This window comes from Citromicrobium sp. JLT1363 (assembly GCF_000186705.1).
Taxonomy (GTDB): Bacteria; Pseudomonadota; Alphaproteobacteria; order Sphingomonadales; family Sphingomonadaceae; genus Alteriqipengyuania.
Window position 1 is genome coordinate 173015 of the sequence record NZ_AEUE01000008.1, and the last position, 56560, is coordinate 229574.

Here is a 56560-nt window from a genome sequence, read left to right on the forward strand (position 1 = left end):
CGCTCCGCCCAGCACGCAGAAGCGCGCGCAGTGCGGATGGTTGAGCTTCACCGCCACGTTCGCCTCGGCCAGCGTTTCGCCGAAGTCGAATTCCTCGTCGTAGGGGATCAGCGTGCAGGCCACGACGCGCGGGACAGGTTCGCCCTTGCGGTGGACCACCATGCGGCTGGATGCGCACATGATGTCGGCGGGTGACTTGCCGAGGATGTCCCAGCATGCCGTGGTAATCTCGGCGACATCCTTTTCGGCATCCATTTCGGGAAAGAGCACGCATTGCGCAGGGTCGTGCGCGTCGATGTGCAGCCTCTCGCGCGCGAACAGCGCGGCGTAGCCCTCGCGCGCCTCGATCATGCCTTCGCCGGGTAGCAGCCGCCCTGCGACCGCAATGCGGAAGTGGTTGTCGGACAGCCACTTGAGCCCGCCAATCGCGGCGTCCCAGCTATCGGGCCCGCGCTCGCCCTCGTGGACCGCCTTGGTATGATGATCCAGGCTCACACGGATTGTCAGTTTCGCGCCGTAAGCCTCTCGCAGCGCGAGCAGCTTTGCCTCGTGACGGCGCATCGGCTTCATCGCATTGGACAGCACCAGCGCCTCGAAGCCACGCGAGAGCGCATCTTCCAGCATCGGCAGGAAATGCGGATTCATGAACGGCTCGCCGCCCGTGAAGCCGATTTCGCGCGTATTCCACCCGTCGCGCTCGATCTCGTCGAAGTAGCGCGCGGCGTGTTCGTGCGTGAGATAGATCAGCGCATCGTTGGTCGGGCTGCTTTCGATATAGCAGGTGGCGCAGGCGAGGTTGCACAGCGTGCCCGTGCACAGCCATAGCGTGTCCAGCTCCAGCAGGGGCACCTCGGCGCGCTGCGATCCGTCGGCCGTAACGTCTGGATCGGTAAACTTGCCTTCGGGCAGGGCGGCGGCCTCGACCGCGAAGGGCGACGGGCCTTGCGGCGCATTGCGAGCCTTCGAACGGGCAGGGGAATCGGAAGCCATCAGAACGGGCGCATCCGGCGAAACCACGCGCGCGTCTTGGCGTAACCACGCGGCACCTTGCCGAAAACGGTGCCTTCCCACGCGCTGAAGGCGGCGGCCTTGGTTATCTCGCTGCGGGTGGGGTAGGCGACAATGGCACTGCCCAGCGCGAACGTGCTCGCCTTGCCGGTGATCAGCTGCGCGAACGGCAGCAGCATCTCGCCCGCATTCTTGCCCACGATACTGGCGCCCAGGACCTTCTTGCCTTGCATGATGACCTTAAGGTGGCCCCGCGTATCGCCTTCCGCAATGGCACGCTCGTTATGGTCGAAGCCTTCGCGGACCACCGTCACTTCCTGCCCGTGCTTTTCGCGTGCCTGCGCTTCGGTCAGTCCGATCTGGGCCACCTCGGGATCGGTATAGGTGCACCAGGGAAGGGCGGACCAGTCCACCTTGGTCGGCAGCCCCAGCGTGATTTCCAGGGCAACATTGCTCCCTTCGTAGCCGGAGACATGCGTGAGGCGCGGCCCATCGCGGCAGTCGCCTATCGCGTAGATATGCTTCAGGCTCGTCCTGCGCCGTTCATCGACCAGGATGCCGTTGCGGCCCAGTTCGATACCGATCTTTTTCAGCCCGTAGCCTTCGGTCCGGGCCCGCCGCCCAACCGCGACCAGCAGGTGCGTGCCGGCAATTTCCTGCCCGTCCTCCAGCGTGACGGTCAAGCTGCTGAGCGCGCCGGGCGTTACCCTGGCGGCCTTGCCCTTCACGAACATCACCCCTTCGGCCTCCATCGTCTCGACCACCACTGCGACGGATTCCGGATCGTCCCGGCCCATCGGCTCGCCCGGTTCGATAACCGTGACCTCGCTGCCGAGCCTGCGGAAACTCTGCGCCATCTCCATGCCGATCACCCCGCCACCCACGATGATGAGGTGCTGGGGGAGCTGGTCGAGATCCCAGATATTCTCGTTGGTAAGGAAGGGTACGCTGTCGAGACCGTCTATCGGAGGCAGATAGGGCGCCGATCCGGTGGCGATGACGATCTTCGGCGCGGCCAGATCCACATCGCCCACGCGAACCTTGCGCCGGCCCGTGAAGGTCGCATGGCCGCGATAGACGTCGCAGCCCATTTCCTCGAACCGCTCCTGGCTGTCGTGCGGCGCGATCTCGGCGATGGCGCGGTGGATGTGGGCATGCACGCCCGACCAGTTGACCCTCGCTGCGGTCAGCTGAACCCCGAAGCGATCCTGTTCGTTGGCAACGGCTGCGCGTTTGGCCGCGGTTATCAGTGCCTTGGACGGCACGCACCCGTTGTTAAGGCATTCCCCGCCCATGTCCGCGCGCTCTATCAGCGCAACCTTCAGGCCGAACAGCGCGCAGCCCCCCGCCGCAGTCAGCCCTGCCGCACCCGCGCCGATCACGATCACATCGTGCGTAAATTTCATACCTGCCCCTGAAACCCACCTTGTCGATCAAGCGAACGCCTGCTCTCTAGCCCACCTCAGCAGCCAGAGGTCGATAGGTTTCATGAATCTCGAAAACTCGCAAAACTATTATGGCGAGGTCCTGCAAGGTTCCTCCGATCTGAAGACCGACGCCTGCTGTACGCTGGATGCGCCGCCGCCTGCGGTGATGGACCTGCTGCGCAATGTCCACGAGGACGTGCGCGCGCGCTATTACGGCTGCGGCCTGGTCGCCCCGCAGGCCATCGAGGGGGCGCATGTGCTCGATCTGGGATCGGGTAGCGGGCAGGATGCCTACCTGCTGGCGCAGATGGTGGGAGAGCATGGATCGGTTACGGGGGTCGACGCAACGCCCGCGCAACTGGCGGTCGCGCGCGAGCACGAGGACTGGCACCGGGAGCGTTTCGGCTACGCGCAGTCGAACGTGCGCTTCCTCGAAGGCGATATCGAAAAGCTGGGCGACCTCGGGCTGGAAGAGGGCAGCTTCGATGTGATCGTGTCCAACTGCGTCATCAATCTGGTGGCGGACAAGCGGGCGGTGTTCGATGCGGCCTATCGCCTGCTGAAACCCGGCGGCGAGCTGTATTTCTCCGACGTATATTCAGAACGGCGCGTGCCCGAAGGCCTGCGCGACGATCCCGTTCAGCACGGCGAGTGCCTTTCGGGCGCGATGTACTGGTTCGATTTCATCGCATCGGCCAAGGCCGCAGGCTTCCTCGATCCGCGGCTGGTCACCAGCCGACCGCTGGGCACCAACGACGCGGCCATTGCTGCCAAGCTCGATGGTATCGCCTCCCACTCGGCCACCGCGCGGCTGTTCAAGCTGCCGGAGCTGGAGCCGCTTTGCGAGGATTACGGCCAGGCTGTGCGCTACAAGGGCACTGTCGCGGCCGAAGAGCGTGTCTTCGTCCTCGACGATCACCACCGGATCGAGGCGGGGCGCATGTTCCCGGTTTGCGGCAATAGCTGGAAGATGCTGGCCGACACGCGCTTTGCCGGGCATTTCGAGTTCTTCGGCGATTTCAGTACGCATTACGGCATCTATCCCGATTGCGGCACGCTTTTCCCGCTGGCGGGCTCCGCGCCGCAGGTGGCGAGCGGCGGCGGCTGCTGTTGAACCGCATTCTCGTGACGGGTGCCGCCGGGCTGATCGGCGGCGAGGTCTGCGCGCGCCTTGTGGCCGCGGGGCACCGGGTGACCGCGCTTGTCCATCGTAATCCGCTGGTGTGCGGCAATGATGGATGGGATGTGCCGGTCTCCGAAACCATCGGATGCGACATCCGGCAGGAAATGCTGGGACTGGATAGCGAAACCTTCGCGCGGCTGGCGCGCGAACACGATCTGGTGATTCACTGCGCCGCCACGATCCGGTTCGACCTTTCCGATGAGGAGTACGAGGCCGTCAACACGCGTGGCACGGCCAACGTAATCGCGTTGGCCAAGGCGGGCGGGGCGGGGCTGCTCCATGTCAGCACCGCCTATGTCTGCGGCACGCGCGACGGCCCGATTGGAGAGGACGACCCGCTGCCTGCCAGTGACGCGTTCGCCAATGGCTACGAAGCGAGCAAGGCGGCGGGAGAGCGCCTGGTGTGCGAGAGCGGGCTGAATTTCGCCATCGCCCGGCCCGCCATCGTGCTCGGCGAATACGAGAATGGGCGCATACGGGGTTTCGATGCGCTTTATGCCGCTTTTCGGCTCATGGCGGAGGGGCGCATCCGCACCATTCCGGTGCGCGAGGATGGGACGCTCAACTTCGTGCCGATCGACCATGTTGCGGGCGGGATCGTCGCCATTGCGCAGCAGATGGGGGCGGCTTCGGGCGGGACGTTTCATCTGGTCGCCGCGCAACCCTTGCCGGTGCACGAGTTTGCTGCGGCCATTGGCGGCTACGCGCAGTTCCACGCGCCCGATCTTGCGCGTCACGACAGGTTCGATGCCTCTGTGCTTCCGGCCATGGAGCGGCGGCTTCACCGCCGTGTTGCGGGCCTTTATGCGGGCTATTTCCAGCGCGATCCGCGGTTCGACGATGGCCGGTTCCGCGCGCTGACCGGGATTGAATCCGGCCCGGCGGATCGGGCCTACATGCAGCGGCTGATAGATTTCTGCATCGCCGACGGGTTTCTTCCTTCCGCGCCAGCGGACTAGCGCACGTCCGGATAATCGCGCGCCATGCGGCTGCGCAGGCCCAGCGCCCACAGGATGCCGACCTTGAAGTAGATCCAGTTGGCCTTCAGCGGCCCCCATGCGGCGATGCGCCGGTCGGAGGTGCGGACTACGCGGGGCACCATCCGGATGCGCCCCAGCCGCGCAAACTTCACGCACAGGTCCGCCTCTTCCATCACCATGTCGCCCGGCGTGCAGCCGCCGATCTTCAGGAAATCGGCGCGGCGGAAGAACATCGCATGGTCGCCGAACAGCAGCCGCACGCCGCGCACGAACAGGTGCGGGCGGCACAGCAGCGGCGCGTACCAGGTCTTGATGTAGTTGTGCGCGGAGGTGATCCAGCGGGTTTTCGTGCCGGTAATCAGCGGGGTGAAGCTGGCGAGCGCGGTGCGTTCATCCGCCAGCGCCCTGCGGACGACCGCGATCATGTCCTGCGGCGGGAAGCTGTCTGCATGGACCACGCATACCAGCGGGGCCTGCGCGGCCTCGACCCCGGCGTTGATCTGCCGCGCCCGCCCACGCTCGGCCGAGATCACGCGCCAGCCCGCCTGCTGCGCCAGCGCGACGGTTTCATCCGTGCTCCCGCCATCGACCGCGACGATTTCATCGGGGGCGGGATCGAGCGTGGAGAAATGCGCGGCAAGGGCAGGAAGCGCAGCAGCCTCGTCGAGCACCGGCACTACGATGGCGACGCCAGCACCACTCACGCGAGCAGGTCGGGCCAGGCGTCGAGATCTTCGCCGGTGTCGATATCGGTCAGCTCGGGCAGCAGGTGAGGGCTGATGCCGTTGGCTTCCAGCCGCCGCATGGTTTCGGCGAAGACTTGCGGGGTGCTCCACGCCATGTCGGTGAACAGGTCGGGGCAGGGCTCCCTCAGGGCGAGCAGCCAGTAGCCGCCGTCGTCCGCCGGGCCGATTGCCGCATCGCGATTGGGCAACACGCTGGCGGCCTCGCGCAGGAGCGCCGCCGTAAGGCCGGGGCAGTCGCTGCCGATCATGATGGCGGGGGCGCCCACGCGGGCCAGCTTTTCGCCAAGATCGCCATCGCCCTGGTCGCGCACGTCCAGATCTTCACCCAGCCAGTCGCGGAATCGCTGCGGATCGCCCCCGGTCACGCGCAGATGGAAGGGCAGGCCGCTTGTTCGTGCCTCGCCCACCGTCATCTCCAGCAATTTGCGGTAGAGCGCGGCCGCCCCTTCGGCGCCCAGTCTCGGGATCAGGCGCGTCTTGGCCATGCCCGGTTCGGGCCAGCGCGCGAAGATGGCGACCTGAGGTGTCTGCATCCCTCGGACATAGCGACATGCTCTCGCGTTTCCCATAAGGTGGCGACGAATGCCGCGTATTTCTCCTCTCGCGCTGGCGGGCGCTGCGCTCATCGGCGGTCTGTGGCTGGCCGAGCGGGTGCGGCCCCTGCGCCGTCAGACGCACGACACCGCCACCCGGCAGGTGCGCAATGTCGCGCTGGGGCTGGGCGCGATGGCGGTCGTGTCGGCGATAGAGATGCCGGTGCTCACACAGCTGGCGAAGGACAATCTGCGCGCCCGGCGGGGCCTCGTTCAGGTGCTGCCTCTCCCACGGCCCTTGCAGGTGATCGTCGGCGTCGCAGCGATGGATTACGCGTACTACTGGTGGCACATCGCGACCCATCGCGTGCCGTTTCTGTGGCGGCTTCATCGCGTCCACCACATCGATCCGGATATGGACATGACCACCGCGCTGCGGTTCCACGCGGCGGATATGGTCGTCTCGCTGCCATTCCGCGTGGTGCAGGTCGTGCTGGCGGGGGCGGATCCGCGCATCCTGATTGCGCACCGCCGCTTCTTCGATGCTTCCGTGCTTTTCCACCATTCCAATCTGCGCCTGCCCGGGCGGTGGGATGAACGCCTGTCGCTCGTCTTCACCACGCCGAGGATGCACGGCGTGCATCATTCCAAGGTGCCCCAGGAGATGAACAGCAACTGGTCCAGCGGGCTCAGCCTGTGGGACCGGTTGCATGGCACCTCGCGCCGCAAGCCGCAGGACGAAATCGACATTGGCGTGGCTGACCGTGCTTCGCTGGCGGACCTCTCGCTCGGCAACAGCCTGACCGCGCCGTTTCGGGCAACGCCGCAGCCGCTGCCGCCCGGCAATGTCAGCTTGCGCTAGCTGTCTGGCTGCTGCGCTTTGGGAGGCGCGCCGGCAAGGACCTTGCGCACGATGAGCACCGCGACCAGCCCGCCGATCACGTTGGCCGCCAGTTCCGCAGCGTAGATCGCGTCCGAATTCCACAGTGGCCGCAGCAGCCAGCCGAAAGGCAGCATCACCAGGAATACGCGCCCGCAGCTTTGCGCCAGCGCGAGGCCGGCCTTGTCGACCGCGTTGAGGATGCCGTTGCCCACGATCAGCAGGCCGAACCCGGCATAACCCCACGCCGCGATCTCCAGATAACGGGCGAACTGCCGCACGATTCCCGGATCCTCGGTGAAGAACCCCGCGAACCACTTTGCCGCCGCGACCAGGGCCACGGCGATCACCAGGCCATAGACGATGCAGAACAGGCCGGCGCCACGTGCAGCCGCGCGTGCGCGATCCGGCTGGTTCGCCCCCCAGTTCTGGCCGACGATGGCGCCAATGGAGCCGGACAGTGCCAGCAGCGGCACCACCGCAAAGCTCTGCAACCGGCCTGCCGCACCGAAGGCCGCCACAGCCGACTGGCCTTCCAGCGCGATCAAGGCGGTGAGCACCGAGAGCCCGATGGGATTGATCGCGTTGGAGAACGAGGCTGGCCCCGCGACTCTCACGATCGCCATGACCGGTTCTCGCGGGTTCTCGCATTCACGGATCAGCACCGGATTGAACGGCAGGTGGGTTCGCCCGACGCAGATCACCGCCAGCACCACCGCGACCGCCCAGCCGATCAGGGTCGCGTAGGCCGCGCCCGCGATCCCGAAACCCTCTATCCCGAATGCCCCGGTAATCAGGATCGGGTCGAGCACCCAGTTCACCGCCGCGTAGGCGATGTTGATGAAGCTGCTCATGTTCGCCTCGCCCTGTCCGCGCAGCACGCCGTTGAAGCCCATCAGGACGAGCAGGAAGGGGAAGGCGAGGGCGAAGGGATCCATGTATTCGCGGATCAGCGGCAGCAGGTGGTCCGGCGCGTTCATCAGGCGGAACAGTGGCTCCTGCAGCACCCACAGCGCGACGCCCAGCGCCACACCGACCACCGTGGCGAAGGCGACGCCCAGATTGGCGCGCCGCGCCGCCTTCGCGTGGTCGCCCGCGCCCAGCGATCGCGCGACGACCGAATTGATCCCCACCATCACGCCTACACCAAGGCTGGTGAGCGCGACGGTGATCGGGAAGATGAAGCTGATCGCGGCCAGCGGGTCCGCCCCCAGCTGCCCGATGAAGTAGGCGTCGATGAGGCTGATCGACATGATCGCGGCCACGCCCACCGCCATTGGCGCGGTCTGCTTCACGAGGTGGCCCGGAATGCTCCCGCGCGTCAGCTTGGCGTGTTCGCTCATCGCCCGGGGCGGTAGACCGAACGCGGCGCGAGCTAAAGCGCCAATTACGTACGCTTGTGCGCCTCCCCGGCGATGTTCTATCCTGGCGGGCAAACAGACATGAAGGAGAGACCGAAATGGCGACGCAGGCGAAGCTCGACTACGAATGTTCGAAGGAAGAATGGCAGGCGCGGCTGGACCTCGCCGCATGCTATCGGATCTTCGATCTGCTCGGCTGGTCGGAATCGATCTACAACCACATCTCGCTCGCCGTGCCGGGGGAGGAGGGCGCGTTCCTCATCAATCCCTTCGGCCTGCTTTACGAGGAAGTGACCGCCTCCAACCTCGTGAAGATCGATGTCGAGGGCAATAATATCGGTGGCTCGCCCTACATGGTGAACAAGGCCGGGTTCACGCAGCATGCCCACTTCCACAAGCAGCTGGGCGAGCGGGCGAACGCGATCTGCCACGTCCACACGACCGAGACGATGGCGGTGTGCAGCCACAAGGACGGGCTGCTGCCGACCAATTTCTACGCCTGCAACTTTCAGGATCAGGTCGGCTATCACGATTTCGAGGGCGTGACGGTGCGCGCCGAGGAGGGCGACCGCCTGATCGAGAATCTGGGCGACAAGTCGATCCTGATGCTGCGCAATCACGGCCCCGTGGTGATGGACAAGGGCATCCAGGGCATGTTCGTGAAGATGTGGGCGCTGCAGCGCGCGTGCGAGATCCAGGTTGCCACGCTCGGCATGGGCGAGCCGCATCTCGTGCCGCAGGAAGTCGTCGATGTACACCAGCGCGATCTGTCCGTGATGCAGGGCCAGGGCGGCGCGGGCGTGTTCGATTTCGAGGCATGGAAGCGCAAGGCCACCCGGATCGACGACAGCTGGCAGCAGTGAGCGATCCCACTCCGCCCGAAGCGCGCCACTGCGGCAAATGCGGCGGACGCAGCGCCGAAGGCTTCGTCGTCGATATGGGCTATGGCGAGGTAAAGCCCGCGCGCTGGCAGGAAGGTACGCCGCAGACCGGCTGGACCGGCAGCGTGAAGGTGGACAAGAAGGAATTGAAACCGCTGCGCGCCTTCCGGTGCGAGCGGTGCCATCTGGTTGAATTCTACGCGGACTGAGTTGGTGATGCCGTGACGAAGATGACGGTCAATAACCGGCCGGTAGAGTATCTGCTCGACCCCGATACCCCGCTGCTGTGGGCGCTGAGGGATGCGAGCAACCTGACGGGCACGAAGTATGGCTGCGGCACCGGCGATTGCGGCGCGTGCATGGTTCTGGTCGACGGGGTGGCGCTGCGTTCGTGCCTCGTCACGATTGCCGAGGCGGAAGGGCGGCTGGTCACCACCATCGAAGGGCTGAGCCGCGACCGGTCGCATCCCGTGCAGCAGGCGCTGGTCGCGGAACAGGCGATCCAGTGCGGGTTCTGCACGCCCGGCATCGCAATCGCCGCCGCCGCGCTGATCGAAGACAATCCATCCCCCTCGCGGGAGGATATAGACGCCGCGATCCCCAATCTCTGCCGTTGCGGGGTCTATCCACGGCTGGCGCGCGCGATCAAGCGGGCGAGCGAGGCGGCAAGCGGCGCAGCTCCCATCGAAGCCGCGCCGCCGCCTGCAATAGAGCCGGCGGAGGCGGCGCGCGATGTGCCTGCATTGAGGCCCACCTCCGCGCCGCCGCGAGACTAGTCGTTACAGCGACAACCGGACGCCGAACCGCGCGCTGAACGGGCGCCCCGGCTGGATGTTGTTGTCCCCGTGCGCGCTCGGGTAATATTGCTCGTCGAACAGGTTCTCGATGTTCACCTGGACCGACAGCCGATCCGACACGGTGTAGAACAGCGCGGCATCCACACGGATGTAATCGGGCAGGGTCACGTTTCCGCTGAAGCTGGCGAACTGCTCGCCCTGGTAGATCACGCCCGCGCCGATGCCGAGCCTGTCGGACAGGTTGAAGCGGTTCCACGCGGTCACCTGATGCTCGGGCAACTGCTGAAGCCGCGTGCCTGCGACCGCGGCATCGGTGGTCTGCGTGATTTCGCCGTCGAGATAGGTGTAGCCGAGGCTCGCCTCCCAGAACGGTGTGACTTCGCCCGTCAGGCTGATTTCGAAGCCTTCGGTCCGGCTCGCCCCGGTCAGCACGGTCAGGCCGCTGTTGGTGGGATCGGGCGCCGTGGTGTTGTCGCGTTCCAGCCGGAAGATGGCGGCGGCGGCGAGCAGGCGGGGGTGGATGGACCATTTCGCGCCCAGCTCGTAATTGGTGAACTGCTCCGGCTCGAAGGCCGCGTCGCCGGGGCTCAGCAGCACGAACTGGTCACCCGCCTGTGGCAGGAAGCTCTCCGAGTAGGCGCCGTAGAGCGAAAGGTTCTCGATCGGCTTGACGATCACGCCAACACGCGGGCTGACCTGCTCGTCCACCCGGCTGCCGTTGACGCTGTTGACCAGATCGACCGTATCGAGATCGAAACGGTCGAAGCGAAGTCCTGCGATCACCTCCACATGATCGCCGATCGCCAGCTGATCCTGGATATAGGCGGAGAATGTCGTGAGGTCGCTGTCGCGCGAGCGGCTCCGCGCAGTGGTGTAAGCGGGAATGAAGATCGTGTCCGCCAGCGGGGTGGTGTTTGCGCCCGTAAAGGTCACGCCGTCGCGGCTGTTCTGCGTATCCTGACGCCCGGCTTCGATACCGACCAGCAGCGTGTGGCCGAGCGGTCCGGTATCGAATTGTGCGACCAGATTGGCCTGCCCGATCAGATTTTCGCGCTGCGTCGCGTCGGCATATCCGCCCAGGTTGACCGTGGTGCCGTTGGTGCCGGTCGGCAGGATATTGGCATAGGCCTTGACGTAATTCGCATACTGGACGGCAGCATTGAGGCTGACGTTCTGCGACAGGCGATGGCTCAGCCGCGCGCGGGCGATATGCGCCTGCACTTCGTTGGTGTTGAAGCCCGGATCGCCGAAGAAGGTGTCGTAGTAACCCGTCAGCGGCCCGCCCTGGAACGAAGGCACGCCCCGGTCGGTGGTCCGCCGGTCGTCGTCATAGGTGTAGGAGAGGTCGAGCCGCGTGTCCGGGCCGATGTCGATGCCCAGCGTGGGCGAGATGCCGATGAAGCGGCCTTCGTAGAAATCGCGATTGCTGTCGAACTCCTCGTAGGTCGCGTTGACGCGCAGGCCCACGGTGTCGGTCAGCGGCTGGTTGACGTCGGCCAGCAGAGCGAAGGCGCCGAAAGTGTCGAGAGAGGCATCGAACTCGCCGAACGTCTCGCCGCCTTGCGCCTTCTTGCTGACGCGGTTGACGACCCCGCCGCCGCCGCCACGGCCGAAGATCAGCGCATTGGCGCCCTTGAGTACCTCGACGCGGCTGATGTTGTAGAGCGAGCGATAATATTGCGCGTCGTCGCGCAGGCCGTCGAGATAGAAGTCCGCGGTGGTTTCCTGCCCGCGGATGAAGATCTCATCGCGGTGGCCTTCGCCCGATTCGAGACTGATGCCGGGCACGAAGCGCAGCGCCTCGCCCAGCTGGCGGATCGACTGGTCCTCCAGCTGATCTTCGGTGATGAAGGTCGCGGATTGCGGCACGTCGATCAGCGGCGTTGGCGTCTTGGTCGCGGTGCTGCCGTCGTCGGTATCGTAACCGTCGCGCTTCCCGGTGACGACGATGTCGGCGGGCAGATAATCGCGCTCGGGCGTGGCCCCGTCTTCGGTTTCGGTGTTGGCCATTGCTGGGGTGGCAATGGCGGAGGCGATCGCGGCGCCCAGGAAGAGGCCGGATCGGAAAGTCGAACGATGCATGAGAATCCCTGATGCGAGTAATTAGCGTTTGCGAAAGGCCCGCTATTGATAATTAGTCGCACAGGCAAGGCCTTGTGAAGGTCTTCCCGATTTTCCGTGCAAAGGGGGGTAAAGGAGCACCCCCGCAGTGATGATGGGTGAGGCGGCGCGCGAGACTGCTTGCAGGAAGCACTACCGCACGCCGCCACCTCAATCCCGCTAGTAGTCGCTTTGGCCCGCGGGTTCGGTTGCCGACCGCGCCGCACCCGGGGCAGTGGCTTGCTCGATCAGCGCGCGCGCTTCCGCAATCGCCGCATCCTCGGCGATCTGTCCTTCCTGAAGCTCGGTCCCGATGGTCAGCAGGCGGCCACTGATGACGGTGCCGGTCTCCGCTTCTTCCTCGATCGTGATCCCGCCGTTGGCCTCGGCCACTTCGTCCCACTTGTCGCGCACGGCATCCCAATAGGTCTTGGTCGCAGCCCAGTAGGCGTCGGCCGCGCCGGTATTGTAGCCGTCGAACGCGTTATACGTATTGAGCACGTATTCCTGCACCACGGGCTTCAGCCCGTCCTCGGCTCCGGCGTCGGGCATCATCTTGGTATTGTCCTGCCAGTGGATCCAGCCGGTGGGGGTCAGCTGGTGGCGGTTGATCCCTTCGTAGCGGTCATAGATCGGGTTGCGAACGGCATCGCGGCGGGCGAGCGGGCGCGTCGTCCAGTTGGACCGCCAGCGGCGGATGCCCTGGCTGTCCTGCCATTCGCCCCAGCCGGCGTAGCGCGGGCTGTCATCGACCTGATAGACCGTCTGCGACCAGCGCCCGTTGCGCAGCCGCTCGGGCATTTCCTTCCATTCCCACGTGTTGGGGCCGGTATAGGCAAGGATCTTCTCGGGCTCGTATTCCCAATCCTGGCGCCAGTGCTTGATGACGAATTCTTCGCCCTCCGGCCCGACGACGAGCAGGTGCTGGAGGACGATCTTCGTGCCCGTATCCTCGATCACGCGGACCGATTCGTAGCCCCCGGAAAGCTTGCGATCGAGCGGTTCGTAGCCTTCCATCCAGGGGGTGGATTCCTGCATGTCGAAGCGGACCTTGTAGTCGCCCGCCATGGCCAGGATCGTTTCGCGGTCCTTCTGGAAATGCGCCTTTTCAACTGCTTCGCCGCGATCGGCAATCGGCCCGTCTGCCAGCGCAGGGCTGGCAACGCAGGCAAGCGCGAAGCAGGCGGCAATCGCCAGGCGTGAAGGTGTCTTGAGCATTGGTTTGTCTCCTCCGAAAAATCTGGGCTGGCAGCGGCATTGATGCAACTGCCTGTCATTATAAGGTTGTATCAGAACTGGAAGCTGAGCGAGATGCTCGCGTTGCGGCCGGGCCGCGTATAGGCATCGGTGACATTCGACGTGGCCGAGAGCCCGCGGACGTCCTGCCAGTAGGAATAGGTCTCGTCCGTCAGGTTGAAGATGCCTGCACGCGCCTTCAGGTTGTCGCTCAGCGCGACGAATGCGGTCAGGTCGACGATGGTGAAAGCATCGGGGCGAAAGTTGCCGGTCGCCGTGCGGTCTTCATCCTTGCGTGCATGATGCGTGGCGATCAGTTCGCCGCCGAAACGACCGCCCGGATCGCGGTAGCCGAGCCCGGCCACCAGGTTGAGCGGATCGATCGTTTCCAGCGGTGCGGTGCCGCCGCCGGGCAGGATCTCGTCGCCCCTGGCATAGGCAATCGCAAAGCGCCCCGTAAAGCCGTCGCCGAAGCGCACTTGCGCGCGCCCTTCGATCCCCTCGATCTCCACCGCGCCGATATTGACGTACTGGAATATGGTCGGATCGGTCGGCGTGCCTGAGCCACCGACATCGGCCTGGTCGATGAAGTCCTTGTAATCGGCGTGGAAGGCCACCGCCGACAGCGAGACGGTCTCGCCGGTATAGCGGATACCGCCTTCCCAGCTTTCGCTGCGTTCCGGCCCAAGGTCCGGATTGGGCCGCGAGGTGTAACCGAAAGCCGGGTTACTGAAGAAGTTGTTGATCTGGAACGGTGTGGGCGCGCGGAAGCCTTGCGCGTAGTTGGCGAAGATCCGCACATCCTTGCCCGCCTTCACCACCGCGCCGAATTTCGGCGACAGGCGTGATTCGTCCTGCTCGCCCAGGTTGGGATCGGGATACAGCGGGTCGGCCTGCGGCGTCAGGCTGTAGAAATCGAACCGCAGGGCCGGGAAGAGCGTCAGCGTGCCGTCGAACAGCGCGATCTCGTTGCCCAGAAAAATCCCGCCCAGCATGAAGTCGGTCTCGGGGAAGGCGCTGGTCGGGTAGGTTTCGCCCGAGGGCGGAACGGTTCCGTCCCGGATGCCCCTCTGGTTGGTCCAGCTGATGTCGCCGCCCAGCGCCACCCGGTGTTCCAGCGCGCCGGTCGCGAACTCGGCCCGCGCTTCCGCACTCAGGCCATAGACGGTGTTTTCGAAGGTATTGAGCCGGGACCGGTCGGGGGAGGGCGTGCGGTCTTCCTCGGTATACTGGATATCCTCCCCGCTTTGCCAATAGGCCGCGAGATGCGCGTAATCGACCACGCCTTCACCCAGCCACGTCCAGTCAGCCGACACGCGCGTGCGCTCGGTCTCGTCCTCGGCTTCCAGCCGATCGGTGGTCCAGGCGGGCGGGGCGGGAGGGCCGCCGAAGAGGTATTGCGGCCCCTGGCCTGTCAGCACGTTGGTATAGAGCTGGCTGTCGAGATATTCGCCGGTCAGGCGAAGGCGGTGATTGCCGCGCTGCCAGACCAGCTTGCCGAGCAATGCGTTGGATTCGCCGTCCTGTGGATTGGGCAGCGTACGGTCCCCGCCAAGCCCGCCGACATCGCCCTTGTTGTCCAGTTCCTTGAAGTCCCGGCGGGTATAGGCAAGCATTGCGGAAACATTGCCGAGCATGCCGGCCACTGCGGCTGTTTCCGAAAATTCCTCGTCCGCGCTGGAATAGGAGGCGCGCACGAAGCCACCCAGCGTCTCTCCGGGCGTCATCAGATCGACGGGGTCGCTGGTGTTGAAGCTGATGGCGCCGGCCAGCCCGTCACTGCCGTAAAGCGCGGAAGCGGGGCCGCGCAGGATCTCGACCGATTTGACCAGGCTGACATCGGTGTATCCACCACGGCCTGCATCCTGTGCACCGAAAGTGAAGCCTTGCGGGCTGCGAATTCCGTCCACCTGGATCAGTACCCGGTTGCCGCCGATTCCGCGGATCACGAAATCCTCGTTCCGGGCGCGGCCCGTGACGCCCAGTGCGGCACCGAAGCGGGATGGTGCGCGGCGCACGGATACGCCGGGCTCGTAGCGGACGAGATCCTTGATATCGGTCGCCAGTTCGTCGGCAATGTCCTCTGCGTCGATTACGGTGATCGTGGCGGGCGCATCCTCTGCCGCGATGGGAGTGCGGGTGGCGGTGACGACGATCTGCCCGTCTTCGTCCAGCAGCGTCGAAGCGTCTTCTCCGGTCTTCTCCGAAGTCTCGGCATGCGCCAGGCCCGGCATCAGTGCGGCGCCCGCCAGCAATGCGAAACGTAAAGTAGTGCCCCTCAAGTCGATCCCTTTCTGCAAATGATTCGCGTTCGCGGCGCTCTATTGAGAATCATTTGCAGCTTCAACCCCGATCTCGTCTTGGCGTCGGGAAATCTCGGGGCTAGGGACGCGCCAAAGGCAAATCAGGAGCAGAAATCCCATGAAAGCGACCATCTGGCACAACCCGAAATGCGGCACGTCCCGCAAGACGCTGGCGATCCTGGAGAACCTGAAGGCCGTCGAACTGACCGTGGTTGAATATCTGAAGGACCCGCCGACGCGCGAGAAGCTGGCCCAGCTCTATGAAGCAGCCGGGATCACGCCTGCCGACGGTCTGCGCACGCGCGGCACGGACGCAGAAGAGCGCGGGTTGCCCGAGGCCGACGCGGACACGATCCTCGATGCGATGGTCGCGGACCCGATCCTGATCGAACGCCCGCTGGTTGAGACGGAAAAAGGCGCGCGCCTGTGTCGTCCGCAGGATCGCGTGCTGGAAATCCTGTGATGGATGGCGGTCGGCGCTAGTCGTCCGCGCTCGCCATCAGCGCCGCGTCGCTGTCCAGCCGGGTCCAGCCGATCACCATCACGGCAATGCAGAAGCCGATGATCGTGGCAAAGCCGATCCAGTCGCTATGCCCGTAGAGCCACACCCCCAGAGCGGGCGCGTAAATGTAGCTCGCGCCATTGATGCTGGCGACCTTGCCGGAAACCTGGCCCTGCTCTGGGCGACTGACCGAAAGCGAAGCCCCGGCGGTGAAGCCGGGACGAAACAGCCCGAACCCCAGCGCCGCAATGGCAAAGCCAAGGGCGATGCCGTGCAATTGCGTGGCCGTGCCGAAGACCACCGCGCCCACCACGCCGAGCGCCATGCCCGAAAGGGTGGACACGCGCGGCCCGAGATTCATCACCGGAATGAGGCCCCATTGCGCGAGCAGGGTCGCCACCGCGCCCATCATCAGCACGATGCTGACCGGCCCCGCACCGGCGGTCGGATCGTCGCGCAGGCCCAGCCGGTCGAGCACGAGGAAGCCCGCGATCCCCAGCATCATGGCCTGGGCATGCCCGCCCAGCAGCCCGGATAGCAGCCACGGGCGGATGCGCCTGTCGGTCCAGGCAAGCTCGGGCGCAGTCGCTGCCTCGGCGGTCAATTGCTGGCCCCTGCGCGGCTGCGCGGGCGCATCATCCGCCGGGATATCCTCTGCCCTGTCGGTCGCGTGCCGGCCCGCGCCGCTGCCCCCATAGGGCGCGTCGAAGGCATAGGCGTGGGTGGCAAAACGCGGCTCGTCATTGGGCAGGCGCAGCCGCAGGGCGATAATCGCGATGATCCCGATTGCGGCGAAGGCGAAGAACGGCCCGGTCAGCCCCAGCAGCGGGAAGATCAGCAGCGGGGCGAGGGCGGGCCCGATGACGGTGCCCAGGCCGAAGCTGGAAGAGATCAGCGAGAGCGCCTGCGTGCGCTGCGCGCGCGGAGTCCGGCTGGCGACATAGGCCTGCACCGCCGGAGGCGCAGCCGAGCCGAGCAGGCCGTAGAGCGAGCGGCAGACGGCGAACAGCACGAGCGTCAGCAACGGCCCGATCCAGCCCGCCAGCCCGATGTACAGCGCCGCCCCGCACAAGCCCATCGAGGCGACGAAACCCACCAGCCCGATGGCCATCATCGCCTTGCGTCCTCGCCGGTCGGAACGGCGCGCCCAGAATGGCGCGAAGCCGACCCACAACAGGGCGGACCAGCTATAGGCCAGGCTGATCCAGACGTCCGCCACGCCCAGCGCGGTGCCAATGGAGGGCATGACCGACTGCATCGCCGTATTGCCCGCCGCCGAGACGAGCACGACGGTAAACAGCAGCGCCATGCGGCCGCGCGGTATGCCGGACTGGTCCAGGGCGGCGGCCGAGTCGCTCAGGGGTTCCGGGGGCGCGCGTGTTTCGGGATCGGGAGGCATGGGCGCGCGACGCTAGGCCGCGCGCCGCCCGGTGGCAATCGGTCCCGAGCGCCAGGAGCGCGTTATTCGAAGGTCTCTGTCACGGCTTCGGTATCGGGACCGGCAAGCTGGCGGTGAACCGCCGCCAGCACGCCGAGCATGATGACGACATAGACCGCATTGAGGATGGCGTTGAACAGGCCGGCACCGATCGCCGCAACCTCCGGCCCGGCGAGCCCGAAGACCAGCGCCACGATCAGGCCGAGTACCAGGCTGACGACGAGCAAGGCGATAACCAGCAGCACGAAGAAGGCGAAGAGCCGCAGCGAGTTGCCCTTGGTCAGCCGCCAGGATCGCGCAATCGCCGCGAAAGGATTGTATACCTTGTCGATTCCGATCACCGGGGCGACCAGCGACAGCTTCACCGCGATATAGATCAGGGCGACCAACAGCACGATACCGAGGATCACTGCCAGCGCGGTGATATCGCTTGCGATGGCGATGCCCATGATCAAGCCGCCAGCGATGCCCATTCCGATGTAAACGAGCAGCATGACCACGATGTAGGTCAGAAAACCGATCGCCCCGATCTTGATCGCTTCGCCCACTGTCGGCCGGTCGTGGGCGCGCAGCAGCGCCAGCAGTGCAATCGTCCCGACCACCTGCGCCACGATCATCAGCACCATGGCCCACCACACATCCGCGTAGAGCGCCATTATCTGGTCCATGACCACCGAGGGATCGTCAGAATTCGGCTCGAAAGCCATCGACTGCGCCATGTCCGGCATCAGCAGGACCAGAGCGAAATACGGCAGGAAGAAGAAGACGCCCGCGACGATGGCGACAACGCCGCTATTGGTCTGGATCAGATTGAGCGCATCGGTCCACGCGCGGTTGATGTCTAGCTTCATGAATTCCCCCGGGTCTGTGCCCTCTTGATAAGCGGGGGACCATGCGCCACGCAAACGAAAATGCCGACGCTTGAACATATCGAATGGCGCGTCTCGCCCGAGCCGGTGCCCTATCGCGAGGCACTGGCTGCGATGGACGCACGCAACGCCGCCGTCGAGGGGGGCGGGGCGCAGGAACTGATCTGGTCGCTCGAACACCCGCCGGTCTACACCGCCGGGACCAGCGCGGCAGCCAGCGAGCTGCTCGATCCGCGGTTCGAGGTGGTCGAGGCAGGGCGCGGCGGGCGCTATACCTACCACGGGCCGGGCCAGCGCGTGACCTACACCGTCCTCGATCTGCGCAGGCGCGGCAAGGATGTGCGCCGCTTCGTTCATGGGATAGAGGGATGGGCGGTGGACGCACTCGCGCGGTTCGGAGTGGAAAGCTGGACCGTGCCCGAAAGGGTCGGCATCTGGACGCAGGGGCCCGACGGGCGCGAGGCGAAGATTGGCGCGATCGGAGTGCGGGTGCGCAAGTGGGTGACGATGCACGGCTTCGCGGTGAACCTGTCGCCCGATCTCTCCCATTTCACAGGCATCGTGCCCTGCGGGATCGAGGAATTCGGTGTCACCAGCCTCGCCGATCTCGGCATCGATCTTGCGCCCCAGGCATGGGATGAGGCATTGCAGGCCACCGCGCCCGCCTTTCTCGAGGCGCTTGAAAGACAGGACGCCCGATGAAGCGTAAAGCCGCCGCCATACCCGCTCTCGCCCTCGTGCTTCTTGCGTGCGGTGGAGGTGAGGAGAAGGCCGATCCGGCGAGCGACGAGACCGTCGGTCCACAGGGCGAAGTCCAGGGTGGCACGATTTCGGACGCGATGCTGCCCATCGCAACAGTGCGATCGCAAGCGCCCCGGCGGGGCGGCGATAGTGACGAAAGCGCTGGCGAAGAGCGGGACGACGCCGAGTAGCGCCGCCCCGCCAATGGATCAGGCTGCGGAAGCCTGCTCTTCTTCCAGCGTCGGATAGTCGATGTAACCCTCCGCGCCCGGCAGGTACCAGCTCTTCGGCACGTCGACGTTTTCCGCCAGCGCGGCACCCTTGGCGATCCTGATGGGCAGGTCCGGGTTGGAGATGAAGGGGCGCCCGAAGCTGATCGCGTCGGCTCGGCCGCTCTCGACATCCTTTGCCGCCTCTTCCGGCGTGTAATCGCTGTTGAGCACAAGCGGCCCCTTGTAGATGCCGCGGATCAGCGCATCCTGCTTGGGCACATCGGTACTGCCGAAAGTGCCATCGGGGCCGGGCTGCCGCAATTCGAGGAAGGCGACGCCGCGATCCTGCGCGACCTGGGCCGCCGCGCCGAAGGTTTCGGCGGGATCGGGATCGTCCGCGCCCTGGGAATCGCCGTTGGGCGACAGGCGCAGGCCCACCCGGTCCGCGCCCCACACGTCGATCAGCGCATCGAGAACTTCGCCCAGCAGGCGGGAGCGGTTTTGCGCCGAGCCGCCATATTCGTCTTCGCGAAGGTTGGTGCTGCGGCGCAGGAACTGGTCGATCAGGTAGCCATTCGCGCCGTGCAGCTGCACCCCGTCGAACCCGGCTTCCTTCGCGTTGGCCGCGGCCTTGCGGTAATCCTCGATCAGGCGCTTGATATCATCGAGAGTGAGAGCGCGCGCCTGCACGTAGTCCTTCCGACCGGTGGGCGTGTGCGCATGGCCGGGCGCGGTCGTCGCGCTGGCAGAAACGGGGGGCTGGCCGCCCAGGAAGTCGGGATGGACGATCCGCCCCATGTGCCACATCTGCAGGACGATCCGTCCGCCTTCCTCGTGCACGCCATCGGTGATCGGCTTCCAGCCTTCCACCTGTTCATCGCTCCAGATGCCCGGCGCATTGGGCCAGCCGAGCCCTTCCACGCTGATTCCGGTCGCTTCGCTGATGATCAGGCCGGCGCCGGCGCGCTGGCGGTAATAGGTTTCCATCATCGCGTTCGGGACGAAGTTCGGCGGCGTCGCGCGGCCGCGCGTCAGCGGGGCCATCAGGATGCGGTTGGGGGCGGTGATTGCTCCCAGACGGAGCGGCTGGAACAGGGCGTCGTGCATGAAAGGTGGTTTCCTGTTTTTCTGTTGACCCTTTGGTGCGAGTGCGAGGTAGGGGCACGCCATGGGCACGACAAGCGAGAGCCGCGATAGATCGCCTATGGCCTCGCAAAGCGGTTCTCCCGGCGCGCTCCACTGGGCGGCGCTGATCGCGGGCAACGTGGCGCTGGCGCTCGGTCCGTGGTCGGTCAGGCTGGCGGATAGCGGCCCCGTGGCAGCAGGCTTCTGGCGGTTGGTCATCGCGCTACCGCTGCTGTGGCTGATCGCGCGGCGCATGGGCGAGCCGGTGTCCGGCCTGCCGCGGCGCACCGCGCTGCTGGTGGCGCTGGGTGCGCTCGCCTTCGCTTTGGATCTGGCCCTCTGGCATGTCGGGATCGAGCGTACCCGGCTGGGCAATGCGTCGCTGTTCGGCAATTCGGGCAGCCTCGTGCTGCTGTTCTGGGGCATTCTCGTCGCCCGGACGATGCCCGCCCGGGCAGAGTGGGCCGCGATCGTGCTGGCGCTTGGCGGGGCCGCGATCCTGATGGGGCGCAGTGCCGACATCAGCGCGAGCACGCTGGTGGGCGACCTGTTCTGCGTTTCCGCCGGGTTCCTCTACGCGGTCTATCTCCTGTGCCTGCAGGATGCGCGCAAGGGGCTGGGCGGCTGGTCGCTGCTGACCCGCGTGTGTCTGCTCGCCGCGCCGGTACTGCTGGCGGTGGCATGGCTGCGGGGCGAGCCGATCTGGCCGCAGAACTGGACGCCGCTGGTGCTGCTGGCGCTGCTCAGCCAGGTGCTCGGGCAGGGACTGCTGGTGTTCGCGCTGCGCGCCTTTTCGCCGATGATAATCGGCCTTGCGCTGCTGATGCAGCCCGCAGTGGCGGTGGCCTATGGATTTCTCGCCTTCGGAGAGGTTCTGGGCCCTCTCGACATGGTGGGAATGGTCATGGTCGGCGCTGCGCTGGCAGTGGCCCGCGCACGCACGGGATGATCCCTATTCCGGGCCATCCTCCGTCCGGCTGCGGAACAGGGCGAAGCGCGCCTCCACCTGTTCGAGATCCGGCCCTGACAGGTTCGCCTTGGCCTGCCGCATGAGCTGGTCGGCCTCGTCGCGCAGGACCTTGTGCCGGACCGGATCGGCCGTCGTCGCGGCCGCACCTTCGAGCGTCTCGAACATGACGGAGGCCGCCGCAGGACTGGTGGAGACCCCGTTGCGGATCGTGCCGAAACCGCGCGCCACGTAGTGGCGGAAATCGTCCGCCATGGGGCGTAGAGGGCGCCTGCCGTCCTCGTCCGGCTCTCCGATCGACCAGTTGAGATCGCGCTTGCCCAGTTCGGCGGTGGCCGCGCCGATCCAGTGCAGCGCGGAGATGGCGGTGAAGGGATCGTTGATGCCAGGCGAGAGGGCGCGCAGCCCGATCTCCACCAGTTCGTCGATCATGAAGTGCAGATCCTGCGAGGGGGTGCGCGTCTCGCCCAGGGCCAGGCACTCGCGCAATTTCTCGTCCCACTCATCGCCCGGAGCCTCGGACCAGTAACCGATGGCGACGGAGGGATGCACGAAATCGCCTGTCCTTACCGCCATCTGCAGTTCGGCTCCGCTATCGCGTGCCACCTTGAGCATCTGCTGCCAGTTGATGACCTGAATATAGCCGGCGCTGGCGGCATAGACGGGCGTGCCTTCGCGCATCTCGCCTTCCACCCGCGCCTTCATGGGTTCTTCGAAATTGTCGCGGATCGCGTGCAGCAGCCGTCTGCCGATCCCTTCGAGCACCGCGTTGATGCGGATCGAGGAGGGGACGTGGTTGAGGAAGTAGACCAGCACCATCACCGATATCATCATCAGCAGGTAGGCCACCAGCAGCGAAATCTGCGGTGTGAAGCCGGGATAGGCGGTGCCCTGTGCCAGCGGGCTCGCCTCGTCCGGCATGCGGACCGAGCGCAGGATGGTGATGGCGTAGACGAAGGTGCCGATGAATGTTGCGAGGCTGATCTGGTTTCCGCGATCCTCCATGAAATTGGTCAGCAGTCGCGGGCCGTAATTGCCGCTGGCGAAGGCGACCGCCGCGATCGTGATGGAGAACAGGGTGGACGCTACGCCGATCATCGATCCGGCGATGACGGTGAGCATGTTGCTGGCACCGTCGGGCCGGGCGGGCTGGAGCCATTTCACCTCGTTGATCCAGGCAGCGTAACCGGCACGGTCGAGCTGGATGGTGATGGTCGCCAGCAGCAGGGCGGCGACAGCAAACAGTGCGGGAAAGAACCAGTAGCTGGCGTTCACATCGCTCCAGAGCTTGCGCAACTTGGCCATCATGGTCGCGGAATATCCTTTCCTCGCACCGGGCCATTAGGGACTGGTGCTTTCGCTGTCTCGTCACGGAACGCGCGTAACGCGATTATCGGTCCGGCAATTGCACTAACGCGCTGATCCTGCGATTGAGCGGCAATGCGGCGGGGCAGGACAGCGCCCTGCCACCGAAAGGACGTACATGGTTGCCCCGATTACTGACAATACGGTCGTTTCCCCGCCAATTCCGGAGGTAAACACCGCGCTGGCCAACCAGCTCGGCAATATCGAGAACGTCGTTACCCTTACCATGCAGCAATACACGCTGGGATCGCTGATCCTGATGGTGAGCTACGGGGCCTGTTTCGCCTTCATCCTGTTCTTCCTGATGAGCGTGCAGAACCTCGCCCCGCGCTATCGGCTGGTGCCGATCCTGTCCGCGGTCGTCATGGCGAGCGCCGGGCTCAGCCTGCTGCAGGAATTCAGCCTGTGGAAGGACAGCTACGCGTTCGTCGACGGCCTCTACCGTCCGCTGGCCGAGAACGAGACCTTCACCAATGCCTATCGCTACGGCAACTGGACGATCACCGTGCCGATCCTGCTGACGCAGCTCGCCATCGCCATGGGGCTGCGGCAGGGGGAAATTCAGCGCCGTTCGCTGCGGATGGGTGTTCCGGCCGTGCTGATGATCTGGACCGGGCTGTATGGCCAGTTCGGCGAGGTCGGCGATTTCTCGCACCTCAACCTGTGGGGCGTCGTTTCCTCGATCTTCTTCCTGTGGCTGATACTCGAAGTGCGCCAGACGCTGATCGCGGGGATCAGCAGCACGCCCGACATCCTGAAGCCCTGGCCCAACAACCTGTGGTGGTTCTTCTTGGCGACCTGGGGCCTGTACCCGATCGCCTATGCGCTGCCGCAGCTGGGCGCCACGGCGGAAATCGTGATTGCGCGCCAGGGGATCTATTCGCTCGCCGATATTGCTTCCAAGCTGATCTACGGCATCATCCTTGCCCGCTTCGTGCTTCGCCGCAGCGCTTACGAGGGGTACATGCCCGCAGCCGAGGCGCTGGCTTCCGCCCCGGAGAAGCCGAATACCGGCGGCCCCGGGCTGCGCCGCGCACCTTAGCCGCGGGCGACACATGAAATTCGGATCGTCTCCCTGACGATACCTGAAGAAAAGGCCGGGGTGGTGGTTCGCCCCGGCCTTTTTTCCTTTCCGGCGGCGCGTCAGTCGATCTTGCCCAGATCGCCCTTGCCGCCACTGGGCAAGATCAGATCTTGCCCAGGTCTCCTTTCCCTATCGTGCCGCTGGCCATCTCCAGCATCCTGTCGAGGCTCTGCTTGGCCTTCATCCGCAAGCCTTCCTCGATCTCGATCTGCGGAGTGAGATCGCGCAGCGCGGTGTAGAGCTTTTCCAGCGTGTTGAGCGCCATGTAGGGGCAGATGTTGCAGTTGCAGTTGCCGTCCGCGCCGGGCGCCCCGATGAAGTTCTTCTCCGGCAGGGCCTTTTCCATCTGGTGGATGATGTGCGGCTCCGTCGCCACGATCAGCGTGTCGCCCGGGAAGGTCTCCGCGAATTGCAGGATGCCGCTGGTCGATCCGACGTAATCAGCATGATCGACGATGGCGGGCGGGCATTCGGGATGCGCTGCGATGGGCGCGCCGGGGTGCTGGGCTTTCAGCTTGAGCAGCTCGGTTTCACTGAAGGCCTCGTGCACGATGCACACGCCCGGCCACAGCAGCATGTCGCGGTTGAACTTGCGGTTGAGATAGCCGCCAAGATGCCGGTCCGGCCCGAAGATGATCGGCTGGTCTTCGGGGATCTGTTCGAGGATCGTCTCCGCGCTGGAACTGGTGACGATCACGTCCGACAGGGCTTTCACCTCTGTCGAGCAGTTGATGTAGGTCAGCGCGATATGATCGGGGTGCGCCTCTCGGAAAGCCTTGAACTTCTCCGGCGGGCAGCTGTCTTCCAGGCTGCACCCGGCGTCCATGTCGGGCAGGACCACGATTTTTTCGGGGCTGAGGATCTTGGCGGTGTCGGCCATGAACTTCACGCCGCAAAAGGCGATCACATCCGCGTCGGTTTCCGCCGCCATCTGGCTCAGCTGCAGGGAATCGCCCACGAAATCGGCAAGGTCCTGGATTTCCGGCTTCTGGTAGTAGTGCGCCAGGATCACCGCGTTGCGCTCCTTGCGCAGGCGTTCGATCTCGGCGAGCAGGTCGTCGCCGGTAGGAGGACGGGATTGATCGGTCATTGTTCTTGGGCCCCGGTCGTTTCTGTTGCAGATCGCATATAGTTCGAACGGACGCATGCGCGAGGGTGTTCCGTGCAAAACGCTTCCGCGGATGGGTGCGATGACGGGCCGGGCATCCCGTCAGACCGCAGGAAAACCATTGATTGTCTTGCCCCGGGGAGGCGGGAATGCGACAGCCCCCCGCCATGACCGATCCCGTACTGACAGAAGCCGCCGACAATCCCTCGCAATTGCGTCTTGTGGCCAATCGTCCGGTGTTTTTCGGCTCGGCCATACTGATCGTGGCCTTCGCACTGTTCGGTGCGCTGTTTTCGGAAACGGCAGGGCAGGTGTTCGATCGCTTGCAGGCGTTGATCGTGGCCGACTTCGGCTGGTTCTACATCCTTGCGGTCGCCGGTTTCCTGGTCTTCGTGGTGTTCCTGACGCTCAGCAAGTATGGCGACATCAAGCTGGGGCCGGACTGGAGCGAGCCGGAATACAGCCATCTGTCCTGGTTCGCGATGCTGTTCAGCGCCGGGATGGGGATCGGCCTTGTGTTCTTCGGCGTGGCAGAGCCGCTGCTGCATTATGCGGAGCCGCCGCGCGGCGACCCCGCCAGCGTCGACTCCGCGCGGCAGGCGATGGTGCTCACCTTCTTTCACTGGGGCGTGCATGCGTGGTCGATCTATGCGGTGGTGGGTCTGGCGCTGGCCTATTTCGCGTTCCGTCGCGGCCTGCCGCTGACGCCGCGTTCCGCGCTTTATCCGCTGCTGGGCAAGCGCATCCATGGGCCGATCGGCCATGCGATCGACATTTTCGCGGTGCTCGGCACGATGTTCGGCGTCGCCACCTCGCTCGGGCTGGGCGTACTCCAGGTCAATGCGGGGCTTGCCTTCATTGCAGGCGTGCCGCAATCGCCTGGCATCCAGATCGCGCTGATTGCAGGGATCACCCTGCTTGCCACGCTGTCTGTTTACATGGGCCTCGACAAAGGCGTGAAGCGCCTGTCCGAATTCAACATCATCCTGGCGGCGATCCTGCTCGGATTCGTGCTGCTGACGGGCTCGACCATCTTTCTGCTGCAGGCCTTCGTGCAGAACACGGGCGCGTATTTCGGCCAGGTGGTGGAACGCACCTTCCGCCTCTATGCCTACGAGCCGAACGAATGGCTATCCAACTGGACGCTGTTCTACTGGGGCTGGTGGATCGCCTGGTCACCCTTCGTGGGCATGTTCATCGCGCGTATTTCGCGTGGACGCACCATTCGCCAGTTCGTGGCCGGGGTGCTGGTGGTGCCGGTGCTGTTCACCTTCCTGTGGATGACGGTGTTCGGCAATACCGCGATCGCGCTGGACATGGCAGGCGTCGCGCCCATCGCCGAGATCGTTCAGAACAACCTGCCCACGGCGCTTTTCGCCACGCTGGCCGAGCTGCCGCTGTCCTCGATCACTTCGGTCGCCGCCACCCTCCTGATCGTGACCTTCTTCGTCACCTCGGCGGATTCGGGCGCGCTGGTGATCGACACCATCACCAATGGCGCAGTGGATGCGCCGCCTGTCTGGCAGCGCGTGTTCTGGGCGATTTGCGCAGGCGCGGTCGCGGCGGTGCTGCTGGTCGCGGGTGGGCTGCAGGCTCTGCAGACAGCCGCCATCGCCAGTGCGCTGCCTTTCGCCGTGGTGATGATCTTCATCTGCTATGGCCTGCTCAAGGCACTTGCGATGGAACAGAGCGGCGGGGTGCCCGATTACGGCATGCTGCCCACGCAGCCGCTCGACGCGGATATCAACTGGAAGAAGCGGCTTTCCACCATCACCGGCTCGTTCCGAAAGGAACAGGTTGCCGAGTTCCTCGAAGAGAAAGCCCTGCCCGCGCTCGAAGATGTTGCGGCGGAAATGCGCCGCCGCAGCCTCGCGCCCGAAGTCACCCGCGACGGCGGCGACGTATTGCTATCCGTACCGCATGGCGAACACGGCACCTTCAGCTACGAAGTGCGCGCGCGTGCCTTTCGTGCGCCCAGCTTTGCCTGGGCCGAGGCGCACCGTCCGGGCGAGGATGATGGAAAGCGGAATTTCCGGGCGATGGCGCGCAGTTCCGAAGGCGGCCATCCGCTGGACGTGACGGGCTACACCAGCGAACAGCTGATCGGCGACCTGCTCAACCGCTACGCACACTTCCGCCACGCGCGCCGGCTGGCATGATGATCGCCGCCCGATAAGGGCGCGCGTGTCGAAGCCTATTCCTCCGCGGCCTTTGCGGGGGCACGCTTCTGCTTGCTAGGCGTGTCACCGTCGAAGCTGACGTCCACGGTGATGTTGCGATAGCCGGCTGCCGCCAGCGGAACGGCAATGTTCTGCTGCACGGCCGCGCGCGCGGACGTCCGCGCCAGTTCCATCAGGGCGGGGCTGCGTGCGCTGTCGAGCGCTTCGCGCTCGGCGATCTGGGTGTTGTTGCGGCTCAGATCCTCTTCCGCATTGGGGGTGATCCAGATGCCTTCGCGCATGTATCGCGCGCGCGCTTCGTCGAGATTGGGCTTGCTGAGTTCCAGCGCGGGCAGGCGTACGCCCATGGTCTGCGTCTCGGCGTTCCACGAAAGGCGCGACCGGTCCATCTTCGACAGATCGACCGAGTAGTTCACCCGTGCCGGGATCACCGCGACCTGGCGGCTCTTGAGCGCACCGAAGAACCGGCTGTCCTTGCTGGCCACCACCGGCGCGAATTCCGCGGTGAAGACCACCAGTCGGTTCTGCTTTTCGAAGGAAACCAGCGTCGTCCCGATGGGGTCGCCCATCCGGTTGGGCCCATAGGTCCGCCAGCCGATCCAGGCGAGCGCGGCGATCAGCAGGATCACCAGGAACCAGGGCAGGAACTGGGGGCGCGACTTCTTCGCGCGGGTTTGGGTTTCTTCGTCACTCACTGCGGTTCGTCTCCACTAAAGGGCGGCCCATCTCTCATCCGAACGGTTAACCATGTTGCGGCGTTCCAGATCGATCAGATGCGCATGGACGGACATCTGCGCGGCCTTTTCCAGCCGCGGGTCCAGACCCTTGTACATCACGGGGATGAACTCAGGCAGACTGAGCGGCCCTTGTTCCAGCGTGCGAAGTATCTGTCTTTCGCGCTGGCGGCGGTGGCCGATCATCGAACGGACCAGCTGCTGCGGCTTTTCTACCGGCTTGCCATGCGCCGGGTAATAGACCCGGTCCTCGCGCTGGTAGAGCTTGTCCAGGCTGGCGAGGTAATCGCCCATGTCTCCATCGGGCGGAACGATCACGCTGGTGGACCAGCCCATCACGTGGTCGCCGGTGAACAGCGCGCCCGATTGCTCCAGCGCGAAGCACAGGTGGTTGGACGTATGCCCCGGCGTGGCGACCGCACGCAGCGACCAGCCGTCGCCTTCCACACTCTCCCCATCCTGGAGAACGCGGTCCGGCTCGTATGTGGTATCGAAGGCCTCGTCGGCGCGCGGGCCGTTATCCGCGATCACCAGCTTGGCGCAGCCCATCACCGGCGCTCTGGTCCGCTCGGCAAGCGGAGCTGCGGCGGGCGAATGATCGCGGTGGGTGTGGGTACAAAGGATCGCGGTGATTTTCGCATCCCCGGCAGCGTCCATGATCGCCTGGAGATGCTCCGCTTCGTGGGGGCCGGGATCGATGACCGCGCGGTCCTCGCCCGCACCGACGAGGTAGGTCTGGGTGCCCGTGAAGGTGTAGGGCGAAGGGTTCGGCGCAAGCACACGGGTGACGAGCGGCTCAGGCTTTTCGGGAGTGCCGGTGGGCCATGGGCGGGGCGGAATATCTACCATTGCCTTGCATATGGGGCGGCCACTGGCGCATGTCACGCCGCACGTTCGGGAAGAGGTGAGGTTTGAGCGAGCATATTCTGGTCATCGACGCGGGCACCACATCGACCCGCGCGATGCTGTTCGGGCGCGACGGCGTGCTTCGCGGCAGCGCGCAGGCGGAGATCGCGCAGCACTTTCCAAGGCCCGGATGGGTGGAGCACGATCCGCAGGAAATCTGGCAGGCGAGCCTCAATTGCGCGCGCCGGGTGCTGGGCAACCGCAGCCCGGAAGGCATTGCTGCAATCGGCATCACCAACCAGCGCGAAACGGTGGTCGCCTGGGACCGCAATACGCTGGAGCCGCTGTCCCGTGCGATCGTCTGGCAGGACCGGCGCACGGCGAAGGACTGTGCGGCGCTGCGCGAGAGCGGGCGGGAAGACGACGTTCACCGGGAAACGGGCCTTCTGCTCGATCCCTATTTCTCCGCCACCAAGATGCGCTGGCTGCTCGAAAACGACGATGCGGTGGCGTCCGCTGCGCGTTCGGGGCGGCTCGCCTTCGGCACGGTGGAAAGCTGGCTGGTCGCGAAATTCTCGGGCGGGGATCACATAAGCGATGCGAGCAATGCCAGCCGCACCTTGCTGCTGCCGCTTGGCGAAGCGGGCTTTTCCGAGGACCTGTGCGACCTTTTCGGCGTGCCGCATGCGGCGCTGCCGCGCGTGGTCGATACGCATGGCGAACTTGCCAGCTGCGATCCGGGCCTGTTCGGCCGGGCGATTCCGATCTGCGGGCTGGTGGGCGATCAGCAGGCCGCGACCATCGGGCAGGGCTGCCTGTCCGAAGGCGAAACCAAGGCGACCTACGGCACAGGCGCATTCATCCTTGCCAATCACGGCACCGAGATACCGCGTTCGGAGCACCGCCTGCTCTCTACCGTGCTGATGCAGCGCGATGGCGTGCGGACCTATGCGATCGAGGGATCGGTGTTTGTCGCGGGGAGCCTGATCCAGTGGTTGCGCGATTCACTGGGCCTGATCGCGGATGCGAGCGATACCGAGGCGCTGGCGCGTTCGGTCGAAAGCTCGGGCGAGGTGGTGATCGTGCCCGCGCTCGCCGGGCTGGGCGCGCCGCATTGGCGGGCCGATGCGCGCGGGCTTATCTCAGGGTTGAGCTTCGCCAGCGGCAAAGCACAGATCGCGCGCGCGGCGCTCGAATCGATCAGCGCCCAGACGCACGATCTGGCGCGGGCGTTCGCCGCCGACGGCGCGAAATGGGAAAGCCTGCGGATCGACGGCGGGATGAGCGCGAACGACTGGCTGGCGCAGGATATTGCAGACATTCTGGGTCTGGCGGTGGAACGGCCCCGTTTCGTGGAGACCACTGCGCTCGGCGCGGCCATCGCCGCTGCGACGGGGATCGGCTGGTTCGACGATCTGGCCGAGGCGGCAGACGCCATGCGCGGCGAAGTCGACCGCTTCGACCCGTGCATGCGGGACGGCGTGCGCCGTGAACGGCTTGAGCGATGGGAGCGGGCGCTGTCGGCGGCCTGAGGCTCAACCGCGCGCGAAATGCCTGCCCAGGCGCTGGTGCAGCGATCCGATCGAAGGCGACGAGACGGCGGAGTGGCGCTCGCGATATTCGCGATCCAGCCGCGCGATGCGGGCGTGCAGCCGCTGCGTTTCGGCGACGAGGGCCTGTGTCGGCAGGTCCAGCAGGTCCATCATGTCGGCGGCAGGTGCGCGATCGGGCGGCAGGTTGGTATGCTGTTCCCACTGGCGGTCGCTCATCTGTCCGGCCAGAAAGGCCCGGTGATTGAGCAGCCATGCGAGCACATGCATGATCCGCGTCGTCGCTTTCAGCCCTTCGCATTCGAGCGCGCGGCGCAGCGGCAGTTCGGGGGGCATCAGTTCGCTGACCGCCGGTGCGAAGACAGTCCGCACCTCATCCGCGAGGACGTTGGCCTCGCAATATAATTCTTCGACGATCAGCGCCGTGATATCGACCGTGTCCCTCATGCGAGCGACCGGCTAAGCCATTCGCTTCATTGCGATAAGCGCCTTGGCGGGCCTGTCCCGCGAAGGGGCGGATGATAACTCGCCGCCACGCCGGGCGAGATCAGGCGATGATGTCGGGGATCAATTCATCCTCGATCGCGGCCATGCGATCACGCAATTGCAGCTTGCGCTTCTTGAGCCGGGCGATCTGCAGCTGGTCGGGCGAATCCATTGCCGACAGCGCATCGATCGCCGCATCGAGATCGCGGTGCTCGATCCGCAACTGTTCGAGCCGCTTTCGCAATTCCCCCTCGGTCAATTCGTCCGTCCTCGTTCACGGCAACGGCCGCCATCCCACACGATCCATCGCAGCATCGGCTGGATTGGTCGAGAAGCCTCATATCACCCCTTCGCAGGAATGCGATTCTATGGTTCACTCTTCCAAGCGGTGGCCCGAAGGGCCGTACTGTCTCTTCCGGTGTCCCCGCGCTGCTCGCGTCCTTTCGCGAGCGGCTTCGACACGAAAGAGGAGAAGAGGCTTTATGAACGCTTCGCACATCACCGCCCTTCAGACCAAGCATGCCACGCTCGACGCGGCAATTGCCGATGAAATGCGCAAGGCGGCGCCCGATGATGCGACGCTGCGAAGTCTCAAGAAACAGAAGCTGCGGCTGAAAGAGGAAATGGCAACCGGTTGAGGCCGGAACGCGGACGCGTGAGCAGCAAAACGCAAAGGGATTTCCCCTGCGCGGCGCAATGAGCTAACCCGCACCCATGAGCGCAACGGTAGCGGCCCGGAAAATCCTGACCGGCCTTCACGAGTTGATGGCCACCCGCCTTTCGGCGCAGGACAAACTCGACCGCACTGTGGAGATCGTGGGCGAATCGCTCGATAGCGAAGTGTGCTCGATCTACCTGCTGCGTGGCGGCATGCTGGAACTGTCCGCCACGCGCGGGCTCAACCAGTCGGCCGTCCACGTCACCCGCCTTGCGGTGGGGGAGGGGCTGACCGGCACACTCGTCGCGCATGGGGAAACGCTCAACCTCGCGCAGGCCAAGGCGCATCCCGACTTCCAGTACCGGCCCGAAACCGGTGAGGACAAGTTCTCCAGCTTCGCGGGCGTGCCGATCGTCTATCGCGAGCGTGCGGTGGGCGCGCTCAACGTCCAGCATGTCGATCCGCGCCGGTACGAGGACGTGGAGATCGAGGCGCTCCAGACCACCGCAATGGTGCTGAGCGAAATGATCGTGAACGCAGGGCTGATCGACGAGCGTTCGGCCGACGAGGCGGCGCCGGAACGCAGCGGTCCTGCGCAGCTGACCGGCCTGACGCTGGTGGCGGGCCTGGCAAGCGGTTCGGCGGTTTTCCACCAGCCCCGCATCACCATCGACAAGGTGGTCGCCGAAGACACCGAGTTCGAGCGGCAGCGGGTCTATCGCGCGTTCGAGCGCATGCGTGACCAGATCGACCAGATGGCGCAGCAGGCGGAATTCGGCGCGGGCGGCGAAACCGACGAGGTTCTCAAGGCCTACAAGGCCTTCGCCTACGACGAGGGCTGGAGCCGCCGGATCAACGAGGCGATCGATGCAGGGCTGACCGCGGAAGCCGCGATCGAGCGTGTGCAGCAACGCACCCGCATGCGCATGCGCGAAATCGACGATCCGCTGCTCGCGGACCGGATGCACGATCTGGAAGACCTCTCGAACCGCCTGCTTCGGATCGTCTCGGGGCAGATCGGAACCGCCGCGTCGAGCGGGCTGAAGGAAGACGCGATCCTGATCGCGCGCAATCTGGGCCCGGCCGAACTGCTCGAATATGATCGGCGGCGGCTCAAGGGCGTGATCCTGGAAGAAGGCTCGCTCACCTCGCATGTGGTGATCGTGGCGCGGGCTATGGGCATCCCGGTGCTGGGCCGCGTGCGGGGCCTGCGCGGCGTCGTGGGCGAGGGTGACCACGTGCTGCTCGACAGCGATGCCGGGCTCGCGCATGTCCGCGCCCAGACCTCGGTCATCGATGCGTTCGAGGCGCGCTTCGCCAAATCGAAGGAACGGCGTGCCGCCTATGCCGAACTGCGCGATGTGGAACCGTTCACGCGCTGCGGCACGCGTATCCAGGTGATGATGAATGCTGGCCTGCGCGATGATCTGACCACGCTTTCGATGGTCGGCGCCGACGGTATCGGCCTGTTCCGCACCGAGTTCCAGTTTCTCGTCTCCGCCACGCTGCCGCAGCGCGAGAAGCAGACGCGCTTCTACAAGGATGTGCTCGATGCGGCGGGCAGCAAGCCGGTGGTGTTCCGCACCGTCGATATCGGCGGCGACAAGGCGGTGCCCTATCTTTCGAGCGACAGTGGCGCGGCAGACGAGAACCCGGCGATGGGCTGGCGGGCCCTGCGCCTCGCGCTGGAGCGCGACGGCCTGTTCAAGGCACAGGCCCGCGCGCTGATCGAGGCGGCGGGCGGGCGCACGCTCAGGGTCATGTTCCCCATGATCTCCGAACCGTGGGAATTCGATGCCGCCCGTGCAGTGTTCGAGGAACAGCGGGAATTCCTGCGTGCGCGCAAGCGGATCATCCTGCCCGAAGAGATCGAATATGGCGCGATGATCGAGGTGCCGGGGCTGGTCGAGGTGCTCGATCTTCTGGTGCCCAAGGTGTCCTTCCTTTCTGTGGGCACCAATGATCTTACCCAGTTCCTGTTCGCTGCCGACCGTGCCAACCCCAAGCTGGCTGCGCGCTACGACTGGCTGTCCCCGGCTATCCTGCGGTTCCTCAAGCGGATCGTGGATGCGACCGCCGGGCATCAGGTGCGGCTGGGCCTGTGCGGCGAAATGGGCGGACGACGGCTGGAGGCGCTCGCGCTGCTGGGCCTGGGATATCGCCGCCTTTCGATCACGCCGGTTTCCGTAGGCCCGATCAAGGAACTGATCCGGCAGATCGACCTCGATGAGGTGGGCAGCTTCATGAGTCGGCTGATCGCGCAACCGCCCCCCGATACGCGCGCGGCGATTGCCCAATGGGCGCAGGAACACGGCATCGAAGTGGAATGATCCTGTTCCGGCTGGGAAAAAGGCGCAAAATCCGGTCTTCCCGCCGTTGGCTTCGCATGGGAACGCCGCTAGACAGGGCGTTCCTGCAGCGGGGGCCGTAAGGATCAGTAATGGCGGACGACGAACCCGGATTCGAAATAGACAATTCCGAGCCGGCTGCCCCGGGCGAGCGGCTGCGTGCCGCGCGCGAAGCCAAGGGCATGAGCATAGAGGATGTGGCTTCGGCCACGCGGATTCCCAGGAATCATCTCGAATCCATCGAAGATGGCGATTTTGCCGTGCTGCCGGGCCGGACCTATGCGATCGGCTTTTCGCGCAGCTACGCCAAGGCGGTGGGCCTCAACGACGACGAAATCGTCAACGAAGTGCGCGAACAGCTCGGGATCGAAGACCCTTCCGAGCGTCTGCGCGACGGCACCATCCAGACCGAAGATCCCACCCGCCTGCCATCGCGCGGGCTGGTGATCGGTTCGATCGTGGCAGCCGTGATCCTTCTGCTCGGCCTCTTCGCCTTCTCGCGCACCTTCTTCAATCCCGGCGCCGGGCCCGATTCCCTGCTGGCAGCAGAGGAAGACCGGACGATTGCCGAAGAGCAGGCGCAGGCAGCGGCGACGCAGAGCGCCAGCCAGCAGCCGGCAGCCGATGGCCCGGTCGTATTCACTTCCACCGAAGAGGGCATGTGGGTGCGCTTCTACGATGGCGTTGAATCGAACGTGCTGATGGAAAGCCTGATGGCCGAGGGTGAAAGCTATACCATCCCCGACACTGCCGAGGACCCGCAGATGCGCACCGGGCGGCCCGACGCATTCACGATCACGATCGGCGGGCAGAGCGTGCCGCGCCTCGCCGAGAACGATGCGGTCGTCAGCGATGTGGAGGTGAGCGCGGAGGCGCTGCTGGCGCGCGACGGCATCGGCCTGCCCGGTGAGGGAAGCGACGCGGAGGGCGCCGACAGCCCGCCGCAGAGCACCGGAACCGGCGGCGTTCGCTGATCGGCGCAAGGGTATCGAGAAAGCGATGGTTCAGCCCCGGTTCGTGACGAAGGGGGCACCACCCGCGAAAACGGACTTGGAATACGAGGGAGACAATGACTTTGTTCAATTCATCCGCGAAACCCCGCGCGGTTTTGATCGGCGCGCTGGCCGGCCTGCTCGTGACAACGGGCACGCCCGCAGTCGCGCAGGACGGTGACGAAGCGCGCATCCGCAAGCTCGAAGCCGAAGTCCGCGCGCTTCAGCGGCGGGTCTTCCCCGGTGGCGACGGGCGCTATTTCGAGCCCGAAATCTCATCATCGCAGAGCGGCGGCGCGACGAATGCCGCGCAGACGACTGCCGTTACCGACATTCTGGCCCGGCTCGACGCGCTGGAATCCTCGATCCAGACGCTGACGGGGCAGGTCGAGCAGGTCACCAACACGCAGCGGGGCTTCGAGGCGCGCCTTTCCGCGCTCGAAAGCGCGACCGTGCCGCGCACCGCCTCGAATACATCCGGCTCCGGCACGACCACCCAGCCACGCACGACGACGACGCCTACGCCCACACCTGCGCAAAGCTCCGGCCCCAGCGCAGAGCGTCTTGCCGCGGTGCGCGCGATCACCAAGCCGCAGACCGACGATGCGGGCGACGACGATTACTCCTACGGCTTCCGCCTGTGGGAGGCCGAGCTTTATCCCGAGGCGCAGCAGGCGCTCGCCGCCTTCGTGGAGCAGTATCCGAACCACTGGCGCACCACCTACGGGCGCAACCTGCTGGGCCGTGCTTATCTCGACAACGGACAGGCGCGTGAGGCCGCTCCGTGGTTCCTGCAGAACTACCAGGCCGATAACGACGCCGCCCGTGCACCGGACAGCCTGCTCTATCTTGCCGAAGCAATGATCGAGCTGGGCGATACGGACCGCGCGTGCATCGCCCTTGCCGAATTCGGCGAGACCTATCCGGCAATCGCCGCCGGTCGGTTGAGCGATCAGTACGAAGCGAACCGGCGCAAGGTGAGCTGCTCCAATTAACGCAGAGGTCGATCCGGCGCTGGTCGCGCGGTTTCTCGCCGATTGCCGGCTGGACGAGGATTACGGGGAGAGGCTGGGCGTGGCGGTGTCCGGGGGGCCGGACAGCCTCGCCCTGCTTCTGCTGGCCAATGCCGCGATGCCGGGCCGGGTCGATGCTGCAACGGTCGACCACGGCCTGCGGACCGAATCGCGGGCGGAAGCAGAGTTCGTCGGAGAGGTGTGCGCGCAGATCGGCGTGCCCCACGCGATCCTTTCGGTGGAACTGGCGGCCGGCAACACGCAGGCGATGGCGCGCGCGGCGCGCTACGAGGCACTGGGCCTGCACTTCACGCAGATGGGGGTGGCCACATTCGCCACGGCGCATCACGCCGACGACCAGGCGGAAACGCTGCTGATGCGGCTCAACCGGGGGAGCGGCCTGTCGGGGCTGGCAGGCGTGCGGCCTTCCTCGATCTTCTTTCCCGCCGGAGTGGTCGCCGAAATGCTCCTGATCCGGCCCCTGCTGGGATGGCGGCGAGAGGAACTTGCCGCGATCGTGGCCGAGGCAGGCATCGAACCGGTGAAAGATCCCTCCAACACCGACGACGCGTACGAGCGCGCGCGGATACGCAAGGCGAGTGCCGATCTCGACTGGCTCGATCCGTCCGCCATGGCGCGCTCCGCCCGGTATCTGGCAGAAGCGGAAGTGGCGGTGGAGCATATCGTCCAGCAGACGGCCCGAAGCTGCTGTATCTGGCGCGACGGGGGATGTGCTTTCACGTGGGGGCATCCACGCCTGATCGAAATCGGCGTGGTCGAACTCATTCTGGAAGGGCTCGGCGCGTCCGATCTTCGCAAATCGGACATCGCCCGGATGATCGACCGGTTGCGTTCGGGGGAGAATGCCTCGCTCGGCGGTGTGCTCGCCCGGCGGCGGATGTACCCCACCGCGGAGCGGACGACCACCGACGTGATGTGGTTCGAACCCGAGCCGCCGCGATCCGCCGGGGCGTGAGGCCTAGGTGATCGGTTCGCCCAGCTTGAGCGTTTCCCCGCGGGTGATGATCACCTTGTCGCCCTTCTTCGCCACGGCGAACACCTTGGCCGCGAATTCGTTGGGCAGCCCGATGCAGCCGTGGCTGGCATAGCCGTTTTCTACCTGCGAACCGTGCAGCGCCACGCCATCATTGGTGAGGAACATCGAATAGGGCATGGGTGCGTTGTTGTACTTCTCCGACACGTTGTGCCGCATCTTGTAGCGGATCGGGAACGTGCCGAGCGGGGTAGGGTGTTCCTGCGTGCCGAGCAGTACAGCCGCCGCGCCGATCTCGTACCCGCCGCGGAAAACCGAGATGACACGCGCATCGAGATCGACCGTCATCACGATCGGGCCGGGCGGCACTCCGTCCGTATCCCAATGCCACTCGCCGTAACGGATCGGGCCGGTAATCGGCAGGACGCGCTTGACCACCATGGGCTCTGCCCGCGCCGGGGTCCGGCGCGAGACGGTGCGCGACGACTGGTCGCGCGCATCGTAGATGGTCTCGCCTTCGCGCACTGCGCTGGCGGGGGCCGTTTCGGAGGTGCCGGGCGCGGTGGCTTCGTCCGCCTCGATCGTCTCGTCGGTCAGCGCGGTGTCGGCTTCCGCTTCGGAATCAAGCGCTTCTGCGCCGTCCTGCGTACCGGTGCCATTGCCAAACTTGGAGGGATCGACCGGAATCGCGTCTTCCAGGTCCGGCGCCGCAGCCACGCTGTGCGTTTCGGCGCCGGTATCGAGGAAACGCGCGCCGATGGATGCGCCGCCGAACAGCAGCACGGTCGCCAGTGTGGCGCCACCGATCCAGATGAGGGCTTTGCTCATATCAATGCCTTCTTGCCTCGCGCGCGCGGGAAATCCTAGCGTACGTGGCCTTCGCGTCTCGTCACGAGACGGTATAGCGGGCAAAGGTTAACGGCGGAGAAGGCCGCCTAGTCCCGCCATACCTCCACGGTCTTCTCGCACAGATCGACCATGCCGAAGCTGGTCAGGAAGCTGACATCGGCCGCGTCCCGGCCCACGCCGATCTTCACGATTTCGTCCGCGCGGGCCATGCCGGTCGCATCGACCAGCTGCCAGGTTCCGCCGTCCTCACTCTCGGGATCGTGCAGGAAGACTTCGGCCACAGCGTGAAAATCCTGCGGGTTTACGTCGGGCCCGTAGCAGGCGACGTAGCGCGCCGGGATCGTGCTGGCACGCGCAAGCGAGATGACCACGTGGGCGAAATCCCGACAGATGCCGCGCCGCTCCACGAAACTGTCGAGCGCGGTGGTGTGCGCATCCGAACTGCCGGGCGCGTAGGCAAACCGGTCCGACACCCACTCGCGGATCGCCTCGACACGCTCTCCGCCAGAGGTCCCGCCGAACTGCGCCTCGACAAAGCTCTGGAACCTGTCTGCCGGGCAGAAGGCGGAATCGAAAAGGTATTGCACCGGGGCTGCAGGCATCCGGTGCGGATCGAGCTGCTGCAGCGATGGCAGGTCGACAAGCTGTCGCTGGATCTCGACCCGCGCATCGTGTCGCACCTCGAAGCGTCCGTCGGCACGCACCCAGACACGCTCCCCAATGTCCTCCTGCGCCGGAATGCGGATGCACTGCGCGGCCTCGGTCATTTGCGTATTGCAGGAGAGCAGCTTCTGCTCGGGAATGTCTGCCGCTTCGAACTGAAGCATGGCATCGATTGGCGCTTCGGTGGTGAAGGCGAAGCTCGATCGGATGGAAATGGTCATACCCGGTAACGCGCCGCGAGCATCAAGTGCCGAGTTTTCTCAAACTTTTTCGCTCGGCACGCCGAACAGGTCGTGCTCGTCGGCGTCTTCCACCATCACCTCCACGATATCTCCGGACGCCAGGCTGGCGGAGACATTGCGCAGGAACACGTTGCCATCGATCTCGGGCGCGTCGGCCTGGCTTCGCCCGGTGGCGCCGATATCGCCATCTTCATCGGGTTCGCCGACCTCGTCGATGATGACGGGGAGGGTGCGCCCGATCTTGGCCTGAAGCTTGGCCGCGCTGATCCGCGCGGTTACTTCCATGATCCGGGCGTAGCGTTCTTCCTTCACAGCTTCGGGCACCGGATCGGGCAGGGCATTGGCTGCCGCGCCCTCGACCGGTTCGAAGCGGAAGGCGCCCACACGGTCCAGCTGCGCTTCTTCCAGCCAGTCGAGCAGGTACTGGAAATCCTCTTCCGTCTCGCCGGGGAAGCCGACCACGAAGCTGCTTCGCACTGCAATCTCGGGGCAGATCTCGCGCCAGCTTTTCAGGCGTTCGAGTACCTTGGCCTCGTTCGCGGGGCGCTTCATGCGCTTCAGAACCGATGGCGCGGCATGCTGGAACGGAATGTCGAGATAGGGCGTCAGCAGCCCTTCGGCCATCAGCGGGATGACCTGATCGACGTGCGGGTAGGGATAAACGTAGTGCAGCCGCACCCACGGCGGCGTGCCCTGATCGGTCCGTAGCTGGCCCAACTCGCGCGCCAGATCGGTCATGTGCGCGCGGACTTCTCTGCCCTTCCACTCGCGCGGCTCGTGGCGGGTATCGACGCCATAGGCCGAGGTGTCCTGGCTGATGACCAGCAGTTCCTTCGTGCCCGCCGCGACCAGCTTTTCCGCCTCGCGCAGCACCGCGTCGATCCGTCGGCTGACGAGTTTCCCGCGCAGGGAGGGGATGATGCAGAAGGCGCAGGAGTGATTGCACCCTTCGGAAATCTTGAGATAGCCGTAGTGGCGCGGCGTCAGCTTGATATCCGCCAGATCGGGCTGGGGGATCAGGTCGATATACGGCCCCTGGCTTGGCGGCGCGTGCTCGTGCACGGCTTCCACCACTTGCTCGTACTGATGCGCGCCGGTCACTGCGAGCACCTGAGGGTGCGCGGCACGGATCGCATCGGCTTCGTCGCCCATGCAGCCGGTCACGATCACGCGGCCGTTTTCGGCAATCGCCTCGCCGATCGCCTGCAGGCTCTCCTCCTTGGCGGAATCGAGAAAGCCGCAGGTGTTGACCAGCACGATGTCCGCACCGGCATAGTCGGGGCTCATCGTATAGCCGTCGGCGCGCAGGCGCGTGAGGATGCGCTCGGAATCGACGAGCGCCTTGGGGCAGCCGAGGCTGACCATGCCGACCTTCTTGGGGTCGGGAATAGTGGTGGTGGTTGCTGTCATGATTGGTCGCGCCCTCTACACCCATGCGCCGCTTTGCGCTAGGCGGCGCGTCGCGTTGCAATTAGGAGCCGCCGCGATGGGCCAGATAGACCTTCTGAGAGTTATCCTTGGCGCAGGCGCCTTCTTTCTGGTCGGCATGGTCTGGTATGGCGTGCTGTTCGGCAAGATATGGAAACGCGCCATCGGGCGTAGCGAAGACGAGGATTTCAGCGGCGACCGGCCGATCTGGCTTGTCTTCGGACTTACCTTCGCCTTTGCGCTGCTGATTTCGCTGACGCTGGCGCACCAGTTCGCCATGTCGAGCCCGTCGGTGCGCGCGATGATGATGATCTCGGTCGGCTACGGGCTGATGCTGATGGTGCCCGCCATCGGCATCCGCTACCTCTATCTGAACGCCCCGTGGCAGGTCTTTGCCATCGACGCCGGGTTCTTCGTTACCGCGATGGCGGCGATGGGCGGGGTCTTCGTGCTGCTCTAGCGGCGCGCTTCCTGCTGCTTGGCGCGTCCGTTTCCGCTGCCGTCGCCCAGATCCTCGCCCTCGATCGTGGGCACGATCTCGACCACGATGTCACCCGCCTGCAGGTTCTGGCATTCTTCCTCCCAGAAACCCAGTGCCTCGCCATTGCGATAAATCCTGAGGCCGCGTCCGCCGGTGCGCAGATCGGAGATCGCGCAGCCGCATTCCTCCGCCGTGACCGGGCGTTCGACCAGCTGGACCCGACCGGAGATGGAGGCAAGGTCGGCCAGGTAGTCGGCGATGTGCGCACCCTTCACGCTCCCCGCCAGCAGCAGGCCGGTAAAGTGGACCGGATTGATGACATTGTTGGCCCCGGCCTGACGCGCGATGCTCTCGTTATCGAGAGCGCGCACGACCACGCTGATCGGCACGGCAGGCGCGAGCGCACGCACGGTGAGCACGATCAGGATGGAGGTATCGTCGCGTCCTGCGGAGACGAGCACGCTTTGCGCACGGTCGATCCGCACGGCTTTCAGCGTTTCGTCGCGCGTGGCATCGGCCGCCATGATATTGCAGCCCAGCGCCTCCGCTTCCGCCAGCCGTTCCTCGCTCGGGTCGATCACGACGATGCAGTGCGGATCGGTGCCGCGCTCGATCAGTTCGTTGACCGATTCGGAGCCCGACACGCCGTAGCCCAGCACGACCACGTGGTCGGACAATTGCTCCTGGATGCGGTTCATGCGGAATTTCTCCCAGCTGCGCTGAATGAGGAAGTTGTAGGCCGTGCCGACGAAAATGAAGAGGACGGCGAAGCGGACCGGCGTCACGATCACGGCTTCCACCAGCCTGGCGCGATCGGTGATCGGTGCGATGTCCCCGAAACCGGTCGTCGTGATCGAGATCATGGTGAAGTAGACGACGTCGAGGAAGCTGACCTCCCCGTCCAGATTGTCGACCAGCCCTTCGCGATCCCACCAGTGGATCATGATGACGAGGAAGATCAGGCCCAGCGCCAGACCCAGCCGGATGGAAAGGTCTCCCCACACCGGCACCTTCAGTGCGCGGCGCAGCGGCTGGAACTTCGGCCCGCGCACATCGCGCGTGCTCATGCCCGTGCGGACCTTTTCGATTTGCTGCTTGTCGCGGCTCATGAGGGGAAACTGCTCATCGGAACAGTTCGATTAGCGACGCACCGGGGGCGCCGCAACAATAGGAGTTCGGACCGTGCAATAGGCGAGCTGGTTCAGCCGAAGCGTTCGCCCAGTTCGCCGAGCGAGGAATGATGGGTGAGATCGAGCTGCAGCGGCGTGACCGAGACGCAGGCATCGCCGATCGCCTCAAGATCCGTGCCGTGGTCCAGCGTATGTTCGATAGCCTGCAGGCCGAACCAGAAATACTGGAAGCCGCGCGGGTCTCTCCCCTCGACGACCGTGCCGCGCGAATAATCGTGGAAGCCCTGGCGCACTGCGCGAATGCCCCTGATCTCATCGGCGGGCAGGGCGGGGAAGTTGACATTGACCAGCGTGCGTTTGGGCAGCGGCGTGTCGAGTAGCGGGCCGAGCACTTTCGGCCCCCAGGCGCGCGCGGCCTCGAAGGTATCGTTGGTCGCCGCGCCGTCCTTGTTCGTGACCTGGCTGAGCGCAATCGAGCGGACACCGGCCAGCGCGCCCTCGATGGCGGCGGAGACGGTGCCCGAATAGGTGATGTCGTCGCCCAGGTTCGCCCCGCGATTTACGCCGGAGAGGATGACGTCCGGTTCTCCGTCCATCACCTTGCGCAGCCCCATGGTTACGCTGTCGGTCGGCGTTCCCGTGACGGAGAAGCGCCGCTCACCATGCCGGCGCAGGCGCACGGGGCGGGTGAGGGTGAGGGCGTGGCCCATGCCCGACTGTTCCTCGTCCGGCGCGCAGATCCAGATATCGTCGGAGAAGTGGCGCGCGATCTCTTCCAGCACTTCGAGGCCGGGGGCGTGGATGCCATCGTCGTTGGTGAGGAGGATTTTCATTCGGGTCCGCTTTCTCCAATTCGTCATGCTGAACTCGTTTCAGCATCCAGTCCTGCGTCACCTGCAACCATCCGCGTCGGGGAGGGCTGGACCCTGAAACAAGTTCAGGGTGACGGATAAATCACTCGGGGCTCAGCTTCGTCAGTCCGCCCATGTAAGGCCGGAGCGCCTCGGGTACATCGACGCTGCCGTCTTCGTTCTGATAGTTCTCCAGCACCGCCACCAGCGTGCGGCCGACCGCAAGGCCCGATCCGTTCAGCGTGTGGACGAACTCGGTCTTCTTGTCGCCGCTTTCCGGGCGATAGCGCGCACTCATCCGGCGTGCCTGGAAATCGCCCACGTTGGAGCAGCTGGAAATCTCGCGGTAAGCGCCCTGGCCGGGCAGCCACACTTCAAGATCGTAGGTCTTGCGCGCGCCGAAGCCCATGTCGCCGGTGCACAGCAGCATCTTGCGATAGGGCAGGCCGAGCGCCTGCAACACGCCTTCGGCGCATTGCGTCATCCGCTCATGCTCGGCCTCGCTATCCTCGGGCGCCACGATGCTGACCAGTTCGACCTTTTCGAACTGGTGCTGGCGGATGAAACCGCGCGTATCCTTGCCCGCCGCGCCCGCTTCGGAGCGGAAGCACTGGGTCAGCGCAGTCATGCGCAGCGGCAGGAACTGTTCCTCCACGATCTTGCCACGCACCGCGTTGGTCAGGCTGACCTCGGCGGTCGGGATCAGCCAGCGGCCGTCGGTGGTGTGGAACAGGTCGTCCGCGAACTTGGGCAACTGCCCGGTGCCGAACACCGCATCGTCGCGCACCAGTAGCGGCGGATTGCATTCGAGATAGCCGTTCTCGGTCGTCTGCCGGTCGAGCATGAACTGGCCGAGTGCACGGTGCAGCCGCGCCATGCCGCCGCGCAGGAAGGTGAAGCGCGCGCCCGCGATATCCGCGCCGATCTCGAAATCGAGACCCAGCATCGGCCCGATATCGGCATGTTCGCGCGGCTCGAAATCGAAGTCGCGTTTCTCGCCCCAGGTCGAAAGCTCGACATTCTCGTCTTCGCCCGCCCCATCGGGCACATCCTCGGCCGGGATATTGGGAATGCCTGCCAGCAGTTCGTCCAGCTCGCCGCCGATTACACGCGCCTGCTCTTCGAGCTGGGGCAGGGTGGTCGCCTTGAGGTCGCTCACCTCGGCCTTCAGCCGGTCGGCTTCTTCCGTGTCGCCCTTGGCCATCGCCTGCCCGATCGCTTTCGAGGCGGCGTTGCGGCGGTTCTGCGCCTCCTGGAGCTGGGTCAGCACCGCACGCCGGCGGCTGTCCAGATCCAGTATCCTGGCGGAGACGGGTTCTGCCCCCCGGCGGGCGAGTCCCGCATCGAAGGCTTCGGGCTGGCTGCGGATGGTGGCGATATCGTGCATGCGTGCGCCTATGGCGAGCGTGCGTTTGCTTGGCCAGTATCAAGTTTCGGTTGGGCGAGGGATTGTGCATCCGCGCGATGGCCCGATGGGCACAAAGGCCGCAATGGATCGTTCGTTGCGATCAGGGAAGTGGCGAAGAGGCGAGATGCAGGTTCAGCAGGAAACGATCCAGGCCCCCCCTCGGCGCACGCCATTCATCGACGTATTGAACCGGGCCATTGGCCTGGGCCAGAAGGTTGGAGCGGTGGCGAATCCTCGGCTGGAAAAGGCCGCCCTGATGGATGCTGCGGCAGTGCGAACCGGTCTGTCCGACTTCGGTGACCCCTGGTTCGAACAGCCGTTTTCCGTTCTTCTCGACTCACTGCGCGAGGAGGCGCACCTCAATACTGCGGGCGAACTCGCCGCGCGGCTGCAGTTCGGCAAGGTGCTGCGCGACCGGTTGACCGCGATGGAATGGTTCAGGCGCCACCCCGAGATACTCGAACGCCGGATCATGCGCCCGGTGGTGATCGTGGGCCCGATGCGTTCGGGCACGACCCGGCTTCACCGTTTGCTGGCAAGCGATCATCGCTTCAGCCACATGCGCAGTTTCGAGACCATCTCGCCCGTTCCGCGCCTCGATTTCGAAGAGGTTCTGGCTGGCCGAAAACGCGATTTCCGCCCGACGCTGGCCAAACGTGTGATGCGTGTCGCGCGGCTGGCCAATCCGCGCACGCTTTCCATCCACCCGACCGGCCCTTTCGAAGCGGAAGAGGAACTCGGCCTGCTGGTGAACTCGATGTACGGGATGAAGCACGAGGCGCAGTGGCGCGTGCCCACCTATGGCCGCTGGTGCGAGCGGATCGATGCGACCCCCGCCTATCGCCACCTCGCCGATCTGCTGCGGCTTGTCGGCTGGTCGCAGCAGGCGAGCGAGCTCAAGCCGTGGGTCCTCAAGACGCCTCAGCATGCGCTGGACCTGCCCGCGCTGCTCAACGTCTTTCCCGATGCGCGCATCATCTATACGCACCGCGATCCCAGGAAGGTCGTCGGCAGTGCGGCTTCGCTGGCCTGGAACCAGACCGCGATCCATTCCGATGACGTCACGCCTCACGATGTAGGGCAGGAATGGCTGCGCAAGAGCGCGCTTCAGCTGGAACGGATGACGGCAGCGCGCGCGCTGGTGCCGGCCGAACGGCGGATCGATGTCGGGTTCGACGAGATGGACCGGGACTGGGAAGGCACGATGCGCCGCATTTACGGCTTCCTCGATCTCGATCTTGCGCCTGCCCTGCCGGCGATGCGGCACTACCAGGATCGTGCGTGCCGGGTGGCTCGCGAGCCGCATTCTTACAGTCTGTCACAATTCGGCCTGTCGGAGAGCGAGGTCCGCGCTCGCTTCGCCGCATATACGGCTCGTTTCGACGTTGCCGAGGGCGATTTGGGCGTTTCGTCCGTCGCTGGCCGCGTTTCCTCTATTGCCGCGCGCTGACCGTCCGCGACTCCGCAGGCTTTCTTCGATTTCGTTAACAAGACGAACCTGTCAGCCGCCGTTCAGGCTCGGCTGCAGGCACGCAAATGGCATAATATTGCCACAGGGTTCGCGTTGCTTTGCGCTTGTAACCCAGCCGTCACAGCGCGGCCCCGAAAGTGTCACCGGCCATCCCTAGCTCCCCTTCTGCGATCACAATTCGCGCCCGTATGTTCGATTCTTCGGTTTTTGAGGGGACCGCTCGCTGTGAAAAATCTTCAACGCACGCTCATTATCGGCTGCAGCGCACTGGCACTTGCCGGCTGCGGAGCAGACGAAATCGTTTCGCCCGGTACGGGCGGTAACGTCACCATCAACAACCCCGCGCCGCCGCCTCCGCCGCCGCCGCCCCCGCCGACGACCGCGCTGATCACCCCGGCTCCCAACTGCCCGACCATCGCGGGTGGCACGATCCAGGATCTCGCCACGATCTCCGGCCCGACCGGCGAATATCGTCGCTGCCGCCTGCCCACGGACATCACTGCTTCGTCCACCCTGCCCAACGTGGCGGGCCTGGTTTACGAACTGAACGGCCAGACCAACGTCGGTGTCGACCAGGGTTTCAGCAGCACCAACACCGAAGTCGTTCTCGAAATCGAACCTGGCGTGATCGTGATCGCCGACGGTAGCGACTTCCTGAACATCAACCGCGGCAACCAGCTGGAAGCGGTCGGCACGCAGACCAGCCCGATCATCTTCACCAGCCGCCAGAACCTGCAGGGCCAGGTGAACATCGATTCGTCGAGCCAGTGGGGCGGCGTGATCCTTTCGGGTCGTGCTCCGGTGGCGCAGGGCTGTGCCCGCGGCGGGCCGAACGGCAATGATTGTCAGCGTGCCGTGGAAGGTGCGCCGAACGAAATCCTTTACGGTGGTTCGAACTCGGCCGACAACTCGGGCACGATCAGCTACGTGCAGATCCGCTTCTCGGGCGTCGCGCTGGCGCCGGACGCCGAGCTCCAGTCGCTCACCACGGGTGGCGTCGGTTCGGGCACCACGATCAACAACGTCATGAGCTTCAACAGTTCGGACGACGGCGCCGAATTCTTCGGCGGTACGGTCAACGTGCGCCGCTTCATCGCGGTCGGTGCGGAAGACGACTCGCTCGATACCGACAACGGCGTGAAGGGCACCTTCGACGAGGTCCTCGTCGTTCAGCGTAGCACCATCGCCGATACCGTGATCGAGCAGGATTCCTCGGCCGGTGCGTCTGCCAAGAACGACACGCCGCGTACCAACGTGCGGATCAACAACGCCACGCTTATCTCCAACTCGACCGGCGGCGATGGCCTGATCCGTCTGCGCTCCGGTGCGTCGGACTTCGGCCTTTACAACTCGCTGCTCGTCGATCTGCGCACCAACGCGCCGGCGGACTGGGGTTGCCTGAAGGTCGACGACAACGAAACGATCAACCAGGCGGCGAACCCCGCCATCGACGAAGCTGGCCCGTTCGAGTTCCAGTCGGTCGCCTTCGATTGCCCGACCAACTTCTTCGACACCAGCCGCCGGGCTGCCACCGAAGCGCAGGTCGATGCAGGCGCCGGCAACGACAAGGCCTACACCAACACGCTGCAGCGCCTGACCGGTGTCACCACCGGCGCGGCCTTCATCAACGGTGCGAACGAAAACAGCTACCTGCCGATTTTCGACGTGAGCGCGGTGTCCGCGTTCTACGCGAACTCGACCCGCGGCTACATCGGCGCGGTGCCGAGCGAAGCGGCCAACTGGGCCGAAGGCTGGACCTGTAACTCGGCCGTAGTGACGCTGGGTCTGAACAACACCGGCAGCTGCCTGTCGATGCCGACGAGCTGATCGGAGTGAATGACCGGGGGTGTCCGGCGGTCAGCGCCGGGCACCTCCGTTTCGCTGTTTTTAGAGACGCGTCGGCGCGCCGCGCCGTACGTGCCCAGTTTTACAGACCTTAAGCATGAGGGGGTCTCATACCATGTCCACCGGTAAGCAGTTGGCAGGGCTGCTCTTGCTCTCCACCGCGCTCACCTATCCGGGTGTCGCTTTCGCACAAGATACAGGCAACGCAGCCGCTCAGCCGGCCACGGAAACGCCTGTCGAAGAGCCGATCAATCCCGATGACGTGGTGCAGGACGACACCGCTCAGGAAGAGGTCGACATCTCCGTTCCCGGTGGCAACATCATCACCGTAACCGGCGTGCGCGGCCCGCGCGACGTAACGCGCAGCTCGGCCCAGGTGGTCTCCGTGCTGAGCAGCGAAGATATCGCGCGTACCGGCGAAGGCGATATTGCCGGCGCGCTGAGCCGTGTGACCGGCCTTTCCAACAATGGCGACGGGCGCGTGTTCGTGCGCGGCCTTGGCGATCGCTATTCGCTGGCCCTGCTCAACGGTCTGCCGCTGCCTTCGCCCGAGCCGCTGAGCCGTGTGGTTCCGCTCGACATCTTCCCGACGGACATCATTGCCTCATCGCTTGTCCAGAAGAGCTATTCGGCGAACTTCCCCGGTGAATTCGGTGGCGGTGTCATCAATCTCACCACCGAGGCCATTCCCGACGAAAGCTTCTTCGAAATCAGCCTCGGCATCAGTGGAGATACCGAAACCACGTTCGAAAACGGCCTGCTCTACTACGGCAGCGATTACGACTGGTTCGGTTTCGACACCGGGCGCCGCGATCCGGTTGGCGCGCTCGACAATTTTCTCAATGGTTCGACCGCGCTCGAGGATCTGACGCTGGCGGAACGCCAGGCCATTGCCAGCTCGATCACCAAGCCCAACCTCATGGTGGTGCAGAAGGCCGACAAGCTGCGGCCCAACTTCTCCGGCGGTTTCACCGCAGGCACCAGCTTCTTCGTTGGCGGCGATGCCGAACTGGGCATCATCGCGACCGCGAACCTCAGCAACTCGCTGCGCAATCGCAACGTGACCGCGCAGCGGCCGATCGGCTCGCTGCCGGTTGCCGTGGCGAGCGATGGCGAGCGCTTCGTGACCGACAACCGCGTTCTCCTGAACGGCCTGCTGGGCTTCGGCCTGGAATTCGGCGAGCAGAAGATCCGCTGGACCAACGTCTATATCCGCGACGTGCTCAAGCAGGCTTCGCTCTCGCGTACCGAAGTGTTCGACGCGTCCGCTTTCGAGGACCGGACGGAGATCGGCCAGACGACCGCGTGGTTCGAGCGGCAGCTGATCGATACGCAGCTGGTGGGTGAATTCCGCCTGGGCGATATCGGCCTGGATGTTCGCGCAGGCTACGCTCAGACGGATCGTGAAAGCCCGTACGAGTTCAACTTCGAATACACGCGCACCAATGATGCGCCGTCCAATCCCTTTGGCGACATCCTGATCAACCCGCTGAACCGCGCGCGCGGCGATGCGGCCGAAGTCACCTTCTCGGACCTGACGGAAAAGCTGTACTACGGCGGCGTCGACCTGACGGTGCCCGTGGTGCTGGATGTCTTCTCGGTCACGGTTGGCGGCGCGATTTCGGATACTGATCGCTTCTCCACCCGGCGCGCGTTCTTCTACTCGGCACCGTCCAACTTCCCGCTCGGCATTGCGACCCTGCGGCCGGACCTGCTGCTTTCGCCCACGGTTATCGAGGCGTCGAACATTCCGGGCTTCGCATCGCCCGGCGTCGCATCCCCCATCAATCTGATCGAACCCGATCGCGTGCCTGCGTTCGATGCCGATCTGGAAGTCTACGCGGGGTACCTCAAGGGTGTGCTCACGCCCGCATACGGGCTGACCATCGACCTTGGCGTGCGTTACGAGGACGCAACCCAGACCGTCGCCGCGCGCGAAATCTTCGACAACCAGGTGAATATCGGGGCCGCGACCAATCTGGAAAACGACTACTGGCTGCCCGCCGGTACGATCACCTATCAGTTCGACAATGGCCTGCAGCTTCGTGCCAGCGCATCGAAGACGATTGCGCGTCCGCAGTTCCGCGAACTGCTGTTCCAGCGCTTCACCGATCCCGACAGCCTGCGCACCTTCGTGGGCAACCCGTCGCTGCAGGACAGCGAGCTGTTCAACGCAGAAGCGCGCGCCGAGTATTATTTCGGCCAGCGCAGCCGCGTGTCGCTCGGCGGGTTCTACAAGTCGATCGACAATCCGATCGAGCCGTTCTCTTCCTTCACCGAGAACGAGCAGACGACCCGTTTCGCCAACGCCCCCAAGGCCGAGGTTTACGGCGGGGAGTTCGAGTTCGTGTGGAACTACGACCTGTATGACTGGGGCGGCTTCTTCGAAAGCAAGCGGGCGATCGTCATCGCGAACTACACCTACACCCAGTCCCAGCTGATCGTGGGGCCGGACGATCAGTCGCTGATCTTCGTGTCCAATGTCGGCGGCGTTCCCAGCGACTCCGATACGCTGTTCCGCGACGGCGCGCCGCTTTCGGGGCAGTCGGACCACCTGCTCAACCTGCAGCTCGGCATCGAGGACGTCGATCGGCTGAGCCAGGCCACGCTGCTGCTCTCCTACGCCAGCGACCGCGTGGTGAGCCGCAACAGCCAGGGTTCGCAGCTGCCGGACATCATCCAGCGTCCGGGCGCCCGGCTCGATCTGGTGATCCGCCAGGGCCTGGATGTGATCGGCATGCCGCTGGAACTGAAGTTCGAAGCGCGCAACCTGACCGGCACGGACAACCAGGAGTTCATCGACGACGGCACGACCCGGATCGACACGAACAGCTACGATATCGGCCAGTCCTTCTCGCTGTCTCTGACGGCCGAGTTCTAGAACCGGCTGCGCCCTTCGCGGCGCCGGAACGAGGGCCTGCGGCACGGCGCCGCGGGCCCTTTTTCGTGGTCGCGCAATGGCCGGGCAGGGCGGGAACACCATGACGCGTTCTCTGCGTCGCGCAGCGCGCCTTCAGCCGATGTCAGGCTTCGAGATCGAAGACGTAGCCCTGCGCGCGCACGGTGCGGATCGGATCGGGCGCGCCCACCGCGCGCAGGGCGCGGCGCAGGCGGCCGATCCACACATCGACCGTGCGTTCGTCTATCGGCGGGTCGAGCTTGCCCAGCCCCGCGATGATCTTGCGCCGGGAGCTGATCTGCCCGCGTTCGGAAACGAGATACCGGAGCAGGCGAAACTCGTTCGGGCTGAGCGTCAGCGCCATGCCGTTCCAGCGGGCTTGCTGTGCCGCCGGGAGGATTTCCAGCAGGCCGTATCTCTCGCGTTCGGGCAGCCGCCGGATTCCACGCTGCGATTGCAGCTTCAGGATCCGGTCGAGCACCGAGTTGCGGTCCACCGGGCCGAGGACATAGTCATCCGCGCCTGCCTGGATGGCGCGGCGCCGGTCCTCGTCGCTGTCACGTTCGAGGATGATGGTGATATGCGCATCGCCCAGCCTGTCGTCGGCCCGCAGGCGGCGGATCATCTCGAGGCCCGAGATATCGGGCATGATCCAGTCCACGAAGATCCATGTCGGCCCGTCGACCAGGTCCTCAGGTCCGTCGGGGCCAATGGTCTGGAAGTCCAGCAGCCGATCTTCGCCCCCGCCGGGGGTGCCCCCTTCGAGGGGGCCGGTCAGCAGGATATTCACCTTGCGCATGGCGGTTGCGAGCCTCGTTGTCGCGCGCAGAGGTGCCGTGCGTGTGTGACTGGTTTGTGACGCTGCTGCGTGGCGCGGCACGTTTAAACGCCTTGGACCCTCGGGGTTGGAAACTCCTGGCGCCCGTGAAGCACCATGACGCAGCATGGAGTGCGCGCCTGCCGGCGCCGCAGGCTCGTGGTGCGCTCAGTCCGGCGATCGCAGCCACGCGGCCAGCGTGTTGTCGGCGGCCGCTTCGCCATGGTGGCGCGGGGCGGCGCGGGCCTGGAGATAGCCGCGACCTTTCTCGCCGAGCCAGGCAGGATAGGCCTTCCAGCGGCGAATATCGTCGATCCCGGTGCCCGCGCGCAGGGCCAGCGTGCGGGGATCGGGCACCAGCGCGCGTTTGGCGGCGGCAGCGAGGCCCGTTCCCCGGGCCACCGCCGCCCGGTATCGGCGCTGTTCCCTGCTCGCCATATCCTGTGTCACCAGCAGGGCGGCATGGTCGAGCAGCGCGGGAGGAGGGCGATGGGTGCGCAGCAGGTCCAGCGGCGGCAAGGCGATCTTCGCATGCCGCTCAACCAGGGCCAGGACCAGCGCCGCCGAACGCTCCAACCCCAGCCGCCCGCACCATTCTTCGAACTCGGCCCAGTCGGGCGGCAGGCGCTCGATCAGCCGGGCCATGTCGGCAAGCAGAAGCGGGCCATTGTCGAACAGATGGTGAAGCGTGCCGTGCGCGACCACGCTGAGCATCAGCGGGAGGGGAGCCGATCCCGGTACAGCCCTGTCGCCCACCGCCATCGGCTGCGATGTGGCAATCAGCAGATCGGCGAGCACGCGTGCGCCGTCCCAATCCGGCGGGGCCAAGGTGTGGTGAACCTCGATTGCGAAACCGCCGCTAGGCGCCACCAGCGGCGCGAGATGATGGCGATCCTCCAGCCCGTCGCCCTGCGCCCAGGCCGGGGCCGCGCATCCGATTCCTTCCAGAAGGGCCTGCGCCTCCAGCGCACGGTCTGTCGGCACCAGCAGGTCGAGATCGCGCCGCGGGCGCAGCGCCGGTTCCTGGTAGGCCATCTCGGCCAGCGTCCCGCCCTTCAGTACGACGAAGTCCATGGCGCTCTCTTCCAGCACCGCCGCCATCTGGCGGAGAAACGCCTGCTGTCGCAGATGGGTGAAGCCCCAGCGTCGCCGGTTCGCTCGCCAATCCTCCATCAGTGGCGCGGGAACCGGCCACTCATGCGCCGCCGCATGGTACGCCAGCAGCGGGCGCAGGCGGTGGTCCTTTGCGCAGGTAGCGATCCAGGTCCAGTCGCCGTCTTCCAGTGCGCCCAGCGTTTCGGGTGCAACGCTCGCAGGCGACAAAAGCATTGCGAGAAGGAGATCAATTCGCGCCATCATGTCGATGCCCCTACCAGCGCAGGCCGCAGACTGCCGATGCTTCACGCGCTTGGCGTGCAGGATTGCTATGGTTTTCAGGTCCGTTGCGAACCTTACTGTCGCCAGAAGAAACCGCACGGAATATTTCCAGGAAGAAGCAGTGTTGCGGGCTTCGGATACGCGGCATGGTGAGGTGCCTTACCCGACGGACAACGCGGCGCCCCCATAATCGCCTGCAAAAGAGCTTACAGTCGAAGCGCTGGGACTTCCGGCGATAATCGCTCAGGTCCGATGGTCCGGGTGCGTACCATCGCGAAAGGGGCAATCCGCTACATCTCTCGGGCGCGATGCGGTCTCGGGCGTCAACTTGGGGGGGAGGGGATGGCGCCTCGAGAGCTTGCAATTGATTGTTTTCAGGGGGTGGTTTACCATCCTGTGTCGAAACCGGAGTTCTGCGCCATCGGTCTTCCCAAGCGAGCCCGGGTATCCGCTGACTCGCTAGATGAAGCTCTATTCCTGTGCTGCCTGAGGCTCCTACGCGCTCGTAACCGAGCGATTTAGTGCTCGCCACCATTCGAGAAAACCGGGGTGAGGCGGATGCTGAGAGAAGCGGGACCGCGTGCGCTCGTAGACCTTGGCATGACGGGGGCATGCTGAAGGCTCTCGCTTAATGGTTCGGAAACCGGTGCCCTGTACCAATCCAGAAGGTCTAAAGTTCGGAAATATCATGGAAGATCGTGAAAAAAGGCGGCTGCAGACACTCCACGGCTACCGATTGCTCGACACGCCGCCGGAGCCGGAATTTGACGATATCGTAAGGCGAGCAGCAGAGCGGTTCGATACCCCGATCGCGCTCATGTCGCTGGTCGACGCCGACAGGCAGTGGTTCAAGGCGAAGGTCGGCCTCGATGTCGACGAGACGCCGCGTTCGGTCGCGTTTTGTGCCTATACCATCCAGGGCAGCGATGTGATGGTGGTGGAGGATGCCAGAGAGGACGAGCGTTTCAGTCGCAATCCTCTGGTGCTCGATGATCCATCGATCCGCTTCTACGCGGGCGCTCCGGTTACGGCCGAAGGTGGAGACAAGCTGGGCACGATCTGCATCATCGATCGCAAGCCGAGGCACGATTTCAGCGAGGCGGACAGGGAAGCCCTGGCCAACCTGGCGGCCGAAGTCAGCCGGATGCTGGGATCGACCAAAGAAATGGCCCGCTCCGGCTAGGACATGAGCGGGAGCGCATCCATCCGCGCAGGCAGAGCATCGGGTCCGTTGATTTGGGGCGGGCTGCTGGCCAGGCTTCCGGTGCAAATCCTTGGCCTTGCGCTGGGATATGCCCTGCTCGGCTGGATCGGCCAGCAGCTGGCACCGCCGCCCGGCTTTGCTTCGCTCATCTGGCCGGCAGCCGGTCTCGCCATCGCTGGCATCGCTGCTCTGGGCTACCGTGTCTGGCCGGGGGTGTTTCTGGGCGCGTGGTGCGTCAATGCAATTGCGGCTGGGTCCGTAGAGCTTCAACCCGATGCAACCGTGTTGCTGAATGCCACTCTGATCGCGGCCGGCTCGACCCTGCAGGCCGTTCTGGGGGGGTACTGGATACGGAGCCGCGCGGGTTTCCCGCTCAGGTTGGAGGGGCCCCGGGAACTCGGGCGGCTCCTCTTGTTGGTCGGTCCGCTGACCTGTCTTGTCGGTGCCACCGTCGGAACGGCGACGCTTTTCGTAAGCGGCGTCGTGTCCCAGAGCGACCTGCTGAACTTCTGGGTGCACTGGTGGGGCGGCGACATGGGCGGCGTTTTGATTATCGTCCCGCTTCTGTTCCTCGCGCCCTGGAGCCGTGGCGCTGTCCGCTGGCGAGGCCAAACGCTCTCACCATTCTCGACCCTCGCTTTCATCGCCATTCTGGTGCTGCTGTGCGCGACCTTGGCCGCGTGGCGGCTGAACATGGAGGCGGCTTACGAACGCAGTCAGACGTCCTTCGAATCGCTTGCGGCAGATAGCCGCCAAGCGCTCGACCATCGGTTGCAATCCTATCGCCAGGCCCTCGATGGCGGCGCGGCCCTTTTCGAGGCATCCGATGAGGTTACCCCGGAACAATGGCGCGTCTACACCTCGGTCCTCGACTTCTCGCAGACCCTTCCCGGCATCAGCGGTATCGGTTTCATCGAGCCCGTTCGCGCGGGGGAGGAGCAGGCGTTTCTCGATAGCCTGGCCGCCAGGGGGCGCGATGATCTCGACATCCATCCGCTGACCGATCGCGACGAGAGATTCGTCATCGTGGCGATCGAACCGCAAGCCGACAACGTTGAGGCCATCGGCCTCGACATCGCGTTCGAGAAAAATCGCAGAGCTGCGGCACGCAACGCGCGCGATACCGGCAGGGCAACGATCACGAAGCGTATCCTCCTCGTTCAGGACGAGACGGAAAGCCCCGGATTTCTGCTGCTGCGTCCGCTGTACAGGCCGGGGCTGGCGACAGATACGGTGGAGGAGCGCCGTGCGGCGTTTGAGGGGTGGATATATGCCCCTTTCGTGGGCTCGCGTTTCATGTCCGACCTCACGCCCAGCTAGGGAAAGCTGTTCGACATTGCCGTCTTCGATGGCGCGCGGCCCACCCCGGAAAAGCTCATTTTCAGCAGCTCCGACACACGGGAAAGCGAAGCGTCGTCCGCCTTTACCGTCCAGCGGACGTTCAAGGTGATGGAACAGACCTGGACGGTCGTGTGGACCAGCACCCCGGCGTTCGAGCGCGGCGTTGTGACGCGTGAAGCCAGTCTCGTACTGATTGGGGGCCTGCTGCTCACGCTCATTTTTGCGGGGTTGCTGTTCAGGGGTTCGCGCCGCGAAGCCTATATCGAGTCGCAGGTCGAACAGCGCACCCGCGAACTCGAGGAGACCGTGTCCGCACTGGCGGAGAGCGAGCGGCGGTTCGGCGATCTTGCAGGTCTTTCTCCAGCAGGCATATTCCGAACGGATGCCTATGGGTTCTGCACCTATGTCAACGAAGCGTGGCTCAAGGTGACCGGGCTGAGCGCCTCTCAGGCATTGGGTGCAGGCTGGCTCGATGCGGTCCATCCCGACCTTAGAGAAGACGTGAAGCGGGATTGGCTCGATGCCGTCCAGTCAGGTACGCAGTGGCGCTGCAAGCTGCAGTTCCTGAAGCCGGATGATATTGTCTCATGGGTGGACCTGATCGCCGCCCCGCGGATCGGCGACGACGGCGAAGTGCAAGGCTTCATCGGCGTTGCGATCGATATCACCGAACAGAAGTTGGCGACGGACGCGCTGAAGGAAAGCGAAGGGCGTTTCCAATCGCTGGCGAGCTTTTCGCCAGCAGGTATTTTCCGCACGGACAGCGAGGGAGCCTCCTACTACGTCAATCCCGCATGGTGCGAGATGGCCGGCCTGACAGAGGCAGAAGCGATGGGCACGGGCTGGAGCAGGGCCGTCCACCACGACGATGTGGACGGCCTGCTCCAGCGCTGGACTGCAGCCGTGGATCGAGGGAAGCCATACCGGGGCGAGTTTCGCTGGCTGCATCCGGACGGTTCGATCGTTTGGGTCGATGCCGTCGCGCAGCCCGAATTCGACGATGATGGAAACGTGCGCGGATACATCGGCGTGGTCATCGATGTATCCGATCGCAAGCGCTTCGAAAAGGAGATCGCCGACCGGGACAACCAGCTGGCAATGCTGGCGGAAAATGCCACCGATGCGGTATTTCGCGTCGAGCTGGACGGAACGTGCCTCTATGCGTCACCCTCGGCAAAAGACGTGCTGGGCGTGCCGAGCGAGCACTTGATCGGCACCAACGCACTCGATGGCTTCCACCCGGAAGACCAGGAACGGATGCACACCTTGTTCGACGATCTGCGTTCCGGGCGGATCAAGCAGATTGTCGCTGCCTACAGGTGGCGATCGGCCAAGGAAGACGAATATCGTTGGCTGGAAGCCAATGCGGGGCTCGTCAAAGACCCGCAGAGCGATGAGGCAAAAGAGGTTTCGGTATCTATCCGGGACATTGGCGACCGCAAGAAGATGGAGCTGGACCTGGTCGCTGCCCGCCAGAATGCAGAGACGGCCGCCGCCGCCAAAGCCACTTTCCTTGCGAATATGAGCCACGAGATCCGCACGCCGATGAATGGCGTGGTCGGCTTTACCGAATTGCTGCTCGCCGGAGAGCTGTCGCCCGAACAGCGAGAGAATGCGCAGATCATCGCGGATTCGGGCCGGGCGATGATGCAGATTCTCAACGACATTCTCGATGTTTCCAAGACCGATGCGGGTCAGATGAAGATCGTCCGGGAGCCGATCGACCTGCGCCACAAGCTGCAGTCGTGCATGAGGCTGCTGGAGCCGACCGCCCGCCAGAAGGGGCTCAAGTTCGACCTCCTGATTGATGAGGATGTTCCATCCCGCGTGATGGCGGATCCACTGCGATTGCGGCAGATCCTGACCAATCTGGTCGGTAACGCGATCAAATTCACGGCCAAGGGTGT

50 protein-coding genes (2 of these 50 cut by a window edge) are annotated in these 56560 nt (G+C 65.0%); 25 read left to right on the forward strand and 25 right to left on the reverse strand.

The annotated features are described in order from the left end of the window. Together ADAD_RS0113435 and ADAD_RS0113440 are read right to left on the reverse strand one after the other, a co-directional pair. Positions 1-990 carry the 5' portion of a radical SAM protein gene (locus tag ADAD_RS0113435; protein WP_010414734.1) on the reverse strand. The gene continues 15 nt to the left of window position 1, outside the view, so only the first 990 of its 1005 coding nucleotides appear in the window; its start codon is at positions 988-990; its stop codon lies beyond the left edge, outside the window. Further along, positions 990-2414, reverse strand: coding sequence for a dihydrolipoyl dehydrogenase family protein (locus ADAD_RS0113440; RefSeq protein WP_010414737.1), 1425 nt, complete (start codon positions 2412-2414; stop codon positions 990-992). Before ADAD_RS0113440 ends, ADAD_RS0113435 begins: the two co-directional genes overlap by 1 nt. Positions 2415-2496: 82 nt before the next feature. Between ADAD_RS0113440 and ADAD_RS0113445 the strand changes: the two genes are divergently transcribed. Next, the gene (locus tag ADAD_RS0113445; protein ID WP_010414738.1) at positions 2497-3549 is read left to right on the forward strand and encodes a methyltransferase domain-containing protein; all 1053 of its coding nucleotides are present in this window, start codon (positions 2497-2499) and stop codon (positions 3547-3549) included. Next, positions 3546-4577 (forward strand): SDR family oxidoreductase, encoded by a 1032-nt coding sequence (locus ADAD_RS0113450; protein WP_029140139.1) that lies wholly within the window; start codon positions 3546-3548, stop codon positions 4575-4577. The genes ADAD_RS0113445 and ADAD_RS0113450 overlap by 4 nt, the downstream gene beginning before the upstream one ends. Here ADAD_RS0113450 and ADAD_RS0113455 read toward each other — a convergent pair. Together ADAD_RS0113455 and ADAD_RS0113460 are read right to left on the reverse strand one after the other, a co-directional pair. Beyond that, positions 4574-5302: a glycosyltransferase gene (locus ADAD_RS0113455; RefSeq protein ID WP_029140140.1), complete on the reverse strand. Its 729-nt coding sequence runs from the start codon at positions 5300-5302 to the stop codon at positions 4574-4576. The two genes, ADAD_RS0113450 and ADAD_RS0113455, sit on opposite strands and share 4 nt — an antisense overlap. Beyond that, positions 5299-5877, reverse strand: a complete 579-nt coding sequence (locus ADAD_RS0113460) for a TIGR04282 family arsenosugar biosynthesis glycosyltransferase (RefSeq protein ID WP_010414743.1) — start codon at positions 5875-5877, stop codon at positions 5299-5301. Before ADAD_RS0113460 ends, ADAD_RS0113455 begins: the two co-directional genes overlap by 4 nt. Positions 5878-5926: 49 nt before the next feature. Here ADAD_RS0113460 and ADAD_RS16035 point away from each other — a divergent pair, with 49 nt between their 5' ends. Next, positions 5927-6739, forward strand: a complete 813-nt coding sequence (locus ADAD_RS16035; RefSeq protein WP_010414745.1) for a sterol desaturase family protein — start codon at positions 5927-5929, stop codon at positions 6737-6739. Here ADAD_RS16035 and ADAD_RS0113470 read toward each other — a convergent pair. Beyond that, positions 6736-8100 carry an MATE family efflux transporter gene (locus tag ADAD_RS0113470; RefSeq protein ID WP_010414746.1) on the reverse strand — a complete coding sequence of 455 codons (1365 nt, stop codon included), beginning with the start codon at positions 8098-8100 and terminating at the stop codon, positions 6736-6738. The genes ADAD_RS16035 and ADAD_RS0113470 overlap by 4 nt on opposite strands. A 116-nt stretch (positions 8101-8216) precedes the next feature. Here ADAD_RS0113470 and ADAD_RS0113475 point away from each other — a divergent pair, with 116 nt between their 5' ends. The 3 genes from ADAD_RS0113475 to ADAD_RS0113485 are packed head-to-tail and all read left to right on the forward strand — an operon-like array spanning position 8217 to position 9775. Continuing rightward, positions 8217-8981 carry a class II aldolase/adducin family protein gene (locus ADAD_RS0113475; protein WP_010414748.1) on the forward strand — a complete coding sequence of 255 codons (765 nt, stop codon included), beginning with the start codon at positions 8217-8219 and terminating at the stop codon, positions 8979-8981. After that, positions 8978-9208 carry a hypothetical protein gene (locus tag ADAD_RS0113480; RefSeq protein ID WP_010414750.1) on the forward strand — a complete coding sequence of 77 codons (231 nt, stop codon included), beginning with the start codon at positions 8978-8980 and terminating at the stop codon, positions 9206-9208. Before ADAD_RS0113475 ends, ADAD_RS0113480 begins: the two co-directional genes overlap by 4 nt. Before the next feature lie 12 nt (positions 9209-9220). Further along, positions 9221-9775 carry a (2Fe-2S)-binding protein gene (locus ADAD_RS0113485; protein WP_010414752.1) on the forward strand — a complete coding sequence of 185 codons (555 nt, stop codon included), beginning with the start codon at positions 9221-9223 and terminating at the stop codon, positions 9773-9775. 3 nt (positions 9776-9778) lie between these two features. Here ADAD_RS0113485 and ADAD_RS0113490 read toward each other — a convergent pair whose 3' ends face one another. The 3 genes from ADAD_RS0113490 to ADAD_RS0113500 form a co-directional block, all read right to left on the reverse strand. Further along, positions 9779-11806, reverse strand: a complete 2028-nt coding sequence (locus ADAD_RS0113490) for a TonB-dependent receptor (RefSeq protein ID WP_237700829.1) — start codon at positions 11804-11806, stop codon at positions 9779-9781. Positions 11807-12076: 270 nt separating this feature from the next. Next, a complete protein-coding gene (locus tag ADAD_RS0113495) occupies positions 12077-13114 on the reverse strand; it encodes a DUF6607 family protein (RefSeq protein ID WP_010414759.1) in 1038 nt (345 codons plus the stop codon). Between the two features lie 71 nt (positions 13115-13185). Further along, on the reverse strand, positions 13186-15414 hold the full coding sequence (locus tag ADAD_RS0113500) for a TonB-dependent hemoglobin/transferrin/lactoferrin family receptor (RefSeq protein WP_237700830.1): 2229 nt from the start codon (positions 15412-15414) through the stop codon (positions 13186-13188). 139 nt (positions 15415-15553) lie between these two features. Here ADAD_RS0113500 and arsC point away from each other — a divergent pair, with 139 nt between their 5' ends. Beyond that, a complete protein-coding gene (gene arsC, locus ADAD_RS0113505) occupies positions 15554-15898 on the forward strand; it encodes an arsenate reductase (glutaredoxin) (RefSeq protein ID WP_010414763.1) in 345 nt (114 codons plus the stop codon). Positions 15899-15914: 16 nt separating this feature from the next. Here the strand turns inward: arsC and ADAD_RS0113510 are convergent, their stop codons facing one another. Together ADAD_RS0113510 and ADAD_RS0113515 are read right to left on the reverse strand one after the other, a co-directional pair. Beyond that, positions 15915-17336, reverse strand: a complete 1422-nt coding sequence (locus tag ADAD_RS0113510; protein WP_010414766.1) for an MFS transporter — start codon at positions 17334-17336, stop codon at positions 15915-15917. 62 nt (positions 17337-17398) lie between these two features. Beyond that, positions 17399-18226, reverse strand: a complete 828-nt coding sequence (locus ADAD_RS0113515; RefSeq protein WP_010414769.1) for a glycerophosphoryl diester phosphodiesterase membrane domain-containing protein — start codon at positions 18224-18226, stop codon at positions 17399-17401. 60 nt (positions 18227-18286) lie between these two features. Here ADAD_RS0113515 and lipB point away from each other — a divergent pair, with 60 nt between their 5' ends. Both lipB and ADAD_RS0113525 read left to right on the forward strand, forming a co-directional pair. Next, positions 18287-18946: a lipoyl(octanoyl) transferase LipB gene (gene lipB / locus ADAD_RS0113520; RefSeq protein ID WP_010414771.1), complete on the forward strand. Its 660-nt coding sequence runs from the start codon at positions 18287-18289 to the stop codon at positions 18944-18946. Further along, positions 18943-19176, forward strand: coding sequence for a hypothetical protein (locus ADAD_RS0113525; RefSeq protein ID WP_010414775.1), 234 nt, complete (start codon positions 18943-18945; stop codon positions 19174-19176). Before lipB ends, ADAD_RS0113525 begins: the two co-directional genes overlap by 4 nt. 18 nt (positions 19177-19194) lie before the next feature. On the opposite strand, the gene ADAD_RS0113530 is transcribed toward ADAD_RS0113525, so the two are convergent. Beyond that, entirely contained in the window at positions 19195-20304 is a 1110-nt protein-coding gene (locus ADAD_RS0113530; protein WP_010414777.1) for an alkene reductase, read from the reverse strand. A 97-nt stretch (positions 20305-20401) separates the two neighbouring features. On the opposite strand from ADAD_RS0113530, the gene ADAD_RS0113535 reads away from it, so the two are divergent. Next, entirely contained in the window at positions 20402-21271 is an 870-nt protein-coding gene (locus ADAD_RS0113535; protein ID WP_010414780.1) for a DMT family transporter, read from the forward strand. Positions 21272-21274: 3 nt separating this feature from the next. Here the strand turns inward: ADAD_RS0113535 and ADAD_RS0113540 are convergent, their stop codons facing one another. After that, positions 21275-22597, reverse strand: a complete 1323-nt coding sequence (locus ADAD_RS0113540) for a DUF2254 domain-containing protein (RefSeq protein WP_010414783.1) — start codon at positions 22595-22597, stop codon at positions 21275-21277. Positions 22598-22772: 175 nt separating this feature from the next. Between ADAD_RS0113540 and ADAD_RS0113545 the strand changes: the two genes are divergently transcribed. Beyond that, positions 22773-23696, forward strand: a complete 924-nt coding sequence (locus ADAD_RS0113545; protein ID WP_010414786.1) for a bacteriorhodopsin — start codon at positions 22773-22775, stop codon at positions 23694-23696. 145 nt (positions 23697-23841) lie between these two features. Here ADAD_RS0113545 and nadA read toward each other — a convergent pair whose 3' ends face one another. Beyond that, positions 23842-24828: a quinolinate synthase NadA gene (gene nadA, locus ADAD_RS0113550; protein WP_010414789.1), complete on the reverse strand. Its 987-nt coding sequence runs from the start codon at positions 24826-24828 to the stop codon at positions 23842-23844. A gap of 185 nt (positions 24829-25013) precedes the next feature. Here nadA and ADAD_RS0113555 point away from each other — a divergent pair, with 185 nt between their 5' ends. Then, positions 25014-27005, forward strand: coding sequence for a BCCT family transporter (locus tag ADAD_RS0113555; RefSeq protein WP_010414793.1), 1992 nt, complete (start codon positions 25014-25016; stop codon positions 27003-27005). A 35-nt stretch (positions 27006-27040) separates the two neighbouring features. Here the strand turns inward: ADAD_RS0113555 and ADAD_RS0113560 are convergent, their stop codons facing one another. Next, the gene (locus tag ADAD_RS0113560; RefSeq protein ID WP_010414796.1) at positions 27041-27721 is read right to left on the reverse strand and encodes a DUF4230 domain-containing protein; all 681 of its coding nucleotides are present in this window, start codon (positions 27719-27721) and stop codon (positions 27041-27043) included. Between the two features lie 15 nt (positions 27722-27736). After that, positions 27737-28609 (reverse strand): MBL fold metallo-hydrolase, encoded by an 873-nt coding sequence (locus ADAD_RS0113565; RefSeq protein WP_029140142.1) that lies wholly within the window; start codon positions 28607-28609, stop codon positions 27737-27739. Positions 28610-28671: 62 nt separating this feature from the next. Here ADAD_RS0113565 and ADAD_RS0113570 point away from each other — a divergent pair, with 62 nt between their 5' ends. Beyond that, the gene (locus ADAD_RS0113570) at positions 28672-30138 is read left to right on the forward strand and encodes an FGGY family carbohydrate kinase (protein ID WP_010414802.1); all 1467 of its coding nucleotides are present in this window, start codon (positions 28672-28674) and stop codon (positions 30136-30138) included. Positions 30139-30141: 3 nt separating this feature from the next. Here the strand turns inward: ADAD_RS0113570 and ADAD_RS0113575 are convergent, their stop codons facing one another. Together ADAD_RS0113575 and ADAD_RS0113580 are read right to left on the reverse strand one after the other, a co-directional pair. Then, a complete protein-coding gene (locus tag ADAD_RS0113575; RefSeq protein ID WP_010414805.1) occupies positions 30142-30603 on the reverse strand; it encodes a DUF1465 family protein in 462 nt (153 codons plus the stop codon). A 100-nt stretch (positions 30604-30703) separates the two neighbouring features. Further along, positions 30704-30901: a YdcH family protein gene (locus ADAD_RS0113580; RefSeq protein ID WP_029140143.1), complete on the reverse strand. Its 198-nt coding sequence runs from the start codon at positions 30899-30901 to the stop codon at positions 30704-30706. A 223-nt stretch (positions 30902-31124) separates the two neighbouring features. On the opposite strand from ADAD_RS0113580, the gene ADAD_RS16700 reads away from it, so the two are divergent. From ADAD_RS16700 to tilS, 5 genes are all read left to right on the forward strand, one after another. After that, on the forward strand, positions 31125-31280 hold the full coding sequence (locus tag ADAD_RS16700; protein WP_010414810.1) for a YdcH family protein: 156 nt from the start codon (positions 31125-31127) through the stop codon (positions 31278-31280). 76 nt (positions 31281-31356) lie between these two features. After that, positions 31357-33630, forward strand: coding sequence for a phosphoenolpyruvate--protein phosphotransferase (gene ptsP, locus ADAD_RS0113590; protein ID WP_029140144.1), 2274 nt, complete (start codon positions 31357-31359; stop codon positions 33628-33630). 110 nt (positions 33631-33740) lie between these two features. Continuing rightward, complete coding sequence (locus tag ADAD_RS0113595; protein ID WP_010414818.1) at positions 33741-34622, forward strand: helix-turn-helix domain-containing protein; 882 nt, start codon at positions 33741-33743, stop codon at positions 34620-34622. 95 nt (positions 34623-34717) lie between these two features. After that, positions 34718-35635, forward strand: a complete 918-nt coding sequence (locus tag ADAD_RS0113600; protein WP_010414820.1) for a tetratricopeptide repeat protein — start codon at positions 34718-34720, stop codon at positions 35633-35635. Between the two features lie 79 nt (positions 35636-35714). Further along, positions 35715-36629 (forward strand): tRNA lysidine(34) synthetase TilS, encoded by a 915-nt coding sequence (tilS, locus tag ADAD_RS16040; RefSeq protein WP_010414823.1) that lies wholly within the window; start codon positions 35715-35717, stop codon positions 36627-36629. A 3-nt stretch (positions 36630-36632) separates the two neighbouring features. Here the strand turns inward: tilS and ADAD_RS0113610 are convergent, their stop codons facing one another. From ADAD_RS0113610 to rimO, 3 genes are all read right to left on the reverse strand, one after another. Beyond that, positions 36633-37475 carry a L,D-transpeptidase family protein gene (locus ADAD_RS0113610; protein WP_010414827.1) on the reverse strand — a complete coding sequence of 281 codons (843 nt, stop codon included), beginning with the start codon at positions 37473-37475 and terminating at the stop codon, positions 36633-36635. A 107-nt stretch (positions 37476-37582) separates the two neighbouring features. Then, on the reverse strand, positions 37583-38380 hold the full coding sequence (locus tag ADAD_RS0113615) for a transglutaminase-like domain-containing protein (protein ID WP_010414828.1): 798 nt from the start codon (positions 38378-38380) through the stop codon (positions 37583-37585). Between the two features lie 39 nt (positions 38381-38419). Beyond that, entirely contained in the window at positions 38420-39811 is a 1392-nt protein-coding gene (gene rimO, locus ADAD_RS0113620) for a 30S ribosomal protein S12 methylthiotransferase RimO (RefSeq protein WP_010414831.1), read from the reverse strand. Between the two features lie 76 nt (positions 39812-39887). Here rimO and ADAD_RS0113625 point away from each other — a divergent pair, with 76 nt between their 5' ends. Next, positions 39888-40289, forward strand: a complete 402-nt coding sequence (locus ADAD_RS0113625) for a DUF1761 domain-containing protein (protein WP_010414835.1) — start codon at positions 39888-39890, stop codon at positions 40287-40289. On the opposite strand, the gene ADAD_RS0113630 is transcribed toward ADAD_RS0113625, so the two are convergent. The 3 genes from ADAD_RS0113630 to serS form a co-directional block, all read right to left on the reverse strand. Continuing rightward, positions 40286-41419, reverse strand: coding sequence for an NAD-binding protein (locus ADAD_RS0113630; RefSeq protein WP_010414838.1), 1134 nt, complete (start codon positions 41417-41419; stop codon positions 40286-40288). The genes ADAD_RS0113625 and ADAD_RS0113630 overlap by 4 nt on opposite strands. A 92-nt stretch (positions 41420-41511) precedes the next feature. After that, complete coding sequence (gene surE, locus ADAD_RS0113635; RefSeq protein WP_010414840.1) at positions 41512-42273, reverse strand: 5'/3'-nucleotidase SurE; 762 nt, start codon at positions 42271-42273, stop codon at positions 41512-41514. 121 nt (positions 42274-42394) lie between these two features. Beyond that, complete coding sequence (gene serS / locus ADAD_RS0113640) at positions 42395-43678, reverse strand: serine--tRNA ligase (RefSeq protein ID WP_010414842.1); 1284 nt, start codon at positions 43676-43678, stop codon at positions 42395-42397. Positions 43679-43922: 244 nt separating this feature from the next. Here serS and ADAD_RS0113645 point away from each other — a divergent pair, with 244 nt between their 5' ends. The 3 genes from ADAD_RS0113645 (at position 43923) to ADAD_RS0113655 (ending at position 49896) form a co-directional block, all read left to right on the forward strand. After that, complete coding sequence (locus ADAD_RS0113645) at positions 43923-45149, forward strand: sulfotransferase family protein (RefSeq protein WP_237700831.1); 1227 nt, start codon at positions 43923-43925, stop codon at positions 45147-45149. A 246-nt stretch (positions 45150-45395) separates the two neighbouring features. Next, on the forward strand, positions 45396-46997 hold the full coding sequence (locus tag ADAD_RS0113650; protein ID WP_010414846.1) for a hypothetical protein: 1602 nt from the start codon (positions 45396-45398) through the stop codon (positions 46995-46997). Positions 46998-47130: 133 nt separating this feature from the next. Beyond that, positions 47131-49896 carry a TonB-dependent receptor domain-containing protein gene (locus ADAD_RS0113655; RefSeq protein ID WP_029140146.1) on the forward strand — a complete coding sequence of 922 codons (2766 nt, stop codon included), beginning with the start codon at positions 47131-47133 and terminating at the stop codon, positions 49894-49896. A 142-nt stretch (positions 49897-50038) separates the two neighbouring features. Here the strand turns inward: ADAD_RS0113655 and ADAD_RS0113660 are convergent, their stop codons facing one another. Together ADAD_RS0113660 and ADAD_RS0113665 are read right to left on the reverse strand one after the other, a co-directional pair. Next, a complete protein-coding gene (locus tag ADAD_RS0113660) occupies positions 50039-50713 on the reverse strand; it encodes a response regulator transcription factor (RefSeq protein WP_010414850.1) in 675 nt (224 codons plus the stop codon). Between the two features lie 186 nt (positions 50714-50899). Continuing rightward, positions 50900-52060, reverse strand: a complete 1161-nt coding sequence (locus tag ADAD_RS0113665) for a nucleotidyltransferase family protein (RefSeq protein WP_010414852.1) — start codon at positions 52058-52060, stop codon at positions 50900-50902. Between the two features lie 736 nt (positions 52061-52796). Between ADAD_RS0113665 and ADAD_RS16045 the strand changes: the two genes are divergently transcribed. The 3 genes from ADAD_RS16045 to ADAD_RS16050 all read left to right on the forward strand — a co-directional run. Next, the gene (locus tag ADAD_RS16045) at positions 52797-53291 is read left to right on the forward strand and encodes a GAF domain-containing protein (protein WP_010414854.1); all 495 of its coding nucleotides are present in this window, start codon (positions 52797-52799) and stop codon (positions 53289-53291) included. 3 nt (positions 53292-53294) lie between these two features. Next, positions 53295-54632 (forward strand): CHASE domain-containing protein, encoded by a 1338-nt coding sequence (locus ADAD_RS0113675; RefSeq protein WP_083825623.1) that lies wholly within the window; start codon positions 53295-53297, stop codon positions 54630-54632. Positions 54633-54761: 129 nt separating this feature from the next. Further along, positions 54762-56560, forward strand: the 5' portion of a protein-coding gene (locus ADAD_RS16050) for a PAS domain-containing hybrid sensor histidine kinase/response regulator (protein WP_010414859.1). It continues 1099 nt past the right edge of the window; 1799 of the gene's 2898 nt are visible here — the first part of the coding sequence; the start codon lies at positions 54762-54764; the stop codon falls past the right edge of the window.

What these genes read in the sequence shown, in the direction of transcription:
- ADAD_RS0113600 (WP_010414820.1), top strand. Translation starts at nt 34,718, where the DNA reads ATGACTTTGTTCAATTCATCCGCGAAACCCCGCGCGGTTTTGATCGGC.
- ADAD_RS0113675 (WP_083825623.1), top strand. Translation starts at nt 53,295, where the DNA reads ATGAGCGGGAGCGCATCCATCCGCGCAGGCAGAGCATCGGGTCCGTTG.
- ADAD_RS0113495 (WP_010414759.1), bottom strand. Translation starts at nt 13,114, where the DNA reads ATGCTCAAGACACCTTCACGCCTGGCGATTGCCGCCTGCTTCGCGCTT.
- ADAD_RS16045 (WP_010414854.1), top strand. Translation starts at nt 52,797, where the DNA reads ATGGAAGATCGTGAAAAAAGGCGGCTGCAGACACTCCACGGCTACCGA.
- ADAD_RS0113655 (WP_029140146.1), top strand. Translation starts at nt 47,131, where the DNA reads ATGTCCACCGGTAAGCAGTTGGCAGGGCTGCTCTTGCTCTCCACCGCG.
- ADAD_RS0113460 (WP_010414743.1), bottom strand. Translation starts at nt 5,877, where the DNA reads ATGCAGACACCTCAGGTCGCCATCTTCGCGCGCTGGCCCGAACCGGGC.
- arsC (WP_010414763.1), top strand. Translation starts at nt 15,554, where the DNA reads ATGAAAGCGACCATCTGGCACAACCCGAAATGCGGCACGTCCCGCAAG.
- ADAD_RS0113445 (WP_010414738.1), top strand. Translation starts at nt 2,497, where the DNA reads ATGAATCTCGAAAACTCGCAAAACTATTATGGCGAGGTCCTGCAAGGT.
- ADAD_RS0113470 (WP_010414746.1), bottom strand. Translation starts at nt 8,100, where the DNA reads ATGAGCGAACACGCCAAGCTGACGCGCGGGAGCATTCCGGGCCACCTC.
- ADAD_RS16035 (WP_010414745.1), top strand. Translation starts at nt 5,927, where the DNA reads ATGCCGCGTATTTCTCCTCTCGCGCTGGCGGGCGCTGCGCTCATCGGC.
- ADAD_RS0113530 (WP_010414777.1), bottom strand. Translation starts at nt 20,304, where the DNA reads ATGCACGACGCCCTGTTCCAGCCGCTCCGTCTGGGAGCAATCACCGCC.
- ADAD_RS0113440 (WP_010414737.1), bottom strand. Translation starts at nt 2,414, where the DNA reads ATGAAATTTACGCACGATGTGATCGTGATCGGCGCGGGTGCGGCAGGG.
- ADAD_RS0113615 (WP_010414828.1), bottom strand. Translation starts at nt 38,380, where the DNA reads ATGACCATTTCCATCCGATCGAGCTTCGCCTTCACCACCGAAGCGCCA.
- ADAD_RS0113555 (WP_010414793.1), top strand. Translation starts at nt 25,014, where the DNA reads ATGACCGATCCCGTACTGACAGAAGCCGCCGACAATCCCTCGCAATTG.
- ADAD_RS16700 (WP_010414810.1), top strand. Translation starts at nt 31,125, where the DNA reads ATGAACGCTTCGCACATCACCGCCCTTCAGACCAAGCATGCCACGCTC.
- ADAD_RS0113575 (WP_010414805.1), bottom strand. Translation starts at nt 30,603, where the DNA reads ATGAGGGACACGGTCGATATCACGGCGCTGATCGTCGAAGAATTATAT.
- ADAD_RS0113660 (WP_010414850.1), bottom strand. Translation starts at nt 50,713, where the DNA reads ATGCGCAAGGTGAATATCCTGCTGACCGGCCCCCTCGAAGGGGGCACC.
- ADAD_RS0113545 (WP_010414786.1), top strand. Translation starts at nt 22,773, where the DNA reads ATGGTTGCCCCGATTACTGACAATACGGTCGTTTCCCCGCCAATTCCG.
- lipB (WP_010414771.1), top strand. Translation starts at nt 18,287, where the DNA reads ATGCCGACGCTTGAACATATCGAATGGCGCGTCTCGCCCGAGCCGGTG.
- ADAD_RS0113525 (WP_010414775.1), top strand. Translation starts at nt 18,943, where the DNA reads ATGAAGCGTAAAGCCGCCGCCATACCCGCTCTCGCCCTCGTGCTTCTT.
- ADAD_RS0113630 (WP_010414838.1), bottom strand. Translation starts at nt 41,419, where the DNA reads ATGAGCCGCGACAAGCAGCAAATCGAAAAGGTCCGCACGGGCATGAGC.
- ADAD_RS0113595 (WP_010414818.1), top strand. Translation starts at nt 33,741, where the DNA reads ATGGCGGACGACGAACCCGGATTCGAAATAGACAATTCCGAGCCGGCT.
- nadA (WP_010414789.1), bottom strand. Translation starts at nt 24,828, where the DNA reads ATGACCGATCAATCCCGTCCTCCTACCGGCGACGACCTGCTCGCCGAG.
- ADAD_RS0113535 (WP_010414780.1), top strand. Translation starts at nt 20,402, where the DNA reads ATGGCCTCGCAAAGCGGTTCTCCCGGCGCGCTCCACTGGGCGGCGCTG.
- ADAD_RS0113625 (WP_010414835.1), top strand. Translation starts at nt 39,888, where the DNA reads ATGGGCCAGATAGACCTTCTGAGAGTTATCCTTGGCGCAGGCGCCTTC.
- ADAD_RS0113665 (WP_010414852.1), bottom strand. Translation starts at nt 52,060, where the DNA reads ATGCTTTTGTCGCCTGCGAGCGTTGCACCCGAAACGCTGGGCGCACTG.
- ADAD_RS0113565 (WP_029140142.1), bottom strand. Translation starts at nt 28,609, where the DNA reads ATGGTAGATATTCCGCCCCGCCCATGGCCCACCGGCACTCCCGAAAAG.
- rimO (WP_010414831.1), bottom strand. Translation starts at nt 39,811, where the DNA reads ATGACAGCAACCACCACCACTATTCCCGACCCCAAGAAGGTCGGCATG.
- serS (WP_010414842.1), bottom strand. Translation starts at nt 43,678, where the DNA reads ATGCACGATATCGCCACCATCCGCAGCCAGCCCGAAGCCTTCGATGCG.
- ADAD_RS0113475 (WP_010414748.1), top strand. Translation starts at nt 8,217, where the DNA reads ATGGCGACGCAGGCGAAGCTCGACTACGAATGTTCGAAGGAAGAATGG.
- ADAD_RS0113515 (WP_010414769.1), bottom strand. Translation starts at nt 18,226, where the DNA reads ATGAAGCTAGACATCAACCGCGCGTGGACCGATGCGCTCAATCTGATC.
- ADAD_RS0113510 (WP_010414766.1), bottom strand. Translation starts at nt 17,336, where the DNA reads ATGCCTCCCGATCCCGAAACACGCGCGCCCCCGGAACCCCTGAGCGAC.
- ADAD_RS0113540 (WP_010414783.1), bottom strand. Translation starts at nt 22,597, where the DNA reads ATGATGGCCAAGTTGCGCAAGCTCTGGAGCGATGTGAACGCCAGCTAC.
- ADAD_RS0113610 (WP_010414827.1), bottom strand. Translation starts at nt 37,475, where the DNA reads ATGAGCAAAGCCCTCATCTGGATCGGTGGCGCCACACTGGCGACCGTG.
- ADAD_RS0113490 (WP_237700829.1), bottom strand. Translation starts at nt 11,806, where the DNA reads ATGGCCAACACCGAAACCGAAGACGGGGCCACGCCCGAGCGCGATTAT.
- ptsP (WP_029140144.1), top strand. Translation starts at nt 31,357, where the DNA reads ATGAGCGCAACGGTAGCGGCCCGGAAAATCCTGACCGGCCTTCACGAG.
- surE (WP_010414840.1), bottom strand. Translation starts at nt 42,273, where the DNA reads ATGAAAATCCTCCTCACCAACGACGATGGCATCCACGCCCCCGGCCTC.